The 57671-nt window shown below is 59.2% G+C and carries 51 protein-coding genes, 1 other RNA gene and 1 riboswitch (2 of these 53 only partly in view); of the genes, 21 read left to right on the forward strand and 31 right to left on the reverse strand.

Annotated elements, in window-relative coordinates:
• The 3 genes from ACEVJK_RS02240 to ACEVJK_RS02250 form a co-directional block, all read right to left on the reverse strand.
• On the reverse strand, positions 1–92 hold the 5' portion of the coding sequence (locus ACEVJK_RS02240; protein ID WP_147570798.1) for a VOC family protein. 280 nt of this gene lie to the left of the window's left edge; 92 of the gene's 372 nt are visible here — the first part of the coding sequence; its start codon is at positions 90–92; the stop codon falls past the left edge of the window.
• A gap of 41 nt (positions 93–133) precedes the next feature.
• Complete coding sequence (locus tag ACEVJK_RS02245; protein WP_374739878.1) at positions 134–1390, reverse strand: chloride channel protein; 1257 nt, start codon at positions 1388–1390, stop codon at positions 134–136.
• 236 nt (positions 1391–1626) lie between these two features.
• On the reverse strand, positions 1627–1977 hold the full coding sequence (locus tag ACEVJK_RS02250) for a hypothetical protein (protein WP_186852773.1): 351 nt from the start codon (positions 1975–1977) through the stop codon (positions 1627–1629).
• A 201-nt stretch (positions 1978–2178) separates the two neighbouring features.
• Between ACEVJK_RS02250 and ACEVJK_RS02255 the strand changes: the two genes are divergently transcribed.
• Both ACEVJK_RS02255 and dpaL read left to right on the forward strand, forming a co-directional pair.
• Positions 2179–3090: a hemolysin family protein gene (locus ACEVJK_RS02255; RefSeq protein ID WP_374739879.1), complete on the forward strand. Its 912-nt coding sequence runs from the start codon at positions 2179–2181 to the stop codon at positions 3088–3090.
• A gap of 78 nt (positions 3091–3168) precedes the next feature.
• A complete protein-coding gene (dpaL, locus tag ACEVJK_RS02260) occupies positions 3169–4380 on the forward strand; it encodes a diaminopropionate ammonia-lyase (protein WP_186852774.1) in 1212 nt (403 codons plus the stop codon).
• A gap of 167 nt (positions 4381–4547) precedes the next feature.
• Here dpaL and ACEVJK_RS02265 read toward each other — a convergent pair whose 3' ends face one another.
• The 4 genes from ACEVJK_RS02265 to ACEVJK_RS02280 form a co-directional block, all read right to left on the reverse strand.
• A complete protein-coding gene (locus tag ACEVJK_RS02265; protein ID WP_374739880.1) occupies positions 4548–6020 on the reverse strand; it encodes an ATP-binding protein in 1473 nt (490 codons plus the stop codon).
• 106 nt (positions 6021–6126) lie between these two features.
• Positions 6127–6630: a hypothetical protein gene (locus tag ACEVJK_RS02270; protein WP_147570802.1), complete on the reverse strand. Its 504-nt coding sequence runs from the start codon at positions 6628–6630 to the stop codon at positions 6127–6129.
• Positions 6631–6675: 45 nt separating this feature from the next.
• Positions 6676–7350 carry a response regulator transcription factor gene (locus tag ACEVJK_RS02275; RefSeq protein ID WP_147570803.1) on the reverse strand — a complete coding sequence of 225 codons (675 nt, stop codon included), beginning with the start codon at positions 7348–7350 and terminating at the stop codon, positions 6676–6678.
• A 20-nt stretch (positions 7351–7370) separates the two neighbouring features.
• A complete protein-coding gene (locus tag ACEVJK_RS02280) occupies positions 7371–8015 on the reverse strand; it encodes a ubiquitin (RefSeq protein ID WP_147570804.1) in 645 nt (214 codons plus the stop codon).
• 186 nt (positions 8016–8201) lie between these two features.
• Here ACEVJK_RS02280 and ACEVJK_RS02285 point away from each other — a divergent pair, with 186 nt between their 5' ends.
• The gene (locus tag ACEVJK_RS02285; protein ID WP_374739881.1) at positions 8202–9359 is read left to right on the forward strand and encodes a hypothetical protein; all 1158 of its coding nucleotides are present in this window, start codon (positions 8202–8204) and stop codon (positions 9357–9359) included.
• Positions 9356–9676 (forward strand): hypothetical protein, encoded by a 321-nt coding sequence (locus tag ACEVJK_RS02290; RefSeq protein ID WP_147570806.1) that lies wholly within the window; start codon positions 9356–9358, stop codon positions 9674–9676. The genes ACEVJK_RS02285 and ACEVJK_RS02290 overlap by 4 nt, the downstream gene beginning before the upstream one ends.
• Positions 9677–9733: 57 nt before the next feature.
• Here the strand turns inward: ACEVJK_RS02290 and ACEVJK_RS02295 are convergent, their stop codons facing one another.
• The 3 genes from ACEVJK_RS02295 to ACEVJK_RS02305 are packed head-to-tail and all read right to left on the reverse strand — an operon-like array spanning position 9734 to position 12329.
• Positions 9734–11647 carry a heavy metal translocating P-type ATPase gene (locus ACEVJK_RS02295; protein ID WP_147570807.1) on the reverse strand — a complete coding sequence of 638 codons (1914 nt, stop codon included), beginning with the start codon at positions 11645–11647 and terminating at the stop codon, positions 9734–9736.
• A 56-nt stretch (positions 11648–11703) separates the two neighbouring features.
• Complete coding sequence (locus ACEVJK_RS02300) at positions 11704–11925, reverse strand: cation transporter (protein WP_147570808.1); 222 nt, start codon at positions 11923–11925, stop codon at positions 11704–11706.
• A 44-nt stretch (positions 11926–11969) separates the two neighbouring features.
• Positions 11970–12329, reverse strand: a complete 360-nt coding sequence (locus ACEVJK_RS02305) for a metalloregulator ArsR/SmtB family transcription factor (RefSeq protein ID WP_186852778.1) — start codon at positions 12327–12329, stop codon at positions 11970–11972.
• Between the two features lie 266 nt (positions 12330–12595).
• Here ACEVJK_RS02305 and ACEVJK_RS02310 point away from each other — a divergent pair, with 266 nt between their 5' ends.
• The 4 genes from ACEVJK_RS02310 (at position 12596) to ACEVJK_RS02325 (ending at position 17657) form a co-directional block, all read left to right on the forward strand.
• A complete protein-coding gene (locus ACEVJK_RS02310; RefSeq protein WP_186852779.1) occupies positions 12596–13579 on the forward strand; it encodes an Ig-like domain-containing protein in 984 nt (327 codons plus the stop codon).
• A gap of 93 nt (positions 13580–13672) precedes the next feature.
• Positions 13673–15076 carry an MBOAT family protein gene (locus tag ACEVJK_RS02315; RefSeq protein WP_240286997.1) on the forward strand — a complete coding sequence of 468 codons (1404 nt, stop codon included), beginning with the start codon at positions 13673–13675 and terminating at the stop codon, positions 15074–15076.
• A 13-nt stretch (positions 15077–15089) separates the two neighbouring features.
• Positions 15090–16244, forward strand: a complete 1155-nt coding sequence (locus tag ACEVJK_RS02320) for a DHHW family protein (RefSeq protein ID WP_240286995.1) — start codon at positions 15090–15092, stop codon at positions 16242–16244.
• A gap of 84 nt (positions 16245–16328) precedes the next feature.
• Complete coding sequence (locus tag ACEVJK_RS02325) at positions 16329–17657, forward strand: CCA tRNA nucleotidyltransferase (protein WP_374739882.1); 1329 nt, start codon at positions 16329–16331, stop codon at positions 17655–17657.
• Between the two features lie 48 nt (positions 17658–17705).
• Here ACEVJK_RS02325 and ACEVJK_RS02330 read toward each other — a convergent pair whose 3' ends face one another.
• The 7 genes from ACEVJK_RS02330 to ACEVJK_RS02360 all read right to left on the reverse strand — a co-directional run bounded on the left by ACEVJK_RS02330 (position 17706) and on the right by ACEVJK_RS02360 (position 30307).
• Entirely contained in the window at positions 17706–19085 is a 1380-nt protein-coding gene (locus tag ACEVJK_RS02330; protein ID WP_374739883.1) for an alanine/glycine:cation symporter family protein, read from the reverse strand.
• Positions 19086–19328: 243 nt separating this feature from the next.
• The gene (gene rpoC, locus ACEVJK_RS02335) at positions 19329–23006 is read right to left on the reverse strand and encodes a DNA-directed RNA polymerase subunit beta' (RefSeq protein ID WP_374739884.1); all 3678 of its coding nucleotides are present in this window, start codon (positions 23004–23006) and stop codon (positions 19329–19331) included.
• A 21-nt stretch (positions 23007–23027) separates the two neighbouring features.
• Positions 23028–26888, reverse strand: a complete 3861-nt coding sequence (rpoB, locus tag ACEVJK_RS02340) for a DNA-directed RNA polymerase subunit beta (protein WP_186852785.1) — start codon at positions 26886–26888, stop codon at positions 23028–23030.
• Between the two features lie 440 nt (positions 26889–27328).
• Positions 27329–27478: a FeoB-associated Cys-rich membrane protein gene (locus tag ACEVJK_RS02345; RefSeq protein ID WP_240286987.1), complete on the reverse strand. Its 150-nt coding sequence runs from the start codon at positions 27476–27478 to the stop codon at positions 27329–27331.
• 47 nt (positions 27479–27525) lie between these two features.
• The gene (feoB, locus tag ACEVJK_RS02350) at positions 27526–29760 is read right to left on the reverse strand and encodes a ferrous iron transport protein B (RefSeq protein WP_186852786.1); all 2235 of its coding nucleotides are present in this window, start codon (positions 29758–29760) and stop codon (positions 27526–27528) included.
• A gap of 100 nt (positions 29761–29860) precedes the next feature.
• Positions 29861–30082: a FeoA family protein gene (locus tag ACEVJK_RS02355; protein ID WP_186852787.1), complete on the reverse strand. Its 222-nt coding sequence runs from the start codon at positions 30080–30082 to the stop codon at positions 29861–29863.
• A gap of 12 nt (positions 30083–30094) precedes the next feature.
• Positions 30095–30307, reverse strand: coding sequence for a FeoA family protein (locus ACEVJK_RS02360; RefSeq protein ID WP_340405256.1), 213 nt, complete (start codon positions 30305–30307; stop codon positions 30095–30097).
• 196 nt (positions 30308–30503) lie between these two features.
• On the opposite strand from ACEVJK_RS02360, the gene ACEVJK_RS02365 reads away from it, so the two are divergent.
• The 3 genes from ACEVJK_RS02365 (at position 30504) to ACEVJK_RS02375 (ending at position 32291) form a co-directional block, all read left to right on the forward strand.
• On the forward strand, positions 30504–30875 hold the full coding sequence (locus ACEVJK_RS02365; RefSeq protein WP_186852788.1) for a metal-dependent transcriptional regulator: 372 nt from the start codon (positions 30504–30506) through the stop codon (positions 30873–30875).
• Positions 30876–31054: 179 nt separating this feature from the next.
• Complete coding sequence (locus tag ACEVJK_RS02370) at positions 31055–31345, forward strand: hypothetical protein (protein WP_147570821.1); 291 nt, start codon at positions 31055–31057, stop codon at positions 31343–31345.
• Positions 31346–31397: 52 nt separating this feature from the next.
• Positions 31398–32291: an SH3 domain-containing C40 family peptidase gene (locus ACEVJK_RS02375; protein WP_147570822.1), complete on the forward strand. Its 894-nt coding sequence runs from the start codon at positions 31398–31400 to the stop codon at positions 32289–32291.
• Between the two features lie 60 nt (positions 32292–32351).
• Here the strand turns inward: ACEVJK_RS02375 and ACEVJK_RS02380 are convergent, their stop codons facing one another.
• From ACEVJK_RS02380 to ACEVJK_RS02400, 5 genes are all read right to left on the reverse strand, one after another.
• Positions 32352–33791, reverse strand: a complete 1440-nt coding sequence (locus tag ACEVJK_RS02380) for an MATE family efflux transporter (RefSeq protein ID WP_374739886.1) — start codon at positions 33789–33791, stop codon at positions 32352–32354.
• Positions 33792–33826: 35 nt separating this feature from the next.
• Complete coding sequence (locus ACEVJK_RS02385) at positions 33827–35161, reverse strand: sodium-dependent transporter (protein ID WP_147570823.1); 1335 nt, start codon at positions 35159–35161, stop codon at positions 33827–33829.
• A gap of 162 nt (positions 35162–35323) precedes the next feature.
• Positions 35324–35926 (reverse strand): HNH endonuclease, encoded by a 603-nt coding sequence (locus ACEVJK_RS02390; protein WP_374739887.1) that lies wholly within the window; start codon positions 35924–35926, stop codon positions 35324–35326.
• Between the two features lie 10 nt (positions 35927–35936).
• Positions 35937–37304: a 23S rRNA (uracil(1939)-C(5))-methyltransferase RlmD gene (rlmD, locus tag ACEVJK_RS02395; protein ID WP_374739888.1), complete on the reverse strand. Its 1368-nt coding sequence runs from the start codon at positions 37302–37304 to the stop codon at positions 35937–35939.
• A gap of 116 nt (positions 37305–37420) precedes the next feature.
• Entirely contained in the window at positions 37421–38836 is a 1416-nt protein-coding gene (locus tag ACEVJK_RS02400; RefSeq protein ID WP_186852790.1) for a sodium:alanine symporter family protein, read from the reverse strand.
• 116 nt (positions 38837–38952) lie between these two features.
• Positions 38953–39050: riboswitch (glycine riboswitch) on the reverse strand.
• 331 nt (positions 39051–39381) lie between these two features.
• Here ACEVJK_RS02400 and ffs point away from each other — a divergent pair.
• From ffs to ACEVJK_RS02425, 5 genes are all read left to right on the forward strand, one after another.
• Positions 39382–39646, forward strand: an RNA gene (gene ffs, locus ACEVJK_RS02405) — signal recognition particle sRNA large type.
• A gap of 262 nt (positions 39647–39908) precedes the next feature.
• Entirely contained in the window at positions 39909–41633 is a 1725-nt protein-coding gene (dnaX, locus tag ACEVJK_RS02410; protein WP_374739889.1) for a DNA polymerase III subunit gamma/tau, read from the forward strand.
• 27 nt (positions 41634–41660) lie between these two features.
• A complete protein-coding gene (locus tag ACEVJK_RS02415; RefSeq protein ID WP_147570827.1) occupies positions 41661–42008 on the forward strand; it encodes a YbaB/EbfC family nucleoid-associated protein in 348 nt (115 codons plus the stop codon).
• A 222-nt stretch (positions 42009–42230) separates the two neighbouring features.
• Entirely contained in the window at positions 42231–42542 is a 312-nt protein-coding gene (locus ACEVJK_RS02420) for a hypothetical protein (RefSeq protein ID WP_374739890.1), read from the forward strand.
• Positions 42543–42705: 163 nt separating this feature from the next.
• Entirely contained in the window at positions 42706–44079 is a 1374-nt protein-coding gene (locus ACEVJK_RS02425; RefSeq protein WP_374739891.1) for an MATE family efflux transporter, read from the forward strand.
• 38 nt (positions 44080–44117) lie between these two features.
• Here ACEVJK_RS02425 and gluQRS read toward each other — a convergent pair whose 3' ends face one another.
• The 5 genes from gluQRS to mltG are packed head-to-tail and all read right to left on the reverse strand — an operon-like array spanning position 44118 to position 48276.
• Complete coding sequence (gluQRS, locus tag ACEVJK_RS02430; RefSeq protein ID WP_374739892.1) at positions 44118–45050, reverse strand: tRNA glutamyl-Q(34) synthetase GluQRS; 933 nt, start codon at positions 45048–45050, stop codon at positions 44118–44120.
• A 34-nt stretch (positions 45051–45084) separates the two neighbouring features.
• Positions 45085–45465: a DUF2019 domain-containing protein gene (locus tag ACEVJK_RS02435; RefSeq protein ID WP_374739893.1), complete on the reverse strand. Its 381-nt coding sequence runs from the start codon at positions 45463–45465 to the stop codon at positions 45085–45087.
• Positions 45466–45492: 27 nt separating this feature from the next.
• Positions 45493–45870 carry a metallopeptidase family protein gene (locus ACEVJK_RS02440; RefSeq protein ID WP_374739894.1) on the reverse strand — a complete coding sequence of 126 codons (378 nt, stop codon included), beginning with the start codon at positions 45868–45870 and terminating at the stop codon, positions 45493–45495.
• A gap of 13 nt (positions 45871–45883) precedes the next feature.
• Positions 45884–47104 (reverse strand): U32 family peptidase, encoded by a 1221-nt coding sequence (locus tag ACEVJK_RS02445; protein WP_147570832.1) that lies wholly within the window; start codon positions 47102–47104, stop codon positions 45884–45886.
• 56 nt (positions 47105–47160) lie between these two features.
• A complete protein-coding gene (mltG, locus tag ACEVJK_RS02450) occupies positions 47161–48276 on the reverse strand; it encodes an endolytic transglycosylase MltG (protein WP_186852795.1) in 1116 nt (371 codons plus the stop codon).
• A 124-nt stretch (positions 48277–48400) separates the two neighbouring features.
• Between mltG and ACEVJK_RS02455 the strand changes: the two genes are divergently transcribed.
• Positions 48401–48571 carry a hypothetical protein gene (locus tag ACEVJK_RS02455; RefSeq protein WP_186852796.1) on the forward strand — a complete coding sequence of 57 codons (171 nt, stop codon included), beginning with the start codon at positions 48401–48403 and terminating at the stop codon, positions 48569–48571.
• 24 nt (positions 48572–48595) lie between these two features.
• On the opposite strand, the gene ACEVJK_RS02460 is transcribed toward ACEVJK_RS02455, so the two are convergent.
• The 4 genes from ACEVJK_RS02460 to ACEVJK_RS02475 are packed head-to-tail and all read right to left on the reverse strand — an operon-like array spanning position 48596 to position 51146.
• Entirely contained in the window at positions 48596–49195 is a 600-nt protein-coding gene (locus ACEVJK_RS02460; protein ID WP_374739895.1) for a 5-formyltetrahydrofolate cyclo-ligase, read from the reverse strand.
• Positions 49176–49724: a DJ-1 family glyoxalase III gene (locus tag ACEVJK_RS02465; RefSeq protein ID WP_374739896.1), complete on the reverse strand. Its 549-nt coding sequence runs from the start codon at positions 49722–49724 to the stop codon at positions 49176–49178. Before ACEVJK_RS02465 ends, ACEVJK_RS02460 begins: the two co-directional genes overlap by 20 nt.
• A gap of 16 nt (positions 49725–49740) precedes the next feature.
• Positions 49741–50409, reverse strand: coding sequence for a thymidylate kinase (locus ACEVJK_RS02470; RefSeq protein WP_186852798.1), 669 nt, complete (start codon positions 50407–50409; stop codon positions 49741–49743).
• On the reverse strand, positions 50406–51146 hold the full coding sequence (locus tag ACEVJK_RS02475) for a WecB/TagA/CpsF family glycosyltransferase (RefSeq protein ID WP_340405266.1): 741 nt from the start codon (positions 51144–51146) through the stop codon (positions 50406–50408). Before ACEVJK_RS02475 ends, ACEVJK_RS02470 begins: the two co-directional genes overlap by 4 nt.
• A 212-nt stretch (positions 51147–51358) precedes the next feature.
• Here ACEVJK_RS02475 and ACEVJK_RS02480 point away from each other — a divergent pair, with 212 nt between their 5' ends.
• From ACEVJK_RS02480 to polA, 4 genes are all read left to right on the forward strand, one after another.
• A complete protein-coding gene (locus ACEVJK_RS02480) occupies positions 51359–52342 on the forward strand; it encodes a pyruvate kinase (RefSeq protein ID WP_147570838.1) in 984 nt (327 codons plus the stop codon).
• Positions 52343–52344: 2 nt separating this feature from the next.
• Entirely contained in the window at positions 52345–52959 is a 615-nt protein-coding gene (locus tag ACEVJK_RS02485; protein WP_340405268.1) for an NAD(P)H-dependent oxidoreductase, read from the forward strand.
• A gap of 189 nt (positions 52960–53148) precedes the next feature.
• Positions 53149–56259, forward strand: coding sequence for an S-layer homology domain-containing protein (locus ACEVJK_RS02490; protein WP_374739897.1), 3111 nt, complete (start codon positions 53149–53151; stop codon positions 56257–56259).
• 152 nt (positions 56260–56411) lie between these two features.
• On the forward strand, positions 56412–57671 hold the start of the coding sequence (gene polA / locus ACEVJK_RS02495) for a DNA polymerase I (protein WP_374739898.1). The gene runs 1431 nt beyond the window's last position; 1260 of the gene's 2691 nt are visible here — the first part of the coding sequence; its start codon is at positions 56412–56414; its stop codon lies off the right edge, out of view.

A 57671-nucleotide genomic window follows, 5' to 3' on the forward strand; every position in this document is an offset into this window, starting at 1 on the left:
CGCACCGGGGTCAGATTCAGCGCCTGTTTGTAAAAGGCCAGGCTCCTGTCCAAGTCCAGAACATTGAAATTGAAATGATAAAATTTTGTCACGCAAATTCCTCCTTGATAGGGGCCAGCAGGCCCGGATACACTCACTTTGCCTTCTTATCGATCCATTCGGTTCTGAATTTCGAATAGACGATTTTCTGCTCGCTGTACAGTCCATAGTAGCCGGACAGCATATAGGCCACTCCGATACACAGGGCGTGGAGGGAAAGGCCCTCGCCCCCGAAAAGCTCAAAGGCCAGCATCAGGGCGCTCATGGGGCAGTTGGTAGCTCCACAGAAAACGGCCGCCATCCCCAAGGCCCCGGAAAAACCGTGGGGCAGTCCCAGCAGCGGTCCGGCCCAGGTACCAAAGGCGCAGCCGGTAAACAGGACAGGTACGATCTCTCCGCCTCGAAATCCGGCCCCCAGGGTAAGAGCGGTAAACAATATTTTAAGTAAAAAAGCCTCCGGAATGGTTTCTCCAGACAGCATCCGCCGGATGACCGGGTCCCCCGCTCCGTTGTAGTCCTGATTGCCCACCAGCAGTGTCAGGGCCAGCACCAGCAGGGCCCCCACGGTCACTCGAAGCATGGTGCTGGGAAAATACTTCTGATACAGGCGGGGGGAGGCGTGCATCACTTTGCAGAACAGGATGGAAACCAGAGCGCACAGCACCCCCAGAACGGCTGTCTGGACCATAGTGGCGGGCCCCAACAGCGCCGCCGGACCGATCTCATACCCATGGCTGTGGATGCCGCAGAGCTGGGCTACCTGGAGGGACACCAGGGCGGCAGACACACAGGGGACAATGGCGGCGTAGTACATCACACCCACACTGACCACCTCCATGGCGAAGATGGCTGCCGTCAGCGGCGTGCCAAACAGGGCGGAGAAGGCGGCGGCCATGCCGCACATGACCATCACCCGGCCGTCCTTCTGGTCCAGCCTTATCTGCCGGCCCACAAAAGCGGCCAGGGAGCCGCCCAGTTGGAGAGCTGCCCCCTCTCTGCCGGCGGATCCCCCCACAAGGTGCGTGATGATGGTGGATAGGAAGATCAGGGGGGCGGTGCGCAACTTCATAGGCTCCGCCTCCCGCACGGCCACCAGCACCAGGTTTGTCCCCCGGTCCCGCTCCATGTGACAGATGCGGTAGATCAGTACGATGGACACACCACCTGCGGGCAGCAGCCATACCACCCGCGGCACCTCTCCCCGCAGCTGGGTGGCCCAGTCTATCCCATAGTAAAAGGCCACGCCCACCACGCCCACCAGCACCCCGATGGAGCAGGCGTACAGGAGCCACTTCAGGAAGGAGATCCCCTCCTCTATGTGCCCCCTGACCCGGTCTGACGGCTGATACACTTCTTTCTCCCCCCTGGAGCGGCCTACATACCACCTGCCGCTTCCCGCTCGATACTCCAAATTATATCATAGAACATCGGCTTTTGCATCGGTTTTTTCCAGTCTCCTGGCAAAAGCAGGGCCCCACACACCTCCCAATTACCCTTTGGACAAATTTTAGACATTTAGATATAAATAACCTCCCCCAGTCAAAATGACGAGGAGAGGTATCTGCGCCGATAACAACTGATAGAGAATTATTCAGCATCTTGATTCGCTGGAGTTTTTAATGTAATGCCGTATACCGTATTTATTTGTAGCGGGTCGCTTTCCGCTATCTCACCATTATAGTACACAACAATTTCATCGCCAACAGATATATCGGTATAGCTGTCTTTGTTTTCCACATCTAAAGAAACTTTACAACTTGCCCCGTTAGGATATCCCTGTGTATTGATATAGATGATAATTGCGTTATCTCTTACTTCTTCCACAGTTCCGGTAATACTTGGCTCATTTTCTATGATATAATTCATGGTTCGATTGTCGCAGCCCGCTAATCCTAATATGCAGACCAAAGTCAAAAAAAGTGCTGTCCATCTTTTCATATTCATACCCCATAAAATCCAGTTTATCTTTATATTTACTGTATCCTATTTTTCTGATTTATTCAATACTCAGTGAAAAGGACGGAGTAAAAACCCATCAGTCCAAATGTAAACAGGGAGCCCACACAGACGCCCCTTGCATAACGCTGATAGATGTGCTATCATTTATTTTATATTCTTATCTATTAAGGGGGAATTTCCGTGGTTGGGGACCATATATGGCCCATCCTATTTGCTGTTAGTCTGCTGGTCAACGTACTCCTGCTGGCCCGCAAGCCGCTCCTGAGGCTGCTTCGCCGGGAGGACGAGGTATCCGAGGACGAGATCATGGCTATGGTGGAGGAGGGCGAGGAGTCCGGCGCCATCCAGTCCAACGAAAAAGAGCTCATTGAGAATATCTTTGAATTCAACAACATCACCGCGGAGGATGTCATGATCCACCGCACCGACATGGTGACCCTGGCATTGGATGAGGAGGAGGACGTCATTCTGGACACCATCCGCCAGTCCGGACTGTCCCGATTCCCGGTTTATCAAAACGACGTAGACGATATTGTGGGTATTCTATCCACCCGGGAATATCTGCTCAACTTCCACCTGCCCGATCCCAAACCCATTCGTGAGCTGCTCCGCACCGCCTATTTTGTCCCCGAAAGTGTGCCCGCCGATGTGCTGTTCCGGGATATGCAGGGGAAAAAGACCCACATGGCCCTGGTGGTGGACGAGTACGGCGGAACCAGCGGCTTGGTCACTCTGGAGGACCTGCTGGAGGAGCTGGTGGGCAACATCTACGACGAATTTGACCCCCAGGAGGAGCAGGATATCATCCGTCTGGAGGACAACAAGTGGCGTGTGTCCGGCTCCGCCGACCTGGAAGAGCTGGCCGAGGCCCTTAACTTGGACCTGTCCGACGAGGACCTGGATTATGATACGCTGGGCGGCCTGGTGTTTTCCCAGCTCTCCGTCATCCCAGACGACGGCAGCCGGCCCATAGTGGAGGCCCTGGGACTGCGTATCCAGGTGGAGGAACTGTGTGACCGCCGGGTGGAGTGGGCGCTGGTTGAAAAACTGGAGCAGCAAGTCCCCACCGGAGAGCCAGCCCCCAACAAATGACCTTTCTTTCAGGCGGAATAGTCTTGCTCCAGGGCTGTTCCGCCTGATTCTTTTCCATCAACAGAAGGAGGAATTTCTATGGACGCCCCCATCCAGGCCGTCTCCCTGACCAGAAAGCCAGGCGGTCCACTGGCCCCCACCGCTCCCTTTGGGCTGGAGCGGGCCCGCACGGCCCAGCGATTTCACGCCAGCTTCCCCCAGTATGCCCCCACCCCCCTAGCCAGCCTGAACCGTCTGGCCGCCCATCTCGGAGTGGCGGCCATCCATGTGAAGGATGAAAGCCGGCGGTTCTCTCTCAACGCCTTTAAGGTGTTGGGCGGGAGCTACGCCATAGGGCGCTATATTGCTCGGGAGCTGGGGCTGGCGCCGGAGGATCTGACCTTCTCTCTGCTCACCTCCCCCCATGTCCGGGATCGGCTGGGCCAGCTCACCTTTGCCACCGCCACCGACGGGAACCACGGTCGAGGGGTGGCCTGGACCGCCGCCCAGCTGGGCCATCGGTCCGTGGTCCGGATGCCCAAGGGCAGCTCCCCAGAGCGGCTGGCCAATATCCGGGCTCTGGGGGCAGACGCCTCTGTCACGGACCTGAACTATGACGACACCGTCCGCCTGGTCCAGCAGCAGGCTCAGGAACAGGGCTGGGTAGTGATTCAGGACACAGCCTGGGAGGGTTATTGGGATATCCCCGCCTGGATTATGGAGGGCTACACCACCATGGCCCTTGAGGCGGTCCGCCAGTTGGAGGACCGCCCTCCCACCCACCTTTTCCTTCAGGCTGGAGTAGGCGCGATGGCCGGGAGCCTGGCCGCCTTTTTCGCTGACTTCTACGGCCAGGACCGTCCCAAAGTCGTCATCGTGGAGCCCCACCGGGCCAACTGTCTGTTCCATACGGCCCAGGCCAATGACGGCCAGCTCCATCGCGTGGATGGGGCGCTGGACACGATCATGGCCGGTCTGGCCTGTGGAGAGCCCTGCTCTATCTCCTGGGATATCCTGCGGGACCACGCGGACCATTTTCTCTCTGTTCCAGACTATGTGGCCGCTCAGGGAATGCGGGTGCTGGGCGCTCCCCTGCCCGGCGATCCCCAGGTCATCTCCGGTGAAAGCGGTGCCGCCACCCTCGGTCTTGTGACCGAAGTTCTGCGCCGAAAGGACCTGGCTCCGCTCAAGGAAGCCCTGGGCCTGGGCAAAGCTTCCCGAATCCTCTGCTTTTCCACAGAGGGGGATACGGACCGGGAAAACTACCGCAACATCCTATGGGACGGTCTGTGGCCCCACCCATCAAAATAAGGAAAAGGAATGGACGGCCCAAAGCCGTCCATTCCTTTTCCTTTCCTATCCTGCTATCCGCCGTGTTGATCACCCTCTCGACACGGTTCTGACGGAGGAACCCGTCAGCGTCACCTTGCTGCAGATACCCTCCTGACGAAAGCAATCGGCAACGGCAGGTTGGGCTTCTATCCTTCTGTTGACGCACTCCCCGGCTTGTCCTCCTTCAGTGGAATCAGGAAGGTAATGCGAGTCCCCACATCCACCCTGGACACTACCTCAAACCAACCGCCGTGGCGGTCCACGATCCACTTGGCGATGGACAGTCCCAGACCCGTCCCTCCGGTCTTTCTGTCGCGGGACTGGTCGGTGCGGTAGAATCGTTCGAAGATGTGGGGGATGCCATCGGGAGGGATCCCCATGCCCTCGTCCTGGACGGTCACTCTTGCATACCCCTGATTGTGGGACACCCGCAGATATACCCTGCCTTCGGGTGGGCTGTACTTGAGGCTGTTGTCCATCAGGATGCGCAGCAGCTGCTTCATCAGCCCCGGATCGGCGTATACTCTTACCGGCTCTCCCTCCCAACAGGGAATGAGAAGCCGGTCAGGATGAATCATCTCCTCCTCCCGCAGCACCTCACCGGCCAGGGCTATCAGGTCCACCCGCTCCCTCTTCACCGGCTGTGAATCGTTATCCCCCCGCGCTAAGAAAAGGAGCTGCTCCACCAGCCGCTCCATGGCCTGGGCCTCGGAGCGGATGGCGTCGATGGACTCTTGAAGGGCCTCCGGGTCCGACTTGCCCCACCGGTCCAGCAGGGCGGCATAGCCCTGGATTACCGCGATGGGGGTACGCAGCTCATGGCTGGCGTCGGACACAAACCGCATCTGGGCGCTGTACGCCTGGTTCACCCGGTCCATCATCTCGTTGATGGCCTGGGCCAGAGAGCGCAGCTCCTTCTGGGTCGCGGGCAGGTCGATACGGCTGTCCAGATGGGTGGCATCGATCTTATCCAGCTTGTCAGCCAGGCTCTCCAGCTCCCGTTTAGACATGTGCGTCATGGAGTTGAGGCGGGCCGCGGTGGCGGCTAGGTCCTGGATAGGCCGGAGCACCTTTCTGATCGACCGCTTATTGCGGAACAGCCCGGTGACCAGGGACAAAAATTGGCATATCAGCAGAACAACTCCCGCCCAATAGCCTGTCCCAGCGATGCCAGATAGATCCACTGTGATGGCGTAGGGCTGGTCCCCATAGTACAGCTCAATGGTGTAGTAGCTGGTCAGATCCCACATACGGTAGCCATCGGCGGTCTCCTGGGCCACCGCCCCCGGCAGCCATGAGAAGCTGGAGGACGGCTGGCCCTCTGGCGGACGGTTCAGGGGGGTGATGGTATAGTCCCCCTTCTCCATCCAGGGGATGGCCTCCACCGTCGGGACACCCCGTTCCTCCACCAGAGCCGCCACGTCGGCGCACCGGTTCTCCGCGTAATAGAATACGCCCGCGGTGGCCATGGCCGCCAGCAGCAGATCCATCACCAGAAAAATCGTAAGCTGGCGCAGGAAAAAGCCGAAATTTAGCCGAAATACCAGAGAGGAATCCCGAGCGGCGGCAATGGGGTCTGCCGGCGGGGGGGATTGAAAACGGTGCTTTTTCCGGGCCATAGGCACGCCTCCTCTCTGTGCGGTCTGTTCTTTTCAGGGCCTGTACGCACCCATTTTCTCTGTAAAACGGGATGGGCCGTGATTCAGACCCGTGGCGCACGGCCCCTCAGCAGTCCTTCATCCAATCCCGAATAGCCTCAAGACGCTCAAAGGCGACGCGGCTCCCGCCCTTTACCAGCAGATCCAGCTGGGCCTGCTCCTCAGGGGTACGGCGGCTGCCCTTGTCTTGCAGGGATTCCCGCAGAGATTTTGTGGCCATACCCACCATCCTACGCTTCAGCCAGCTCACTTTCTTAGGGGCCCAGCCCCCCTGCAAATAAAAAATAGGGGCGTTTGGCACATAGTTGGCTCTGGAGATGGTTTCCAGCACCTGCCGGCCAGAGGGGGAGAGCCCCACGCCGCACACGCCCCTGACCTGATATCGCTTCACCGCCTGGTCCACGCCCTCGATGTGGCCTGCCATCAGGGGACCCATATAGAATATCTCAGTACCTGACTCCAGACTGCGCTCCGCCTCAGTGACGCTGTACACCTTTATTTTTTCCGCTCTGCCCAGCATTTCGGCATATTCCCTGGTAAAGCCGGTGTTGGAACGGTAGACGATGACCATGGCTCTCTCTCCTTTTTCTCCTGACGGTATGGCGGGTCGCGCCCCTTACTCCTCTTTGATCACATAGCCCACGCCCCGGACCGTGTGAATCAGCTTGATGCCGAAGGCCTCATCAATCTTGCTCCGGAGAAAGCGGATATACACGTCCACCGAGTTTGTCTCTCCCACAAAGTCAAAGCCCCAGACACTGTCCAGCAGGGCCTCACGGGTCAGGACCCGGCCCTTATTTTCCAGCAGGTGGCGGAGCAGGTCAAACTCCTTTTTGGTCAGCTCCACCTCCTGGCCCCTCACTGTCACCCGGCGGCTCTCCACCTCCATTGCAAGGGGACCGACGGCCAGCATCTGGCTGTCCCGGCCACTCTTGGTCCGCAGGGCCGCCCGGATGCGGGCCAGCAGCTCCTCGATGGCGAAGGGCTTTGTAATATAGTCGTCCGCGCCAGAGTCCAGGCCGGACACCTTATCCACTACGCTGTCCCGGGCGGTAAGCATGATGACGGGGACCTGACTCTCCCGCCGCAGGCGGCGCAGCACCTCCATGCCAGACAGCTGGGGCAGCATGATGTCCAGCAGCACCAGGTCAAACGCCCCGCTCAGGGCCAGCTCCAGCCCCTTTCGGCCATCAAAGGCTTTCTCCACAGAGTACCCCTCATATTTCAGCTCCAGCTCCACCATGCGGGCCAGCTTCTCCTCGTCCTCCACCAGGAGGATGTGCTCCGCCATCTCCATCACCTCAGACCTTTTTATTCTTCCCGCTCTTTGTTCCGGTCCTGTCTGCCCGGCTCATCCGAGTGCCAGTCATGCTTCAATTCCTCCATGACCTTGTGCCCAATGTCGGCGGCGGTATCGGCCACCGTGCCCATCATGTCATTCAGCTCGTCCCGCTCCAAGTCCGGGCCGGAGAAGCGGTACCGAAAGCCCAGGAACAATCCCAGCACCAGAGCGGGCAGCACCACCCAGGGGGCGCAGATGACCAGCAGGACCAGGATCAACACCGGCAGGGCCGTGACCGGCTTATCTTTTCGCCAGATCTCCAACTCATTTTCGATCAGCCAGCGGCGCAAGGTGTGGAGCAGGCCCCTGACTGCCCCTCTCTCTGGCTTTACCACGACGACTTCCATACTGCCGCCCTTTTTCTTTTTCTCTTTCTTTTCCTTCCGCTCCCCACCCTGGGAGGCGCTGTCCGCAGCGGAGGCGGGCTGGGGGGAAGTTCCCCCCCTGGTGGAGTAGTAAGCCCCCTCGGGCCGTGGGATCATTCCCCTCTCCTCCAAATAGATCAGGGCGTCCAGCAGGTTGCCTCCGCTGTACTCCAAGGCCTCCTTGGCCTGGGCGTAGCTCACGTCCGCCTTTTCCCGCAGGCGCTCCACCTGCTCCAACGTGATATCCATGATGGGAACTCCTTTCCTCCGGAGTGGTCGATTTTTCTCTATGGTCAGGATACCACACCAGTGTTGAAAGGGAATTTACCGATCCTTAAAGTTTCATTAAAGAACGCACCCTTTGGCTGTCTTGCCCATTGGATTATACTATGATATAATGATATCCGCAACCAGAAGTCGAAAGGAGGAGCGCCCATGGACCTGAAAAAAAGAATGATCTCGCTGCTGCTGTCCCTGGTCCTGTGCGGGGCAGTCTTTGTCCCCCCCGCCTCCTCCGCCTCCTCCACGGTATACTTCACTTCCATCAACGACAATTTACGCCCTTTGACCGCGGACACCATGCCTACCTGGTCCGGCGGCGTCCTCTATGTGCCCTATACGGTCTTTCTGGCCCAGTACAACGGCGGCTTCAAGCTGGTGGATGTGGATTACAGCTATATTCATACCAGCACCACCCACAAGCTCACCCTGTACACGTTACAACAGATGCTCACCTTTGATCTGAAAAACGGCACCTGCCGGGAGGAGATCTCCGGTGAGAGCTATCCCGCTCAGGCCATCATGCGAAATGGCATACCCTACCTGCCTGTGGTCATGGTATGCAACTTCTTCGGTCTGGATTTCTCTTATACCGCCTTCAGCCAGGGCTACCTGGTCCGCATCAACAACGACTCGGTGGTCCTGTCCGACGCCAAGCTGATCGACGCGGCCAGCAACCTGATAAACCGCTACCTCCGTGAATATAACCAATCCATCAATCCCGCTCCCGATACCACTACTCCCACATCCCCTCCCTCCGAGCCGGATGAGTCCAATACCACGAACGTATCCACCTATCTGGCCTTTCTCTGTAAGGATGGCCAGGGACTCGATCAGATTCTGTCTGCCCTGGACAGCGCAGGCAATCAGGCACTATTCTTCTTTACCCCAGAGGCCCTGGAGCAGGAGGATGACCTGGTACGGCGGATTCTGGGTACTGGACACAGCGTCGGTATCCTGGCGGAGGGAGGAACCCTGGACCAGACCCGCGCGCTGCTGGAGGAGGGCAACCGGGCTTTGGAGCATCTGGCCTACACCCGGACCACGGTGGCGTATGTCCCTGACGGCCAGCGGGAGCTGCTGGAGCAGGAGGGGTGGGTGTGCTGGGACCAGACCATGGCCCTCTCCCCATCTGGTACCGTGGGCCCCAACACCTTCGCGGTCAACACCCTCAACCGCCTGGAGGGCCGTACCAGGACTACTTATCTGACTTTAGAGGGAGGGGAAAATACCGCCCGAATCCTGTCCGCGCTGCTGCGTCAGCTTCGATACGAGCATTTCGTGGTATATACCCCGATGGAGACCAGACTATGAGAGAGATCGACCTTCGTCATACATATTCCGCCGCCGGGAAGGAGGCCCTTCGGGCCAGGCAGGTCCGACACCTGGAGGCCCGGCTGCGGGACTTTGGACCTGACGGCCCGGAGGTGTTGGAGGCGGACCAGGCATCTGGAACCATATTCGCCCGTTTTCCCGGCCGCTCCACGGAAAGCGTGGTTGCGCGGTTGGAGCGGGACCACGGCATTTTGGTGGACCTGGAGGGGGATCGGGCGGTCTTTCACCTCTCTCCCCAGGTAAGCTTTGAAGCTCTGGACTATGTCTGGGGCTGCCTGTTCCAGATATTGGAGTGATATCCCATCCGTCCTATCTATGGAAAAAGCCGCGGCTCTTAGGCCGCGGCTTTTGGGTTATCTGGCTTTCAGCATCCGGCTCGCATTTAAGATGGCGATGACAGATACGCCCACATCGGCAAAGACAGCCATCCACATATTGGCCCGGCCAACGGCGGACAGCCCCAGCACTAGGAATTTCACCCCCAGAGCGAACACCACATTTTGCCGCACAATGGTCAGCGTTTTCCGGGCGATGCGCACCGCCACGGGCAACTTGCGCAGGTCGTCGTCCATCAGGACCACATCGGCCGCCTCGATGGCCGCGTCAGAGCCCAGGGCCCCCATGGCCACCCCGATGTCCGCACGGGACAAGACGGGGGCGTCGTTGATACCGTCCCCCACAAAGACCAGGTTCTCCTTTGGGCCTTTGGAGCGGAGCAGATCCTCCACCCGCTCCACCTTGTCCCCAGGCAGAAGCTGGGCAAAGAACTGATCCAGCCCCAACTGATCCGCCACCGCCTGAGCGGCCCCCTGGCTGTCGCCGGTGAGCATGACAGTCCTTCGGACCCCGACCTGCTTGAGCTCCCGCAGAGCCTGGGCGGACCCCTCCTTCACCTGGTCGGAGATAACAAGGTGTCCAGCGTATTCCCCTTCCACCGCCACATGGATGACGGTCCCAGGGTGTTGATGGTCCGTGGTCACCGGAATATTCTCCAAGTCCATCAACTTCTGGTTCCCCGCCAGCACCTCCCGGCCGTCCACCTTGGCCCGGACCCCGTGGCCGGCGATCTCCTCCACGTCGCAGACCCTATTCTGCTCTGGAACACCGCCCCAGGCCTTGACGATGGACCTGGAGATGGGGTGGGTAGAGAACTGCTCTGCCAGGGCGGCGGTTTCCAACAGCTCCTCTGGAGCGCAGTCTTTGGGGTGGACTCCGGTGACAGCAAAGGTGCCCTTAGTCAGAGTGCCTGTCTTGTCCAGCACCACGATTCCGGTATTGGCCAGGGCCTCCAGATAGTTGCTCCCCTTCACCAGGATACCCTGCTTGGACGCTCCGCCCAGCCCGCCAAAAAAGGACAGGGGAATGGAGATGACCAGGGCGCATGGGCAGGATACGACCAGGAAGTTCAGGGCACGGGGGACCCACACCCCCCACCGGCCAGTCAGCAGGGAGGGAAGCAGCCCCAGGGCCAGGGCAGCAAAAACCACAGCAGGGGTATAGTACCGGGCAAATTTGGTAATAAAATGCTCCGCCTGGGCCTTTTTCTCGCTGGAGTTCTCCACCAGGTCCAAGATACGGGCCACGGTGGACTGTCCGTAGGGCTTACTCACTTTCACATGGAGCAGGCCGGACAAGTTGACACAGCCCGATATCACCTCATCCCCCGGCTCCACGTCCCGTGGCAGGGACTCGCCAGTGAGAGCGGCGGTGTCCAGAGCGGAGCTCCCTTGGGTGACAGTCCCGTCCAATGGCACCCGCTCCCCCGCCTTGATAACGATGATATCATCCACCTGGACCTCCTCCGGATCCACCTGGACCAGTTGTCCCTCCCGCTCCACATTGGCGTAGTCCGGGCGGATATCCATAAGCTCGGAGATAGACTGGCGGCTGCGGCTGACGGCCACGTTCTGGAACAGCTCGCCCACCTGGTAAAACAGCATCACTGCCACGCCCTCGGCGTATTCGCCCACTGCCATAGCACCCACGGTGGCGACAGACATAAGGAAGTTTTCATCAAAGACCTGGCCGTTTTTAATATTGCGCACAGCTCTCCACAGTACATCCCAGCCAATGACCAGATAGGGGATCAGAAACAGGTACAGCCTGGGGAATGCGTAATAGGGTTCGCCAGCCTCATTCACCAGGGGCTGACCGAAATAAGGCCACATATTAAATGGTACCTCGATCTCCGGCAGCAGGGCGGCGGCGGCCAGCAGGACAAAGCTGAAGATAATACGCCAGAGCGTCTTTTTCTGCTTTCTTGTCATGGCGAAAGCTCCTCTCACAGGGATATGGACATGGGTGGCCTTAGGCCGCCTCACGTTTATTTCAGTACAATCTCGCAGTCGGGTTCTACTTTTCTGCACACCTTGACCGCCTCCTTGACGATTTGATCAAAACGGGCATCGTCCCCCTCTATGGTCATTTTCTGGGTCATAAAGCTGACAGAGGCGGAGGTAACGCCGTCAATCTTCTTGATGGCCTCCTCCATCTTAGCGGCACAGTTGGCACAGTCCAGGTCAATCATCTTATACGTCTTTTTCATTGTATACTCTCCTTTTCTCGATCCATTGGATCGCGGCATACAGGTTACTCCTCGATATGCTCCATTCCCTGGCTTAAGATGCGGACTACATGTTCGTCCGCCAGGGAATAATAAACTGTCTTGCCCTCCCGGCGGAATTTGACCAGCTTGCTGCTCTTCAGCACCCGGAGCTGGTGGGACACGGCGCTCTGGGTGACCTCCATGAGCTTGGCGATATCACAGACGCACAGCTCTCCCTCCAGCAAGGCGTACAGGATCTTGATTCGGGTGCTGTCCCCAAATATTTTGAACAGCTCCGCCAAGTCATACAGCTCCTCATCCGGGGGGAGCAGGGCGCGCACCTGGTCCACCGCGTCCACATGGACCCGGTCCTCCTGGCAGCAGGGGATAACTTCACGCTCCATTCTCTCATCTCCTTTCAATATATGAACATCTATTCATATGTTGATATTATAATAGCGTACCGCTCCTCTTTTGTCAAGAGGCCGGGGGAAATTTCATTTCCTGTCTTTCCAACAAAAATCTTGCTGTTCAGACAAAAACAAAATATAATGGATCTGTTAAATATTTTTTCTCTACCAGGGAACTTTTTTCTTCCGCCCTCGTCAAACTAGTCGTAATCCCCATCAGGGGAACCCCATACCATCCCCAAGAAAAGGAGATCAATACCATGAAACGACGTGTATTCGCTCTGACTTTGGCGCTGTCCATGGTCCTGCTGGCCGCCTGTGGTCCCAAGGGGGAGGATAACTCCTCCGGCAATCAGTCCTCTTCTACTGGCAGCAATTCTGACATGAGCACTATGGCCCCGGACGGCTCCACCTCCATCCCCGACAGCTCCGCTCCGGATGCCTCTCAGCCGGACGGCAGCCAGCCGGACGGTTCTGGGAGCACCTCCTCTGATAGCTCCCAGCCCCCTGTGGACGAGCCCCAGGCACAGGCCTCCCTGTCCCTAAACCGCAGCGACTTTACCCTGTTCAAGGCGGGAGCCACCTTCCAAATGAAGGCCAAGGCTGATCCCGCCGGCGGTGTTCTGGCCTGGAAATCCAGCGATGAGTCTGTGGCCACTGTGTCTGACAAGGGCCTGGTCACCGCTGTGGCCGTTGGAAACGCCACTATCACTGTTACCGACAGCGAAACGGGCCTGACCGCCTCCTGCATCGTCCGGTGCAACTGGGAGGAACAGAAGCCCGAGGAGGGTGGCCCCGCAGATGGCAGCGATTCCTCCAGCGGCAGCTCCTCCGGCGATACTTCCACCCCTGCCGGCAACGTGGACCTATCCGCCTTTGCTAGCGATATCATGGGCCAGTATGAGTTTGGTATGCTCCAACTCTTAGACGCCGATCTGATGGAACAGCTCTATCCTGGCATGGGCGCGGTAAGCGCGGAACAAAAATTGATCTATGGCACACTGATGACCATGAACAACGGCGAGTTCGGCCTGGTCCAGGTGAAGGACAGTAAGGACGTGGATACTGTGAAGTCCATCTTCCAGACCCGGATCGATGGTATGATCAACGGAGGAGCCTGGTATCCCGAACCCACCCGGATCTGGACCGAAAACTCCCGTGTTGTCAGCAACGGCAACTATGTCATGATGGTTGTCCATGAGAACTGCGACGCCATCGTAGACGCCTTCAACGCCCTGTTCTGATTCGAAGCAAAAGTCCCTATCCCCAGCGTTATAATCCATATGATCCCACGGCGGACGACAAGTCGTCCGCCGTTCCTTTAAGGAGTGTTGCTCATGGTCTTTTCCACCCCTACCTTTTTATTTTATTTTCTGGCGCTCACTCTGCTGATCTACTACTTGGTGCCCCGAAAGTTCCGGAACGTAGTAATCCTGTGCGCCTCTCTGTTTTTCTACTACTGGGGGGAGCGGGTCTATGTCGTCATCATGTTCCTGTCCACCGCCATCGACTATACCCACGGCCTGCTGGTAGAACGCTGCAAGCGGAGGGACAACGATAGGGGTGCCCGGATGGCGGTGGCCTCCTCCATCGTGTTCAACCTGGCCCTGCTGTTCTTCTTCAAGTACTGGGACTTTATCGCCGCCTCTCTCCAGTCGGTCGGGCTGAACTTCATGCCGGTGCTGGGTATCCACCTGCCTATCGGTATCTCCTTCTATACCTTCCAAACCATGAGCTACACCATCGATGTGTACCGGGGAGATGCCCGAGCGCAGCGATCCATCCTTAACTTTGGCACCTTCGTCACCCTGTTTCCCCAGCTCATCGCCGGTCCCATCATCAAGTATAAGGACCTGGGAGACCAAATCGATCAGCGGGACTGCACTGTGGACAAGTTTGCCTCTGGCGTCCAGATGTTTATGATCGGCCTTGGCAAAAAGCTGCTCATCGCCAACAACGTGGGGATGCTGTGGGACAGCTATAAGACCATGGCGCTGGCGGACCTGACCGTGGCGGGGGCTTGGCTGGGTGTGCTGGCCTTCACCTTCCAGATCTACTTTGACTTCTCTGGCTACTCCGACATGGCGGTAGGCCTGGGCCGGATGCTGGGCTTTGAGTTCCTGCCCAACTTCAACTACCCCTATATTTCCAAGAGTATCACCGAGTTCTGGCGGCGGTGGCACATCTCCCTGTCCACCTGGTTCCGGGAATACCTGTATATTCCCCTGGGGGGCAACCGCTGCTCCAAGGGCCGCTGGATGTTCAACCTGTTCGTCGTGTGGGCGGCCACCGGCATCTGGCACGGGGCCAGTTGGAACTATCTCATCTGGGGACTGTATTTCTTTGCCCTTCTGATGGTAGAAAAGTTTTTCCTGCTGGATGCGTTGAAAAAGGCCCCAGCCCTGGTGGGCCATGTCTATACCATGTTTTTTGTCCTTGTCAGCTGGGCTATCTTTGGCATCGAGGACGCCTCTCGGCTGGGCGGCTATCTGAAGGTGATGTTCGGTCTGGGGGGCGCTCCTCTGGCGGACGGCACTTTGGGCTACTATTTCATCAGCTATCTGCCCATCCTGGCGCTGGCGGCCCTCTCCTCCACCCCTCTGGGCGCAAAACTGTACCACAGGCTCCCTCAGCGGGCAGCGCAGGTAACAGGTGCCGCCGCCATCATAGCCGGCCTGTTGGTGTGCACCGCCTATCTGGTGGACGGCACCTACAATCCCTTCCTCTATTTCCGTTTCTAAGGAGGCGCAGACTATGTCAAACAAGTACAACAAGTTTATCACTGCCCTGTTCTGCACCTTCCTTGGCGGGATGCTGGTGGTCAGCACTCTCCTGCCGGACAAGGAGATGTCCGAGCTGGAGAACCGCTATCTCCAGAAGCCGCCCAAATTCAGCGTGGAAACAGTCACAGACGGCACCTTTATGGAACAGGCCGAGGACTATGTGGCCGACCATATCGCCGGCCGGGACTTCTGGGTGGCCGCCAAAGCCTGGTGTGAGCGTCTGTCCGGCAAGCGGGAGAACAACGGGGTCTATTTCGGTAAGCAGGACACCCTCCTGAACCGGGTGGATACCCCCGCCTGGGAGGATACCCCCGCTCAGGCGGGCGTTTCTGCCAAGCAGGGGCTTCTGACCCGCCTCGGCTTTGTGGACACGCTGGCAGGCAATGTGTCTGTCCCGGTGTACCTGGGCATCATCCCCTCCTCCTCTGCCATCTGGGCAGACCGCCTGCCCGCTGGTGCGCCCACAGCGGACGAGTTTTCCCTCATTGACCAGATGTATTTTCAGAGCGGGGCCTCTACCATCGACATGGCAGGCGCTCTGGCCGCCCACAGCGGCGAGGACATCTACTACCGCACCGACCACCACTGGACCAGCCTGGGGGCCTTCTACGGGGCCAACGCCATCTTTGAGGCTATGAGTCTGGATCCGCTGGATCTGGATGATTACCAGAAGACTACGGTCACTGACCAGTTCTTCGGCACTACCTTCTCCACCTCCGGAGTTCGCTGGGTGGCCCCTGACTCCATCGATACCTATGTGTCTGGCGAGGGGCTGAAGGTGACCTCCTGGTTCGGCTCTGAGCCCAGTGAAGGCAGTCTATATGTGGACAGCTTTTTAGAAGTGAAGGATAAATACTCCTACTTCCTGGGGGGGCGCCAGCCCCTGTGCGTCATCGAGAACCCACAGGTAGATGGCCCCAAGGTGCTGGTCATCCGGGATTCCTACTCCGACTCCCTGGCTCCCTTCCTGACGGAGCGATTTTCTGAGGTTCACCTCTTTGATCCCCGGAACAATCTGAGCAGCGTGAAGGACTATGTAGCAGACAACGGCATTGACTCGGTGCTTGTGCTCTACTCTTTCTCCAATTTTGCCACCGACCAGAATCTTTTTGTTCTGGGGCGGTGATTTCCGGGCCGGGACATTGGGACGTCCCGGCCTTGTTTTTTTCCACCCGCTCTGATAAGATAATCCCAACAGGAGGTGAGTGGCATGACAAACTGGGACAGCAGGGCGCTGGCGGTCGTCCAGCAGTTGAGGCGGTCCGGCCATCAGGCGGTGCTGGTGGGGGGCTGCGTCCGGGACAGCCTTCTGTCCATCCCGCCCCATGACTACGATGTGACCACCTCCGCCCTGCCTTGGGAGATACTGTCCTGCTGCGCCGGCTTTCCATGTCTGAATACCGGTCTGAAGCACGGCACGGTCACTGTCCTGTCCGGCGGCCTCCCTGTGGAGGTAACCACCTTCCGCCGGGAGGGGAGCTACTCCGACCACCGGCATCCGGACCAGGTGGAATTTACCAGCGACCTCACTGATGACCTGGCCCGCCGGGACTTCACGATCAACGCCATGGCCTGGGGTCCGGAGGGACTGATCGACCGGTTTGGCGGTCAAGAGGATTTGAACGCTCGGCTGATCCGCTGCGTAGGGGATCCGGACCGGCGAATGGAGGAGGACGCCCTGCGGCTCCTCCGGGGACTCCGGCTGGCCGGTCAGCTTCGTTTTACCATCCACCCGGACACCGCCGACGCCATCCACGGACACGCTCCCCAGCTGTCCATGGTGGCTTGGGAACGTATTTCCGCTGAATTTCTCCGGCTACTCTGCTCCCCCGGAGCGGAGCAGGTGTTGTTGGATTTCCACGACGTAGTGACCCAAATTCTTCCGGAGCTGGGCCCTGCGGTGGGCTTTGACCAGCGTAATCCCCACCACCGCTGGGACGTGTATACCCACAGCGTCAAGACGGCTGCCCTGGTCCCCCCCTCCCCCGCTCTCCGACTTGCCGCCCTTCTTCATGACGTGGGGAAGCCCGCCTCCTTTTTCCTGGATGAGCGGGGCATCGGGCATTTCTATGGCCACGACCGCCTGGGCGTACCGCTGGCCGAGCGGGCTATGGCCCGCCTTCGCCTGGACAACGCCACCCGGGAGCGGGCGGCCATCCTGATCTCCCGCCATCACCTGCCGGTGGAGCCTACCCGGCGGTGGGCCGGCCGGTGGCTGTCCAGGCTGGGAGAGGAGTGCTTCTTCCAATTGCTGGCTCTCAAAAGGGCGGACGCATCCGCCTGTGCCCCGCCGCTCAAGGCGGAGGAGTCCGCTCCGCTGGAGCGGGCGGAGGCGCTGGGGCGGCAGTTGTTGGAGGAAAATGCCTGTCTTTCCCTCCGGACTCTGGCGGTCAACGGGCACGACGCCCTGAAGGTCGGTCTGGCCGGTCCCCAAATCGGACAGGCTCTGCACGAGCTCCTGGACCATGTGGCCCAGGGAGAGCTGCCCAACGAGCGTTCCGCCCTTCTCTCCGCCCTGGAGAGGTATCTTTCCTCATAAAAAATCCGCCCACGCATCGGTATGGGCGGATTTTTATACACAATCAGCTTACCTCTCCTTGAAATAGTCCCTAGTGATCCGGGCCACCACTCCCGACAGGGCTAGAAGGCCCACCAGGTTTGGAATCGCCATCATGCCGTTCAGGGTATCGGCGATATCCCACATCAGTTTGCCGGAGCCGGTGGCTCCCACGATGCAGACTAAGGCGAATACAGCTTTGAAAAGAGCCTTGACCATCTTGCTGTCATGGGTCAGATAGCCCCAGCACTGCTCGCCGTAGTAACTCCAGCCCAAAATGGTGGACAGGGCAAAAAAGAGCAGGCTGATTTGGATGACCACGCCCCCTATGGTACCAGGCAGGATCGTGTTGAAGGCGGCCACAGCGGCGGTGCCATTGGAGGTATAGCTGTCCAGGGCGGCCTCCCCCAGAGGCAAACCGGACAGCAGCACGGTGAGGGAGGTAATGGTGCAGATCACGATGGTATCCACAAACACCTCGAACACGCCCCACATGGCCTGCTCGGCAGGCTCGTCGGTGGAGGAGGCCGCATGGGCCATCGGGGCGGAGCCGAGGCCGGCCTCGTTGGAGAACACCCCACGGGCGAATCCCTGCTTCATGGCCGCCATGATGGCGTAGCCAAAGACGCCCCCTCCCACTGCCTCAAAGCTGAAGGCGCTGGTGACAATGGATGCCAAAGCGGCGGGAACCTGGGTAATACGCAGCAGAATAACAGCGATGCCGGCCAGGATATAGAAGCTGGCCATAAAGGGGACCAGATAGGAGGCCACCTGCCCGATGCGCTTGACGCCGCCGATGATCACCACTCCCACAATAACTGCCAAAAGAATACCGGTAACCAGAGGATCAATTCCGAACAGTCCGTTCATGGCGCCGGCAATTTCACTGGACTGGGAGATATTTCCAATCCCAAAAGAGGCGAAGCCCCCAAACAGGGCAAACAAAACAGCCAGGGGCTTCCACCCCCTGCCCAGCCCCTTTTCGATGTAATACATGGGGCCGCCCCGGTGGGCGCCGCCCTCATCTGTCTCCCGGTACTGGATGGATAGGGCGATCTCGGCATACTTGGTACACATTCCAAAAAAGGCGGACACCCACATCCAGAACACAGCGCCGGGCCCGCCCACAAAGATGGCACCAGTGACACCGGCGATGTTGCCCGTGCCCACTGTCCCGGCCAGGGCTGTGGTCACCGCCTGAAAGGGGGACAGGTTGCTGCCATGGTCTTTTTCCGACTTGCGGAACAGAGAGCCCACCGTGCTTTTCATGATATAGCCGAAGCGCCGCACCTGAATCCAGCCGGTGCGGCAGGTAAGGTAGATGCCGGTTCCCACCAGCAGAGCCAGCATGACGGGGCCCCATACAAAGCCATTCAAGGCGCTGTTGACTGATGTAAGCATCTCCAGCATTGTCGATCATCCCTCTCCCTCTTTTAGAAACATTATAAAGACAGTCCCGCAAAATTGCAAGAGAAGATATTTGAGCCATCATTTTTTCTTTCTTTTAGGCCCGATAGCAACTGTTTTTCGCTTTAAAAAGGTGAGGCTTTTGAAAAAACGAATTTTTCTCTTTTAAAAGTTGAAAAAAGAGCGGACCGAGGGAGCGTTATACACTCCCTCGGTCCGCTTTACTGTGCAGGTTTCCTGGTCATTTTAGACCAGCGCGTCCTCGCTCTGGCTTCCAGCGGCTGTTTCCAGCTCGATAGAGCCAACCTCGAAGGACAGGTCCTCCTCGTTTTCCATCTGGGTGGGTTCCTCCAGGGCATCGGCTACGATGGCCCCGCTCTGGTCAGAGACTAGGTTGCCCTCGTCGTCGATAACATCCTCCTTACGGTACTGGGCCAGACCAGAGCCGGCGGGGATAAGCTTGCCGATGATGACATTCTCCTTCAGACCCTGCAGGTGGTCCACCTTGCCCTTGATCGCCGCTTCAGTGAGCACCTTGGTGGTCTCTTGGAAGGAGGCGGCGGACAGGAAGGACTCAGTAGCCAGAGATGCCTTGGTAATTCCCATGAGCAGGCGGGTGCAGGTGGGCAGGCGCAGATCCTCGCCCATCTCGTTCTTCTCCCCGGCGTCAATGCGGGCCTGGACCGCCTCCTCGGCGTCCCGGAACTCGGTGATGTCCACGGTAGCGCCGGACAACAAATCGGAGTCCCCGGCGTCCTCCACCCGGACCTTCCGCATCATCTGGCGGACAATAACCTCGATATGCTTATCATTGGTGTCCACGCCCTGCTGACGGTACACCTTCTGCACCTCGCGGATCAGGTAGTTGTGGCAGTCGGACAGGCCGCGGATACGCAGCACCTCATGGGGGGACAGGGCGCCCTCGGTAAGCTGGTAGCCCTTTTCCACCGTGTCGCCCTCCTTCACCTTAATGCCGGCGGAGTAAGGCAGGGCGTAGGTCACCACCTCGCCGTCATCGGCGGTGATGGTCACGTTGCACATCACGTTGCGCTTGGTCTCCTCCATGGACACCACACCGCTGATTTCAGCCAGCTGGGCCATCTTCTTGGGCTTGCGGGCCTCGAACAGCTCCTCCACGCGGGGCAGACCCTGGGTGATATCACCGCCGGCCACACCGCCGGTGTGGAAGGTACGCATGGTCAGCTGGGTGCCGGGCTCACCGATGGACTGGGCGGCGATGATACCCACCGCCTCGCCAGCGCCCACAGGCTCACCAATGGCCAGGTTGATGCCGTAGCACTTGGCGCACACGCCGCTGCGGGCCCGGCAGGTAAGGACAGAGCGGATCTTCACTTCATGGATACCGTGTTTTTCCAGAGTCTTGGCGTCCTCGTTGAGAAGCATGGTATCCCGAGTGAAGAGCACCTCGCCAGTGGCGGGGTCCACGATGTCCTCTGCGGGATAGCGGCCGTGGACGCGCTCGGCAAAGGTCTCGATGACCTGGCCGTGCTCCTCGATCTCGCTGACCAAGATTCCGTCGGAGGTGCCGCAGTCCTCCTCCCGGATAATGACCTCCTGGGACACGTCCACCAGGCGGCGGGTCAGGTAGCCCGAGTCGGCGGTACGCAGAGCGGTATCGGCCATGCCCTTCCGGGCGCCCCTGGAGGAGATGAAGTATTCCAATACAGACAGGCCCTCACGGAAGTTGGCCTTGATGGGGATCTCGATGGTACGGCCGGCGGTATCGGCCATCAGGCCGCGCATACCAGCCAGCTGACGGATCTGGGCCATAGAACCACGGGCGCCGGAGTCGGCCATCATCCAGATGGGGTTGTACCGGTCCATGGACTCCTGCAGGGCGGCGGTCACGTCGGCGGTGGTCTGTTCCCAGGCTTCCACAGACTTGCGGTACCGCTCCTCGTTTGTCAGCATACCCCGGCGGTACAGGCGGTCTATCTTGATGATCTCCTTCTCGGTCTCGGCGATCAGCTCGTACTTCTTGGCCGGGACCGTCATGTCGGCGATGGCCACGGTCAGGGAGCCCCGGGTGGAGTAATGGTAGCCCAAGTCTTTGATGGCGTCCAGCACTCCGGCGGACACGGTAAAGCCATGCTTGGAGATGCACTTGTCGATGATTTTGCCCAGTTGCTTTTTGCCCACCACGAAGTTGATTTCTGGGTCGAACATGGTCTCAGGGTCGTCGCGGTCCACAAAGCCCAAGTCCTGGGGGATGGCCTCATTATAGATCAGGCGGCCCACCGTGGTCTCCACCAGCTTGTGGCGCATCTCACCATCTACTTCCCGGTACATACGGACCTTGATGGGAGAGTGAAGGGTGACTACCCCGGCGTCATAGGCCAGCATAGCCTCGTCCTTGTCGGCAAAACAGTGGCCAGTGCCAGCCTCGTCCCGGGTGAAGGTCAGGTAGTAGGCACCCAGGATCATATCCTGGGAGGGGATGGTAACCGGGCCGCCGTCCTGGGGACGGAGCAGGTTATTGGCAGACAGCATCAGCACCCGCGCCTCGGTCTGGGCCTCGGCAGACAGGGGGACGTGGACAGCCATCTGGTCGCCGTCGAAGTCGGCGTTGAAGGCGGTACACACCAGGGGGTGCAGCTTGATGGCCCGGCCTTCCACCAGAACAGGCTCAAATGCCTGGATGCCCAGGCGGTGCAGGGTGGGGGCGCGGTTGAGCATGACGGGGTGGTCTTTGATGACAAATTCCAGGGCGTCCCACACGGCAGCCTCGCCCTTCTCCACCATCTTCTTGGCCTGCTTGATGTTGTGGGCGGCGCCGTCGTCCACCAGCTTCTTCATAACGAAGGGGCGGAACAACTCAATGGCCATCTCTTTGGGCAGGCCGCACTGATATATCTTCAGGCTGGGGCCCACCACGATGACGGAACGGCCGGAGTAGTCCACACGCTTGCCCAGCAGGTTCTGACGGAAGCGTCCCTGCTTGCCCTTGAGCATGTCGGACAGGGATTTGAGGGCCCGGTTGTTGGCGCCGGTGACGGCCCGGCCCCGGCGGCCGTTGTCGATGAGGGCGTCCACAGCCTCCTGGAGCATCCGCTTCTCGTTGCGCACGATGATGTCCGGTGCGTTGAGCTGGATGAGCCGCTTCAGGCGGTTATTGCGGTTGATGACCCGGCGGTACAGATCATTCAGGTCAGAGGAGGCGTACCGCCCGCCGTCCAGGGGAACCATGGGACGGATCTCCGGGGGAATCACAGGCAGTACATCGATAATCATCCACTCGGGCTTGTTGCCAGAGACGCGGAAGGCGTCTACCACCTCCAGACGCTTAACAATGCGGGCCTTCTTCTGACCGGAGGCATCTTTCAGTTCAGCACGCAGCTGGGCAGACAGCTCCTCCAAATCAATCTGCTGGAGCAGCTTCTTGACAGCCTCGGCGCCCATACCGGCGTCAAAGTCGTCCTCGTACTTCTCCCGCATATCCCGATATTCCTTCTCGGACAGGATCTGGTTCTTGGACAGAGGGGAGAAGCCGGGGTCAATGACAATATAGGCGGCAAAGTACAGCACCTTCTCCAGGATCCGGGGGCTGATATCCAGCAGCAATCCCATCCGGGAGGGGATTCCCTTAAAGTACCAGATATGGGACACGGGGGCGGCCAGCTCGATGTGGCCCATGCGCTCCCGGCGGACTTTGGCCTTGGTGATTTCCACGCCGCAGCGGTCGCACACCTTGCCCTTGTAGCGGATCTTCTTATACTTGCCGCAGTTGCACTCCCAGTCCTTGGTGGGGCCAAAGATCTTTTCACAGAACAGGCCGTCCTTCTCCGGCTTCAGAGTGCGGTAGTTGATGGTCTCAGGGCGCTTGACCTCGCCGTAGGACCACTCACGGATCTGTTCGGGGGAGGCGATCCCGATCTGGATGGCGTCAAATTCAGCGTAACTCATGTTTCAAATCTCCTCCCGTACTCAAAAGTCCTCGTCAGAGAACAGCCCGTCCTCCGAGCTCTCCTCATCGGTCACATCCAAGGTGAGGTCGTCGTCATCGCTCTCTCCCTTGAAGGTGAAGCCTCCAGCGGAGGCGAAGTCGGCGTCCTTCTCATAGCCGAAGTCATCGTCCCGGTCATAGAAATCGTCCCGGACGGGCTGGTAGTTGTCCTCGTCGTCATCCTTCAGCTCGATCTCCTGCCCTTGGTCGTCCAGTACCTTGATGTCCAGACACAGGGACTGGAGCTCTTTAATCAGTACCTTGAAGGACTCGGGCACGCCGGGCTTGGGCACATTCAGACCCTTGACGATGGCCTCGTAGGTCTTGACGCGGCCGGTCACGTCGTCCGACTTGACCGTCAGGATCTCCTGCAGGGTGTAGGCGGCGCCGTAGGCCTCCAGAGCCCACACCTCCATCTCGCCAAACCGCTGGCCGCCGAACTGGGCCTTGCCGCCCAGAGGCTGCTGGGTGACCAGGGAGTAGGGGCCGGTGGCACGGGCGTGGATCTTGTCGTCCACCAGGTGGTGCAGCTTCAGGAAGTAGACATAGCCCACGGTAACCGGGTTGTCAAATCGCTGGCCGGTACGGCCGTCATACAGCCAGTTCTTGCCGTCCACCAGGCGAAGTTTGCCCGCCTTCTGCCACTCCCGGACCTGGGCGCTGTCGGCCATCTCCTCGGAGGACAGGGCACGCATCTCCTCCTCGCCCTCGCCGGCCAGATAGAGCTGCTTGCCGATAAGGGGCTCGTCATAGCCCACCTCACGGGCCAGGCCGGCCATTTTCAGGCACTCCTGAATATCGCTCTCGGTGGCGCCGTTGAAGATGGGGGTGGCCACCTTCCAGCCCAGGGTCTTGGCGGCGTATCCCAGATGGACCTCCAGCACCTGGCCGATGTTCATACGGGAGGGCACGCCCAAGGGATTCAGCACAATGTCCAGGGGGGTGCCGTCGGGCAGGAAGGGCATATCCTCCTGGGGCAGGATGCGGGACACCACGCCCTTGTTGCCGTGGCGGCCGGCCATCTTGTCACCCACGGAGATCTTCCGCTTCTGAGCAATATACACCCGGACGGTCTGGTTAACGCCAGGGGACATCTCGTCGCCGTTCTCACGGGTAAAGATCTTTACATCCACCACGATGCCGCTCTCGCCGTGGGGCACCTTCAGAGAGGTGTCGCGGACCTCACGGGCCTTCTCTCCAAAGATGGCCCGGAGCAGCTTCTCCTCAGCAGTGGCCTCCGCCTCGCCCTTGGGGGTGACCTTACCCACCAGGTAGTCGCCGGCATGGACTTCGGCGCCCACCCGGATGATGCCGTGCTCGTCCAGGTCCCGCAGAGCGTCCTCGCCCACGTTGGGGATATCACGGGTGATGGTCTCGGGACCCAGCTTGGTGTCCCGTGCCTCGGTCTCATACTCCTCGATGTGGATGGAGGTAAATACGTCGTCCTTCACCATCCGCTCGTTGAGCAGGATGGCATCCTCGTAGTTGTAGCCCTCCCAGGTCATGAAGCCCATGAGGATATTCCGGCCCAGGGCGATTTCGCCGTGGTCGGTAGAGGGACCGTCTGCCAGCACGTCCTGGAAGTCTACCCGCTGTCCGGCGTCCACGATGGGCCGCTGGTTGATACAGGTGGTGTGGTTGGAGCGCAGGTACTTAGTTAGGCGGTACTCCTTGGTCTGGCCGTTATCATAAGCCACGGTGATATACCGGGCGGACACCTTGGTGACCGTGCCGGGGCCTTCCGCCAGGATGGCCACTTCGGAGTCGATGCAGTTCTTGTGCTCCTGGCCAGTGGCCACAATGGGAGCCTCGGGCCGGAGCAGGGGGACGGCCTGGCGCTGCATGTTGGCGCCCATCAGCGCACGGTTGGCGTCGTCGTTCTGGAGGAAGGGAATCATGGCGGTAGCCACGGACACCATCATCTTGGGGGACACGTCCACATAGTCCACCTGGTGTTTATCCACAGAAATGGTCTCATTCCGGTGACGGCAGGTGATACGCTCGTTGACGAAGCAGCCGTTCTCGTCCACAGGCTCAGTGGCCTGGCCGATGGTGTACTCGTCCTCTACATCGGCGGTCATATAGGTGATTTCGTCGGTAACCCGGCCAGTCTCCTTATCCACCTTACGGTAGGGGGTCTCAATAAAGCCGAAACGGTTGATACGGGCGTAGGAGGCCAGATAGGAAATCAGGCCGATATTGGGACCTTCGGGGGTCTCGATGGGGCAAAGGCGTCCGTAGTGGCTGTAATGGACGTCACGGACATCGAAGGAGGCCCGGTCACGGGACAGGCCGCCGGGGCCCAGAGCGGACAGACGGCGCTTGTGGGTCAGCTCGGCCAGGGGGTTGGTCTGGTCCATGAACTGGGACAGGGGGCTGGAGCCGAAGAACTCCTTGATGGCAGCGGTGACAGGGCGGATGTTAATCAGGCTCTGGGGGGTGACCACATCCAGGTCCTGAGTGGTCATCCGCTCCCGGATAACACGCTCCATACGGGAGAAGCCGATGCGGAACTGATTCTGAATCAGCTCGCCCACACAGCGCAGCCGGCGGTTACCCAGGTGGTCGATGTCATCCGGGGTGCCGGAGTTGTGGGCCAGACAGTTGAGGTAATTGATAGAGGCCATGATGTCAGGCACAGTGATGTGCTTGGGGATCAGGTCGTCCAGATGGCCGCGGATGGCGTCCTTCAGTTCCTCCCCCTGGAACTGGTCCAGCAGCTCGCACAGGGCGGGGAAATAGACCATCTCGCTGACGCCGACCTCTTGAGGGTCAAAGTCCACAAAGTCCTTCAGGTGGACCATGTTGTTAGAAAACACCTTGACCTGCTTACCGTCCACGTCGATGACAGCCTCGTTGACGCCCCGGTCGTCCAGGAAGTGGGCCCTCTCCCGTGTCAGGACCTCTCCCTCCTCGGCGATGATCTCGCCGGTGCGGGGATCGGCTACGGGCAGGGCCAGCTTCTGGCCGGACAGCCGGGACCACAGAGCCATCTTCTTGTTGAACTTATAGCGGCCCACAGCGGACAGATCATAGCGCCGGGGATCAAAGAAGGTGGCGTCCAGCAGGGTCCGGGCGGAGTCCACCGTGGGGGGCTCGCCGGGACGGAGCTTGCGGTAGATCTCCAGCAGGGCGTCCTCATAGGTCTTACAGGCATCCTTCTCCATCGTGGCCAGGATACGCTCGTCCTCGCCGAACATCTCGATGATTTCAGCGTCGGTCCGGGGCCCCAGGGCACGGATAAGGCAGGTGATGGGCAGCTTGCGGTTCTTATCGATGCGGACATAGAACAGGTCGGACAAATCGGTTTCATACTCCAGCCAGGCACCCCGGTAGGGGATTACGGTAGTGGTGTAGGTCAGGTTGTCCGCCTTGTCCGCGGTCCGGGTGTAATACATACCGGGAGAGCGGACGATCTGGGAGACGATGACCCGCTCGGCGCCATTGATGACGAAGGTGCCGGCCTGGGTCATGATGGGAAAGTCTCCCATAAAGATCTCCTGCTCGGCGATCTGCTCCGACACCCGGTCGTTCTTCTTCTGGGTGTTGCGCAGCTGGACCTTCACCTTGATGGGGGCGGCGTAGGTGGCGTCCCTGGCCTTGCACTCCTCCACGTCGTACTTGGGCTTCTCATCCATGGAGTAGTCCACAAAGGTCAGCTCCAGATTGCCGGCATAGTCGGTGATGGGGCCGACGTCCTTGAACACCTCCCGCAGGCCGGTGTCCAGGAACCACTGGTAGGAGGTCTTCTGCACCTCCAGCAGGTTAGGCATCTCCAGGATCTCCTGGTAGCGGGCAAAGCTCTTTCTCGGGGTCTTGCCGTACATTACGTCCTTGACCATGCTAAAAAATCAACTCGCTTTCTTCTGATTCCACGGTTGGTCCTTCCGTTTTTTCCTCTGGATGCAGGGAAAAACAGCCGTTTTCGCCGTCGATTTATACAAATCCGGCACTCCGCCGCTTTTCCGCACACCCGGGCGCGTTGCTATTTTGCTTGAAGTCACTCTTGTCTTTCTGTCCGCCCTGTGATAAACTAAAGACAGAGTATGGGAGATCATGCTCTTTCTTTGAGGGGACATAAAAGCATTTTATTGTACCATGGGGAAGGCGCTGTGTCAAGCGCCTTCCTTTTATTTTCCCAAAATTTCCTTGGTATAAAACCTTATCTGGAGACCTATCCGGACTTTGGACACAGCAGTTTTCAATCTACCACCCCCATGTGGAAGGAAGAAAGCCGGACGGGTGTTATCCCGTCCGGCCTTTCATAAAGGGGGGAGAAAATCTATTTATGATGGCAGCCGCCGCATTGGCCGCAGTCGCCGCCGCAGTGTCCGCCCTTCTTATGGCCCTTCCAGATAGAGCGGACTGCCAGGGCTGCCACGGCCACAAGGGCCGCGATCACGATGAGGTTTCCTATCATGGGCGGTATCATCGTCACGCCCTCCTTTCATAGCTTAGGATAAGAAAATGAATGCTCTCTTACTTCTTCGCAGTTTTCTTCGCCTCAGCGGCGGCCACGGAAGTCAGGTGGTGGATCTCGCCCTCAGGCTGATAACCCTTGCGAAACAGCAGGAAGAGGAGGAGAACCAGAGCAGCCGCCGCTACTACGGTCCACACGCTGAAGGAGGCCACACCGGCGATGAGCCCGCCGATCTGATAGACGATCATGGAGATGACGTAGGCAAAGCCGCACATATACCCGATGGCGCCCAGGGTCCACTTGGGGTTGTTCATCTCCCGCTTGATGGCGCCCATAGCGGCAAAGCAGGGAGCGCACAGCAGGTTGAAAATCATAAAGGAGTAGGCGGTGATGCCATTGAAGTCGCCAGCCACCATGGTCCAGATGGGGGAGGAGTCCTCCATCAGGTCGATCTCGCCGGCATAGTGGTACAGCACGCCGAAGGTGTTGACTACCTCCTCCTTGGCGATGAGTCCGGTAACTGTGGCAACCGTAGCCTTCCAGGCCCAGTCGCCGGCCCAGCCCAGGGGGTAGAAGATCCAGGCGACCGCATTGCCGATGACGGCCAGCAGGGAGTCGTTGTTGTCCTCCACAGCCTGGAACACGCCCTCCACAAAGCCGTAACCCTGGAGGAACCAGAGAACGATGGAGGAAAGCAGGATAACGGTGCCAGCCCGCTTGATGAAGGACCATCCCCGCTCCCAGGTGGCCCGCAGTACATTGCCGGCAGAGGGGGCATGGTAGGTGGGCAGCTCCATGACAAAGGGGGCGGGCTCACCAGCAAATGCTTTGAATTTCTTGAGCATGACGCCAGAGATGATGACAGCGGCGATACCAATAAAGTAGGCAGAGGTGGCTACCCAGGAGGAGTTTCCGAAGATAGCGCCGGCGAACAGGCCGATGATGGGCATCTTCGCGCCGCAGGGGATGAAGCCGGTGGTCATAACGGTCATCTTCCGGTCCCGGTCCTGCTCGATGGTTCGGGAAGCCATGATACCGGGGACGCCGCAGCCGGTAGCCACCAGCATGGGGATGAAGCTCTTGCCGGACAGACCAAAGCGGCGGAAAATCCGGTCCATGATGAAGGCGATACGAGCCATATAGCCCACATCCTCCAGAATGGCCAGCAGGAGGAACAGCACCAGCATCTGGGGCACAAAGCCGAGCACAGCACCCACACCGGCCACAATACCATCCTGGATCAGACCGTAGACCCAGGTGCCTTCCACTACGCCCAGGGCGCCCAGGATCGCGTCGAACCAGCCGGGCACGATCTCACCGAAAAGGGTGTCGTTGGCCCAGTCTGTACCGAAGGTGCCGATCCCGATGCCGCCGTCCACAATAGAGGTCCCCATGGCGATGGTGTAAATCAGATACATGATCACCGCGAATATGGGCAGGGCCAGGATTCGGTTGGTCACGATCTGATCGATTCTGTCGGAAATGGAGAGGCTGCCCTTGGCCGCCTTTTTCTTTACCGCCCTGGACACGACGCCGTTTATGTAGGCATATCGCTGATTGGTAATGATGGACTCAGCGTCGTCATCCAGTTCCTTCTCACAGTCAGCGATATGCGACTCCAGATGGGCCGCCAGCTCGCTGTCCAGTGCCAACTCCTCCAACACCTTCTCGTCCCGCTCAAAGACCTTGATGGCATACCAGCGCAAATACTGGTCGGCCACCCTCCCCTCAATGGACTCCTCAATGTGGGCGATGGCGTGCTCCACGCTGCCGGTAAACACATGGGGCAGCTCTCCTACCCGGTGGGCTTTAGCCATCGAGACGGCCTGTTCGGCCGCCGCCATGCCGCCCTCCCCTTTCAGGGCAGACATCTCCACCACTAGGCAGCCCAGAGAGTCACCCAGCTTTTTCAGGTCGATCTGGTCCCCATTCTTACGGACCAGGTCGATCATGTTGACCGCCACCACTACGGGCAGGCCCAGTTCGATGAGCTGAGTCGTCAGGTACAGGTTGCGCTCGATATTCGTGCCGTCCACGATGTTCAGAATGGCGTCGGGCTGCTCCTTAACCAGATAATTTCTGGCCACTACCTCCTCCAGTGTATAGGGGGACAGGGAATAGATACCGGGCAGGTCCTGGATGATCACGTCCTTATAGCCCTTCAGCTTGCCTTCCTTCTTTTCTACCGTTACGCCGGGCCAGTTGCCCACATACTGGTTTGCGCCGGTCAAACTGTTGAACAAGGTGGTCTTGCCACAGTTGGGATTGCCGGCCAATGCGATCTTGATGTTCATTTCTCGCCTCTGCTCCTCTCGATTGTTAGTTATAGCTAACTTTTTGGCTGAAAAAAGCGGCTCTCCCAGACGGCATTTTACCGTCTGGCGCCGAGCCTTTTCAGACGACCTCGATCATCTCCGCGTCACTTTTCCGGACCGACAGCTCGTAACCCCGGACATTTAATTCCATGGGGTCTCCAAGTGGAGCCACTTTGCGGACGAATATCTCGACGCCCTTGGTGATTCCCATGTCCATGATCCGGCGCTTTACCGGCCCTTCTCCATGGAGCTTGGCCACAACCGCGGTTTGGCCCACGGCCACATCCTTCAATGTCTTCATGCTTATTCCCCCTCAAATCATAATGCGGTTCGCCATACTTTTGTCTAGGGCGATCCGGCTGTCTTTGACCTGTACGATCAGGTTTCCCGCAATCTCACTTACCACAGTGATATCACTGTCCACCACAAAGCCCAATTCAGCCAGGTGCTGACGGATCTCGTCCTTGCCTGTGATCTTTCTGACCGTGACCCGTTCCCCAGACTTCGCCATCGTCAGCGGCATCATAGCTCTCCTCCTTCAGATGATTAGTGAAAGCTAACTCGCACTCAGAAAAACTAGGTTAGCATTTACTAACCCCTTTTCGTCTGTGGAGTTTATCACAACTAACTTTCCTTGTCAACCCCTATTTGAAAGTCCTTGCCTTTTTCTGGCGTTTATGTTACCCTTGGTACAAAGAGTTGCCAGGAAGGAAGGACTTTAGATGAATATCCACGAATCGGCTGAGGATTATCTGGAGGCCATTTTGATCCTGCGGGAACAGCTGGGGATGGTCCGCTCCATAGACATTGTCCACCACCTGGATTACACAAAGCCCAGTGTCAGCGTGGCTATGAAACGGCTGCGGGAAAATGGATACATTGAAATGGATGGGGAAGGGCATATCACTCTGCTTCCCCCGGGAGAGGCGATTGCCCAGCGGATTTATGACCGCCATAAGCTGTTGACTCAGCTTCTGGTTCGGCTGGGGGTTGACCCAAAGACCGCGGCGGCGGACGCTTGTAAGATCGAACATGACCTCAGCGATGAATCCTTTGAAAAGATTAAAGCCCATGTCCGGCAACATACAAAATAGGCCTTGGAAACGGCCTTCTTTCCCATATCAGGTCCGCTCTCAGCGTAAAAGCCGCCCATAGAGCGGCTTTTTTCTTTTCTCTCCGTATTTTTCCATCCAATTCTTTGGGAAAGGATTTGACAGACGGCGGCAAATATGTTACAATTCGGTTACAAGTTTTGAGCAAGGAGGGATTCATAGTGGCTTCTGAGAATATTCCTCTTTCCTATAAAGGGCATCCCCTGCGTCGGAAAGACAACCTGATTTACTACGGCACTATGGCCGAGAAATATATTATCATGCTCCAGATCCTGTCTACCAAGACCGTCAACGGCCTGGAGATGGCAGATAAGGTGGCCGTCCAGCTCCAGCTGACTGACCCCGATCTGCGGGGACGGGACCGTGTGGTCAAGAAAAGTGAAAAAGACAGCCTCTATGCGGCCATGGATATCGCCGCCGTGTGGCTGGACCGCTCTTTGAACGGCAAGTGACCCCTGTTGGCTGACCATCAGAAATAGAAAAGGATTTGGGAGGATCTCAGCTATGCACCTGAAGATGACCATCACCCGGCTCACCGCCGCCCTTCTGGTTTCCAGCACCCTCGCGGCCCCTGTCCTGGCCGCCTCGGGTACTGTCAATTCCGGGGGCGACCCCCTTCGGGTCCGGGCCGATCCCAACACCAGCAGTCAAATTCTAACCAAGCTGTCCGACGGCACCCAGGTAGAGGTGCTGGAACAGGCCGAAAACGGCTGGTACAAGATTGCCCATGAGGGGATCTCCGGCTTCGTTTCGGGGGAGTATCTGGTGGTCCATGAGGAGGGCCAGGAGCAGGCCGTCGCATTGGCCGCGGAGGCTGACGCGGAAGCTGCCAGTACCTTTGGCCGGATTACCGCCTCCTCCCTGAACGTTCGCTCTGGCCCCAGCACTGACCACGAAAAGGTAGGGAGCCTAGCCGCGGGCAGGGTCGTCGAACTGCTGGAGGAGAGCGACGGCTGGTACCGTATTGAAAACGGCTATATCAGCACCGAGTATGTGACCATCGTAGACCCCTCCCAAATCAGCAAGGGACAGGAAATCGCCGATTATGCCCTCCAGTTCGTGGGGTATCCCTATGTGTATGGCGGCAGCAGCCCCAAGGGCTTTGACTGCTCTGGCTTTACCAGCTATGTCTATAAGCAGTTTGGCATCACCATCAATCGCACCGCCTCCACCCAGTTGGATAACGGTACTCCTGTTTCCATGAGCGAGCTCCAGCCCGGCGACCTGGTCATGTTCAAAAAATCCGGTACCGGCAGCAAGCGGGCATCCCATGTGGGAATTTACATCGGCAACAACCAGTTTGTCCATGCCTCCACTTCCACGGTGGGCGTCATTGTCAGCGATATGGATTACGCCTATTACACCACCGGCTTTGTGGGCGGACGCCGCCTGGTCTGATTTTCTCTCAAAATTACTAAAAAAACAGAGCGGGTCCCATAGGGGACCCGCTCTGTTTTTTTACTGCCGCTCTGCCTCCTGGGAGAGCGGGGGATGCCGACCCTCCAACGCTGTTAAGTCGCTGCCCTCCACCTTGGCATATGCCCGCTTCCGTACACACAGGAAGAAGATCAGATGGACCGCACCAGTGACCAGCCAACTGATGGGATAGGAGATGTACAGGCAGGAGGCTGTGTGATAGACCGGGAATATCACCGCCACCCACACCAGACGCAGGCCGCAGGCCCCCACTAGGGAGACCACCATGGGAACCACCGAATAGCCGATCCCCCGAAGGACGCCTACCAGCGTATCCATGATGCCGCAGATAAAATAGGGGCAGGCGATAAAAGACAACCGGATAAGTGCCTGGGCAATGACCTCATGCTCCCCGGCAGGGACATAGAAGCCAGCCAGAGTCTCGCCAAAGAAATAGGCAAGATTACCAAATACCAGGCCGCTTATGACCGAAAAAGAGACGCACTGGACCGCGATGCGGTCCACTCGCTTGCACTTTCCGGCTCCGTAGTTCTGCCCCACAAAGGTGATGGCCGTCTGATAAAAGGCGTTCATGGCGGCGTAGACAAAGCCCTCAATGCTGGCGGAGGCAGAGGAGCCGGCGGCCAGCACTGGGTCATCAAAGGAGTTGATGGCCGACTGGATGACCACGTTAGACAGGGAGAACACCACTCCCTGGCAGCCCGCCGGCAGACCCACCTGGAGGATACGGCGGATGACCGACCACTGAAGGCCCAGCTTATTCAATTCCAACCGGAGAGCCCCCTCCTCCCGCACCAGGCACCAAACCACTAGAGCGGCGGAGATATACTGGGAGATGATAGTGGCCAGCGCCACACCGGCCACATCCATATGCAGGACGATGACGAAAAACAGGTTTAGTACCACGTTGACTACGCCGGATAAAAAGAGAAAGTACAGGGGACGGCGGGTGTCCCCCTGAGCCCGCAGGATGGCCGCCCCAAAGTTGTAAGTAAGCAGGGCGGGCATCCCAAAGAAGTAGATGCGCAGGTAGACGGTGGCCAAGTCGATGACGTCGGTGGGGGAGGACATCCACTCTAGCAGCTGGCGGACCATGACTGTGCCGAACACCGTCATGACCACACCACTGATGAGCGCCAGGGTCATGGAGGTGTGGACGCTGCGGCTCACATTGTCGTGGCGCCCGGCCCCCAAATCTCTGGCTACCACCACATTGGTGCCCACGGAGAGGCCCACAAACAGATTGATCAGCAGGTTAATCAGGGCCGTATTGGACCCTACTGCCGCCAGGGCTTCCTTGCCGGCGAATTTACCCACCACCACTACGTCGGCGGCGTTGAACAGCAGCTGCAACAGACTGGAGGCCATCAGCGGCAAAGCAAAGAGAAGGATCTTATCCGCTATGGACCCGTTGCACATATCGATCTCATATCGCCTCTTGACGCTCCTCTGTTTCAACACAGACCTCTCCCTTCCAAATTTCTCAAATTCCTCACTCAGCCAATCCCGTGGAACACAAATCCCAGAATGACCACCAAGATCGTCAAAGGCACATAGACATACTTTCCCACAGGACCAAACGCCCTGCTCAGTGGCTTTTGCCTGCCAGTCTCCAGTTCTTTCCGAAGCTTGCTCCACCCCAGCACATAGTAGATGGAGATGGCACCCAGCACAGCTCCGATGGGGACCACTTGGATGGTGATAAAGTCCATCCAAGCTCCTACCCGCTCCTCTGACTCCATGAAGATCCCTACTCCAATTGTCAGTGCAGAGCAGATGACTACCGCCGTCTTTCTCCCCAGCTTGAAGTGTGTCTGCCAGCTCTCGGACACGGCTTCAAACATATTGATCAGAGAGGTAAGACCGGCAAACAGGACTGACAGGAAGAAAAACGCGGCAAACAGCCGGCCCATAGGCATCTGCTGGAACACGGTGGGCAGAGTGATGAACATGAGAGGCGGGCCGGATTTCACATCTAGGCCATAGGCAAAGACAGCCGGCATGATGGCCAAGGCGGACAGCAGGGCGGCCATGGTATCAAAGATCGCCGTCCGCAGGGACGCCTTGGGGATATCCTCCTTCTTGTCCAAATAAGCTCCGTACACGATCATTCCAGAGCCAGTGATAGACAGCGAGAAAAAAGCCTGCCCCATGGCCATGACCCAGGTGTATGGCTCCAGCAGCTTGGACCAGTCTGGGACCAGCAGGAAGCGGTAGCCCTCTCCCGCCCCAGGTAAAGTAGCCACCCAGATGGCCAGAATGATGAACAGGACATAGAACAAGGGCATTAGGATACGGCTCACCTTTTCGATACCAGAGGTGACGCCGAACATCAGCACCAGGCAGACCATAGCTATCACTACGGTATGCCACAGGGGATTACCAAAGTGAGAGGCGGCTGCCGTGAAGAAGGCGGTGGGCTCCGCCGTCATCAAAGTTCCGGACAGGGCGCCGGCCAGGCTGTTGAGCACCCAGCCCAGAATGACAGCATAGCCGATGGCGATACCCAGGGATCCCATCAGAGGCAGCCAGCTGACCACGCTGCCCACCCGCTTCAGTCTAGGGTCCCGCTCCTGAAAGCACCGCTCATAGGCGCCGATGGTCCCAGTACCCGCCAGACGGCCGATGCCGAACTCAGCGGACAGGCCCACCCAGCCAAACAGGAAAACGAACAGCAGATAGGGGATCAGGAAGGCCGCCCCTCCATACTGGCCCAGCCGATAGGGAAACAGCCAGATGTTACCCAGCCCCACAGCCGAACCAACACAGGCGATGACAAAGCCTATGGAGGAACTAAATCCCCCGTTCTGGTGTTTTTTCTGATTTGCCATACTCTGATTCTCCTAATTTCTAGTTTCACTTTTTAAAAGATCTGCTCCAGCGAATCAGTTTTTTATACTATCACAAAAGGAATGGACTGTCTAGTACAAATGTCCGTCCCTAAGGTCTCTGTCTGCCGCAACAGACTGAGAGGCCTATTTTGATCTTCAAGCCTATTTCTTGTTTGAGAGTTCCTCTTGCAATATATCCAACATATTCATGGTCTTTGTCGACCAGGAGATCGTAGTTCCGTGTAGGCCGCTCCTCTCCTGAATTTTTTGTCTCAATTCAAATATCTTTTCCATATCGATATCCAGCTCAGTTGATCGCTTCACCAGGTCGTTATAATCAACCCCTTTTATATTAGCGGCTTTTTTCATTTCCCGCTCTATGATCTTAGCCCAGTTTTCATTTCTGATCCTATATCGGACCCAGGCAAAAAAGATTTTCGGGTTCGTCGTATCTGGAGAATCAGCGTGGCAGTTTGGACACAGAAGGAACAGATTCCCCGGGCTATCGTCACCTCCTTTTGACTTTGGGACAATGTGAGCTTTGTCCAACAGGCGGTCTCCATTCCACAACGCCCTCAGTGTCTTTGCATCCGCTGTCTGAAAGGGCGGCATATGACAGGCCCAGCAGAATATCTCATCCGGCAGTTCTGTAATCTTTACCGCGTCATCCTCCGGTGTGCAATCGTTGATCCTCTTGATCTCAAAATCTTTAGTAATCGCTTTGTCGGACCAATACATATAGATCTCATACTTTTTTGTCTTCATATGCTCCTCCTTAACCAACATCGATCTCCGACTCCCGCGACAGAAGCACCACCGTTTCCACATGGGCGGTCCGTGGAAACAGATCCACCCCCTGTGCCTTCACCGCCCGATAGCCCAGCTCCCCAAACCGCCTCACATCCCTGGCCAGGGTGGCCGGATCACAGGACACATAGACGATCCGTTCCGGAGCCATGCCGGCCAGGATGGCAGGCACCTCCGGTTGGAGCCCCTTCCGGGGCGGGTCCACACAGATGACCTGGGGGCGAACTCCCTCCCCACTTAGCCTGGCGGCTACCGTCCCGGCGTCACCGCAGAAAAACTCTGTGTTTTCCACGCCGTTTCTCCTGGCGTTCTCTCTGGCGTCCTGGATGGCCTGGGGAACAATCTCCGCGCCGATCACTTTTGCGGCCCTCCGGGAGAGGGCCAGGGAGATGGTGCCGATGCCGCAGTACAGATCCAGCACGGTCTCCCTTCCGGTCAGGGCGGCAAAGTCCAGAGCCACAGCGTATAGCCGCTCTGTCTGTGCCTGGTTGATCTGGAAAAAGGATGGCACAGACAGGCGGAAGGTATAGGCGCACAGCTCCTCCTCCAGATAGTCCCTCCCCCAGAGGGTGTGGTACTCCGGACCCAGGATGACGTTGGTGTCCGCCGGGTTGACATTGAGCACCACACCCACTACACCTGGCTCGCACTCCCGCAGGGCTGACACCAGTCGGTCCGCACCGGGCAGCACAGGCTTCCAGGCCACGACACAGACCAGTGCCTCACCCCTACTGTTGGTCCGGACATAGAGGTGGCGCACGACGAACCGGCCCTCCATATGATACTCGGAAGGGAGATGAGCCGCCCATTCTTCAAAGGCGCGTTGGAGGCGCGAGACCCGCTCCGGCTGAAGCAGGCAGTCCTCCACCTCCAACACTTGGTGGCTCCTGGCCCGGTAATAACCCGCCCGGACCCTGTCTTCCGCTCGATCCACTGGGAATTGGACCTTGTTTCGATAGCGGTCGGGCTTCTCTGCCCCCAGCACCGGGGGCAGCTCCAGTCTTACGCCGCCTACCCGCTCCAGGGCGTCGGCGATGTGCTGCCCCTTGGCCCGAAGCTCCTCGTCGTAAGTCATGTGTCGGAACTGGCAGCCACCGCATCTGCCGAAAACAGGGCAACCGGGTCCCAGCCGCTCCGGCGACGGCCGCAACAGCTCCACTCCCCGTCCCCAGGCCACCGTCTTATTCACCTTCTCTAGCCGGACGTTCCATCGCTCGCCCGCGATGGTAAAGGGCACAAAGACCACCCGGCCCTCCAGCCGGGCCACCCCCATCCCCTCTGCGGTGTATCCGGTGATATCCAAGGCGTGGATACTATTCTTCTTCCAATCCGCCATGAGGCCACCCCACTTTCTTTTCAGCAATACTATATCATGTCCCGCCTCTGTGGTAAAGGACAAAAAGGGGCGCCCGGACCAGTCCGGACGCCCCCCTGGAGAGGGACAGACTCGCGTTACTTTTTCACACCCACACCGTGAGTGGTCCTGACCACCAAACCGGTCAGGGCGAAGAGGGCAATGGCGTTGGGGATAACCATCAGGTTGTTGAACATATCGGTCAGCTCCCACACAAAGTCGCTTCCGGTCACAGTACCCAGGAAAATAAACCCAAGCGCCAGGATCGAGTAGACTACGGCGCCCTTCTTGCCGAACAGATAGACTACGTTGATCTTGCCAAACAGATTCCAGCTCAGGATAGTAGAGAAGGCGAAGAAGAACAGACAGATGGCCACGAACATAGCCCCCGCCTCGGCGCCAAAGACGGAGCCGAAGGCGGTCTGGGCCAGGTTGGTCTTATTCAGTACCTGGCTGGCGGCGGCCGCGCCGCACTCGGCCAGCGGCCCGCCGGGGGTATACAGGGTGGAGATGACCACAAGAGCATTCAGAGTCAGCACCACAAAGGTATCCATGAATACACCGATCATAGCCACCACTCCCTGATCGTGGGGGTCGGTAACATTGGCCTGGGCGTGGGCATGGGGGGTGGAGCCCATGCCGGCCTCGTTGGAGAACAGGCCCCGCTTCGCGCCCTGACTGATGGCCTCCTTCAAGGCGTAGCCGAAAGCGCCGCCGATGATGGCCTGGGGCTGGAAGGCGTACTGAAAGATCATGGCGAAGGTGGCGGGGATATACTGGATGCGGGCGGCAAGGACACCCAGTCCGCCTACCAGAAAAATCACAGCCATGATGGGGACCAGCTTTTCAGTGACAGAGGCCAGCCGCTGTACACCACCCACGAAGATGAAGCCACAGATGACTACCAGCACGATGCCCACGATCCAGGAGGGCACACCGAAGGCTGTTTCAAAGGTGGAGCCGATAGAGTTGGACTGAACCATGCAGCCCATGAAGCCCAGGGCCAGGATGATGGCCACAGCAAAGAATCCGGCAAGGAACTTGCCGAAGCCGCCCTTAAAGGCAGTCGTGATGTAGTAAACGGGCCCGCCCTTGTAGGAGCCATCGTCGCTCTTCTGCCTGGTCTGGATAGCCAGGGTGGCTTCCGCGTAGATGGTAGCCATACCAAAGAAGGCGATGACCCACATCCAGAAGATGGCGCCGGGGCCACCGGCCAGGATGGCCCCCGATCCGCCCACGATGTTGCCGGTGCCCACCTGGGCCGCGATGGCCGTAGCTAAGGCCTGGAAGGAACTCATGCCGTGCTCCTGTTTTCCGCCGTGGAGGGACAGGTTCCCAAAAACCTTTCTCATCCCCTCCCCAAAGCAGCGCACCTGGACAAAGCGGGTCTTGATGGAGTACCAGAGACCGACTCCGATGAGCAGGAATACCAGGATATAGTTAGACAAATAGGTATTAATGCTTACTACGACAGGATATAGTGCCGATTCCATGGACGCAACCAATTCTTGCATTTGATACTCTTTCCTCTCCTATAAAAATAAAAACGGAACGACCGAATAAACCGACCGCTCCGGAGAATACACGCCCAGCGCACCTGCGCACGTGTAAAACAGATGCCCACAGGGCATCTGTTTCCTCTGTCCTTTTGCCTGAGAGATTAACGGGGCACGCCGCCCCGCCTTGCACCTTCGGCACTCGTTTTCGAGTTTCTCCAGAGTTACATCCGCATCCAGTCCTCATCCCCTCTGGGGACACCTGAGAGTGTTACTCCTTCGGCATGCCGTCTGGCCATTTTCCTGGATACTTCGTCTGTCCTATTCAGTTGCTCCGTTACCATACCACACCCGGCGGATTTTGTCAACCTCTGGTGGACATTTATTCTCTCACAGTGGAATTTCTGTGCGCCGGGCCTTGTTTTTTGTGCAGTCCGCCTTGAAAAGAGGCATTCTTCCAGGCTCTCGCCTCTGTTTTCCCCCTTTTAAATTTTTCATTGATAAATTCCCTCGGATATAGTAAAATACATGATAGCGTTGTTCCGCTTCGGCGCGGAGCAAGGCCGCACTAGTCGGGGAGATAGCGGTGCCCTATACCCGCAATCCGCTACAGCGGGGATGAATCCCGGCCCCCGGACGTGTAATGTGTCGTCTGCCCTGGATAAGCAGTGATGATAGACCGGTCCCGCGCAACGGGGTCCCGTGAACCGTGTCAGGCGGGGAACCGAGCAGCACTAAGCGGTCCGCTCCGTGTGCCGTGGGGTCACTGTTCTTGAGCCGGCTGTCCAGGTAACGGGCATATTTCACGCTTCAAAGGCCGGTGTGCGGTCTTACTCCGCGTCGAAGCAAACTCCATATCATTCGTACTGCCGCAAGCGGCAGTCCTCACTCATTTCGTTGCTTCTCCTTTTCCAAAGGACACCCGCTCCGCTGGGCTGTCCTTTGGGGGCCGATTACGGCCCTCTTTTTCCTGCAAACTCCATATTATTCCTACTGCCGCAAGCGGCAGTCCTCATCCATTCTGTGGTTTTTGTTTTTAAATTGGCTCCGCCCCAAACGGCGGGGCTGTTTTTCTCCGTGAGGTGATTTGATGTACCAGGCCCTATACCGAAAGTGGCGGCCCCGCACCTTTGAGGATGTGGTAGGCCAATCCCACATCACCGAGACTCTGCGCCAACAGGTGGCAGGTGGCAGGCTGTCCCACGCCTATCTGTTCACTGGCACCCGAGGCACCGGCAAGACAACCTGTGCCAAGATTCTGGCTCGGGCGGTCAACTGTGAAAACCCTCAGAACGGTGACCCCTGCAACCAGTGCCCCGCCTGCCTGGGCATTGAGAATGGCTCTATTTTGGATGTACTGGAGCTGGACGCCGCCTCCAACAACGGCGTAGACCAAGTCCGAGCCCTGCGGGATGAGGCGGTCTACACCCCTGCCGCCGTCAAAAAACGGGTCTACATCGTGGACGAGGTCCATATGCTGTCCACCCCCGCTTTTAACGCCCTGCTGAAAATACTGGAGGAGCCGCCTCCCCACCTTCTGTTCATCCTAGCTACCACCGAGCTGCATAAGGTGCCCGCTACCATCAAAAGCCGGTGTCAGCAGTTCTCCTTCAAGCGGATCCTCCCCGGTCAAATTGCACAGCGTTTGGAATATGTGGCTGGGCAGGAGGGCATCGACCTGACCGCCGAGGGCGCCGCTCTGCTGGCCCGTCTGGCGGATGGTGGACTGCGGGATGCCCTATCCCTGCTGGACCAGTGCTCCGGCGGGGGGCAGAGGATAGACGAGCAGACCATTCTGGACACGCTGGGTCTGGCGGGCAACCTGGAAACCGCTAAACTCATGGGCCATATTGCCGGGCGGGATGCCGCCGCCGCCCTGGACACCCTAGGCCGTCTGTACGGCAACGGTAAAGATGTGGGCTCCGTGCTCGGTGAGTTGTCCTCCCTGGCCCGAGACCTGCTACTGCGGAAGACGGCGCCCCAGGGAGGGACTTCCCTGCTGGCCGGAGGGTACGACGAGGCCACTATGCGCCAGCTAGGCGGGCAATTCTCCGCCGCCCGTTTGCTCCAGGCGCTGACTTTACTCCAATCCACCGCCGCGGAGCTGCCGCGGAGCAGCAACCGCCGGACCGACGCGGAGCTGTGCCTGATCCGCTTATGCGATGAGAGTCTAGATGGCTCCGCCGCCGGACTGTCTGCCCGGGTGGCACGGCTGGAGGAGCTGCTGGCTGGCGGGGTGCCTGTTCCGGCCGCTTCCCCTCCATCTACCCCTACCGTCCCCAGCGTTCCCGCCGGACCGGCGCCCTCTCCCGCGGAGGATCCGCCCCCCTGGGATGACCGCCCCCCGCTGCCAGAGGAGCCTCCGGAAGAACCGGAGCGCGTATTTGATGTTCCCGTGGAGGCTCCCGCCCCCACGCCGGTGCCCGCCGCGCCCGACTCTGGCGGAGGGAATCGGTCTTTTTGGCCCGCCTTTGCGGCTGGGTTGAAGGGAAAGGTGTCACCCTCCGTCCTGCCCTATCTCCACAATCCGTCCAAGGTGACCGGCGTGTGGAAAAATGGGCAGTTGACCCTGTGGACAGACAGTGAGTTCACCCGCTCCATGCTCAACAAGCCCGCCATTCTGGAGGGGCTGGCCCGCGCTGCGGGCGACGCTTTCGGCGGACAGCCCAGAGTGAGCATCGTCGCCGGCAGGCCCCCCGAGGAGGACCTGTCTCCCGCTCCCAGCCAGCCCTCCCCCCAGTCGAAGGGCTCCGGTGATGCTCTGGACCAGCTGCTGGCCTTTGGGGAAAAGTTTGACAACATCATCATACAATAAGATTCAGGACAAAAAGGAGTGTTTGATATGGCAAAAGGTTTTGGCGGCCGCGGTATGCCCGGCATGGGCGGCGGCATGAACATGAATATGCTCAAGCAGGCCCAGAAGATGCAGCAGGACATGATGCGTTTGCAGCAGGAGCTGCAGGAGAAGGAGTACCAGGCCGCGGCCGGCGGCGGGGTGGTGTCCGCCACCGTCAATGGCAAGCATGAGCTGAAGGCTCTGGTCATCGACCCGGAGGCCGTGGACCCCGACGACGTGGAGATGCTCCAGGACATGATCGTGGCCGCCGTCAATGAGGCCATGCGGGCCGCTGACAGCGACGCCGCCTCCACTATGCAGTCCATCACCGGTGGACTGGGTCTTCCTTTCTGATTTTTAACCCTTCAAGCCGCCCAAACCGGGCGGCTTTTTATTTATTTTTACAGTTTTATTTGACAATTATTTGATTTTATAGTATGTTTTTACCATGCTATAAATATCAATCTCATACAAGTCCATGTTTTATCGAAGGGGGGGCTCATTATAAAACGCAGGCATAAGCAGGAAGTCCCAGCTACTCTGATTCTGATTACTTGGGGGATTGAGTCTGCTCTTTTGATCCTCACCTCTTCTTTCCAGCAAGATATTTCGAGACTGTTCTTCCTCATCTGGTTCCCCACTTATTCTTTTATCCGCCTGGCTTTTCATGACCAGATCCGCTATGAAGAGGAGGGGGAGGCGCGGTTTTGCGTTCAGGCCGCCATGTGGTTCGGCGTATTCGCCTGCCTGACCGTTCTGTCCTCTCTCATCACTGGTGGGCTGTATCTCTGGAAGGGCTGGTATCCCTGGCTCCTCCTTCCCCTTGCCCGGCTCCCCCTGGTGTATCTGACTTACCGCATCTGGATTCGGCCAAAGGAACAGAGTTGACTATTACAAATGCAGGACCGGGCTTTCGGTCCTGCTTTTTTTCTTGCCATAGAGCTGAAATCAGTATAAAATGAAAGAAAAAGAGAACAGTGACCCCTCCCCTCTCTGTCCGGCGTGGCGGCGCCGGGGCGGGAGCTTTCACTGTCTGGAAAGAAGTGAGGAAATGCCCCTGTTTCATCAGCACCAGCTCCATGAACCGCCTGACCAGCGGACCAAGATGCTGGAAACCCCCGTCCCTTCTCTGATTGTCACACTGGCCATCCCCACCATCATCAGCATGATGGTCACCTCCATCTACAACATGGCCGATACCTATTTCGTGTCCCAGTTGAGCACCAGCGCCTCCGGCGCGGTAGGTATCGTCTTTTCCATCATGTCCATCATCCAGGCCGTTGGCTTCACGGTGGGCATGGGCTCCGGCTCCATTGCCGCCCGTCTGATGGGCCAGGGGAATCACCGTGACGCGGATGCCTACGCCTCCAGCGCCGTCCTCATGGCCCTGGTCCTCGGGCTGCTGCTGGCCGCCCTCGGCCTGGGTAACCTGGGCAGCCTGATTTGGGCCCTGGGCAGTACGGAGACCATCTACCCCTACGCCATGGACTACGCCCGCTATATTCTGATGGGCTGCCCAGTGATGGTCCTGTCCTTTACCCTGAACAACCTGCTCCGCTGGCAGGGGAAGGCCAGCCTGGCCGTCTTTGGCCTGGGCACTGGTGGTGTGCTCAACATGGTCCTGGACCCCGTCTTCATCTTTATCTTTGACCTGGGCATCGCCGGGGCGGCCATCGCTACCCTGCTGAGTCAGTGTGTCAGTCTGTGCATTCTCGCCTCCTTCTTCCTGTTGAAGAAAAGTGATTTAAGAGTCAGCCCCTCTTGTATCTCCCGCTCCCCCAAGCTCTATCTGTCCATTCTGAAGCAGGGAATGCCCTCCTTCTTCCGCCAGGGCATCCTGTCCCTGTCCACTATGGCACTGAACTTCAACGCCAAGATATACGGCGACGCGGCGGTGGCCGCTCTGGCCATCGTTACCAAGGTGTTCACCTTCATCCAGTCCATCGTCATCGGCTTCGGCCAGGGCTTCCAGCCAGTGTTAGGCTATAATTACGGGGCCGGACGGCTGGACCGGGTCAAGGAGGCGGTGAAGTTCTCCGTCAAGACCTGCACCATCATCTTGACAGTATGCGCAGTGGTAGGCTTTGCCTTCGCCCCCCAAATCGTCACCCTGTTCCGGGACGACCTTATGGTCATCGACATCGGCACCCGGGCCTTCCGCTACCAGTGCTTTACCCTCCCACTGGGGGCGGTGCTCACCTTCGCCAATATGTTCTTCCAGTCCCTGGGCAAGTCTGTCCGGGCCACCATCCTGGCCGTCTGCCGCCAGGGCGTGTTCATCCCTCTGGTCTACCTCCTGTCCTGGCAGTTGGGTCTCACCGGTCTGGAGCTCACCCAGGCCGTCTCCGACCTGGCAGCCTTCCTCATTTCCGGCACCATCATGGTACACTATTTTCTGAGAGAATTTGGGAAGGAACGGGTATGACATACAAATATAACGGCCTGACGAATACCGTCAGGCCGTTATATTTTCTCTCCTATGGACAGCGTGAGGTCCTTTCGGGGGAGTTTGTCCCAGCGGAATAGAGGGAGCAGTTCCTCCGGCGCAACCTCCTCCTCCCGGTCCAGCAGCCCGGCGGCATGGGCCAGCGTTCCCACGATCTGTGGGGCAGTAAACCGACTCTGGAGCTGCCCCAGCTCCTGGTCCCGGTCCCTCTTTGCCAGCCGCCTGCCATCCGGGGCCAGCAACAGGGGGACATGGCCGTACTGGGGATGGGGCAGGTTCAGCCGCTCCTGGAGCCAGATCTGCCGGGGGGTGGAGGAGAGCAGGTCGCTCCCCCGCACCACCTGGGTCACCCCCATCTCGGCGTCATCCACCACCACCGCCAACTGATAGGCGTACACCCCGTCGGACCGGCGGAGAATAAAGTCTCCGCAGTCCATTTTTAAATCCTCTTCGTATTTTCCGCATAACATATCACAAAAAGAAATGGATTTTTCCCCCACTGCCGCCCGCCAGGCAGGGCGGCGTGTCTTTTCCAGCTTCTCCCGCTCCGGAGCCGTCAAGCTCCTGCACCGTCCGTCATACACAGTTATTCCGTCCGAGCGGTGGGGGGCAGAGGAAGCCAGACGCTCTGCACGTGTACAGTAGCAGGGATAGACCAGCCCCTGCCTCTCCAGCTCCCGGAAGGCGGCGGCGTAGGCCTCTGTCCGCCGGGACTGATAGACCGGCTCCCCATCCCAGTCCAGCCCCAGCCACTCCAGATCCCGCATCACCTGGTCGCAATACTCCTGCCGGCACCGGTCCGGATCCAGATCCTCCAGCCGCAGGACGATGGAACCTCCCGCGCTCCGGGCGGCCAGCCAGGCCAGCAGGCAGGACCACAGGTTGCCCAGGTGCATCCGTGCGCTGGGGCTGGGGGCAAAGCGGCCTCTGACCTCATATGGCTCTAACATGGAATCCCCCCCTTTTATGCGCCAAAGCAGTTCCTTACAGCAGACTTTGATCTTCCGGATGGGCTGTCAGCCACTGCTCCAGCCACATTCTGTTGCCCAGTCCATTGATACTCTCGTCACAGGAGGCAACAAGTGAAATTTCTTTCAGAGCATATTTTCTTGTCTCTCCGTGATAATCCATCACTTCCAGGATATGATGTGCCGCCCAAATTCGGATATCAGCTCTCTCATGAAACAGCAGGTGAGAAAAGGCGGGCTTTTCCTCGGATCTGTCATGGTTGATCTCCGAAGCGATCTCTCTCAGGCGGTCAGCAGATCGATTGTATTGCTTTGCTTTTTTCTTGCTGTCCAGCCCATCGTTTTCCATGTCACCCATTTTCTGAACCGTTCTGACATACTCTGAAATCAGGTCCATCTCTTCATCTCCTCCCGGACACGCCCGCTATCCTTCTCCATACTCCTCCAGCGCCTGCCTTAAAAACTCCGCGTCCTTGTCGTCCAGGGCGTGGAGGCCGGCAGTTTCCTCCAGATGGTGGGTGAACTCGTGGGCCACGGTGGCAAAGATCTCGTCCTTCCAGCCCTCCTCGTCCTCCTCCGGCAGCAGGGCGGCAAAGGAGCCGTAATACAGGACGATATACCGCCCCAGCATATCGTGGACATACTCTCCCATAATGTACATCTCGCCGGGGGGAAAGTCCGGATCAGGCAGGGCTCTCTCCTCCATCTGGATGCCCCCGTCCAGGTCCAGAAAGAAGGCGTCGGGGAACCCGCCGGCGATCTCCTCCAGCCAGTCGCCCATCTGTTCATAGGTGGGTACCATGATCCTCTCCTCCTTACTGGGGACTCAGGTCCGCTTTTCGGCGGAGCAGGGAGAGGGGCGGCACCTGACAGGGCAGCTTCATGCGGAAGGTCATCTGCGGGTGGCGGACCTCCTCCAGTGGAAGGCCATCCCCATCCCAGAGGCCCTCCACCCACAAAGCCTGGGGCCGGACATTAGGCCCCACCAGCTCCAGACTGTCGCCCACTCGGAATTTATTGTTCAGGGTCAAAAGGGCATTTCCCTCCCCGTCACAGGACTGCACCTTGGCCACGATCTGCCAGTCCCGGACATATCGGGAATTCTCGGTATACTGCCCCGGCTGTCCATAGAAAAAGCCGGTGGAGTAGTGGCGGTGGCTGATGTGCTCCACCTCGTCCCGCCACACCGGGTCCAGTGGCTCTCCCGCCGCCGCCGCGTCGATGGCGTGGCGGTAGGCTCCGGTGACGATGGCCGCGTAGTAGGCGGACTTTGCCCTCCCCTCCAGCTTTAGAGAGTCCACCCCCGCCTCCATCAAGTCGGCCACATGGTCGATCATGCACATATCCTTGGAGTTCATGATATAGGTCTGTCCATTCTCCTCATAGACAGGGAAGTACTCTCCCGGCCGCTTCTCCTCCATCAGAGCGTACTGATACCGGCAGGGCTGGGCGCACTCCCCCCGATTGGAGTCCCGCCCGGTCATGTAGTTAGACAGCAGGCACCGGCCGGAATAGCTGACGCACATGGCCCCGTGGGCAAAGACTTCGATCTCCAGCTCCTTTGGAGTCTTGGCCCTGATCTCCTGAATCTCCTCCAGGGACAGCTCCCTGGCTAGAATCACCCGACTAGCCCCCAGGTCGTGCCAGGCCTGGGCGGACTGGTAATTGACGATGCTGGCCTGAGTGGAGATATGACACTGGACCTTGGGGGCGTGTCTCCTGGCCAGGGCCAGGGTGCCCACATCTGCCAGAATGATGGCGTCCACGCCCACCTCATTGAGATATTCCAGCCACTCCGGCAGCCGGGCTACTTCTTGGTTGCGCGGCATGGTGTTGCAGGTCACATGGACTCTGACCCTATGGGAGCGGCATAGGTCCACGGCCTGTTTCAGCTCTGTCCGGGAGAAATTTCCGGCAAAAGACCGCATTCCGAAGTCGGTTCCGGCCAGATAGACAGCGTCCGCCCCATAGGCCACCGCCATCTCCAGTCTCTCCATGTCCCCCGCCGGGGCCAGCAGCTCGATCTTGTTTCTCATGTTTATCTATCTCCTTCAGAAAGGGGCAAGGGCGCCGGCCCTTGCCCCTTTGGGAATCACTTGTATCGCTCCTGGGAATTGAGGAAGCTCTGGAGCTGGTCATAGGTATTGAAGAAATGGTGGAGATTGTCGTCGCCCAGAGCGTAATAGAAGTAGCTGGTATCCGTCGGCTCCAGGGCAGCCATGATGGCCTCCATGCCAGGATTGGCGATGGGCGCCGGGGGCAGGCCCTTATACATATAAGTGTTATAGGGGGAATCGATGGCCTTGTCCGCCTCCGTCGGCACCTTTCCGCCGTTGATATAGGCCAGGGTAGCGTCGATCTGGAGCAGGCCCACAGTTTCACCCTCAGGATGCTCCAGGCGGTTATAAATGACGGAGGCAATCTCCTCCCGGTCAGATCCATCCGTTTCCCGCTCGATCATGGAGGCGATAGTCAGGATTTCCCGCAGGGAATAGCCTGTTTCCTCCACTTGGGCCCGTATATCATCGGTGACCATGGAGTCAAAGTAGACCAACAGCTTATTGATGGCATACACCGGATCGTGGGGGGTATAGAACTCATAGGTGGACGGCATGAGGTAGCCTTCCAGCCGGTGGTAATCCCCCAGCGGGATATCCTGGAGGAAGGAGAAGGCGTAGTCGTGGTTGGCGGCGGCTTCCTGAAGCTCCTCCACCGTGGCCACCCCCTTCTCTTCCAGCAGGGCGAAGATCTGGTCCAGGGTATAGCCCTCTGGGATGACCACATCCACCACCGACCGGGTGGCGGAGTTGGCACTCATGCCAGCCAGCAGAGCCCGGTAATCCATATCCGTGTTCAGGGTATAGGTACCCATCGTCACATCGTCCTTGCCCCCTGTGAAGGCGGCAAAGAGCTTGAAGAGCCACTTATACTCGATCAGCCCCTCATCCTCCAGCCGGTTCACGATGCTGTTGAAGCTGTCCTCCGAGGAGATGGTAATGGTCACTTCCTTCTCATCCTTATTCAGGGCCAGCACATCGTTTGCGGCGATCCAAAGCAGGCAGGCCAGCAGGATGGACACTCCGATGACTCCTACCACATAGAGCACGGCGAAGCCGGCGGTCCGGCCGGTCGAGCCGCGGCGGGGACGGCGGGCGGCGGTGCGCTCCTCCCGCCCGCTTCTTCGTTCACTTCTTCGTTCCTGGGGCATTCAGGTCAGCTCCTAATAAAATTTTTCCGGGTCCTTGTCACCAGGAACAAGGGACCTCCATAGAATAGTACAGAACGCACGGGACACACCGTCCCGGCGGGATTTTAGAGAGGTGTGAAAACATATGTGTTGTGGAAACAACGGCTGGGGCGGCAACGGCTGCCTGTGGATCATCCTGCTAATCATCATCCTGTTCGCCTGCGGCGGCTGGGGCGGCAACGGCTGCGGCTGCAACAACAGTTGCGGCTGTGGCTGCGACAACGGCTGCGGCAACGACAACTGCGGCTGCTGCTGAGTGGACCGGCAAAAGGGCGGGGGATCAACCCCCGCTTTTTGCCGAAGAAAGGTGGGACAGGCACTCCTCCTCGGTGACCACCAGGTCCACCGGGATATCATAAGGTCCCCTAGGCAAACGGTCCTGCAGGAGAGCGGCCCGGCACAGCCCCACCTTCCACCCGGAGCAGCCGGCCAGCCACCGGTCATAGTAGCCGCCGCCGAAGCCCAGGCGGTAGCCCTCCCGGTCATAGCACAGGCCGGGGACCAGGATCAGGTCGATGGCCGCCCGCTCCAGCAGAGGGGCCTGTTCGTCCGGCTCCAGAAGGCCAAAGGCCGCCGGCACCAGCGGGCGGTCCGAGGCATACCCACGGACCTCCATCCCCCTGCCGGGGAGCATCCGGGGCAGGCCCACCACCTTCCCCCGCTCCGCCAGCTGGCGGACCAGCTCTACAGTGTCCGGTTCCCGCTCTGGGATGCCCCAAAAGGCGAAGATCGTCTTTGCGCCCTCCACTTGGGGCAGAGATAGGAAGTGGGCAAAGAGGGCCCGGTCGCTCTCCCGCCGCTCTGACGAGGGCAAAGCCGCCAGCCAGCGGCGGACTGTTCGGCGCAGCGCCGCCTTCTCTTCAGTAACAGATGGAAGCACGGACTTCCTCCGCTCTCTCCCGGCCGGCCAGGTATTCCACCAGCGCCAGTCCGAAATCAAAGGCGGAGCCGGCCGCCTGCCCGGTAATCAGCTTGGCTGGGCCGTCCACCACCACGTGGGACGGGCTGTCAGCTGCCACAGCTCCGTTCATCTGTCCCTCCATGCCGGGATAGCAGACGGCCCGTCTGCCCTCCAGCAGCCCCCACCTGCCCAACAGCGTAGGGGCCGCACAGATGGCGGCCAGAGGGATCCCCCGCTTCGCCGCCTCCCGGACCAGCTTCTCCACAGTAGGTTCCTGGCCCAGCTTCTGTACTCCCACACCGCCGCCGGGCAAAACCAGCATGTCGGCCCGGTCCAGCTCCACCTGGTCCAAAGTCAGATCCGCTTTTATTGTGATCTGCCGGCCTCCGGCCACCATCGCTCCGTCTGTGGACACCAGGGCCGTTTCCACGCCTCCTCGGCGGAGCAGGTCGGCGGGGACCAGGGCCTCCGCCTCTTCAAAGCCGGGAGCGAGCAGGATATAGACCATATTAGAATACCTCCTTTTACAGTAAGGGGGTCACCAGGGACCAGATCTCCTGGTGTATCTCCTGGATGGAGCGGAGCTGCCCCTCCCTGTCTAAACAGGAGATCCGCTTCCAGCCCAGCTCCCCAATGGCCTGGTGGGCGCAGGCGCGGCAGGTGGCTAGATACTCCGTGTCCAGCTCATGGATGTCCGCCTTGGTATGGGTGGCCGACTCCCGGCCGCGCAGCAGCTCCACCGACTTTTCGGTAGGCATATCCAAATAGAGCACCAGGTCAGGCCGGGGCAGTCCCAGCTTGTCGTGTTCAAAATCGTCCAGCCAGCGGAGGAAGGCGGTCCGCTCCCCCTCTGGGCACTTGGCCCCCTGGTGGACCGCGTTGGAGGTGGTATACCGGTCGGTAAGGACCAGGCCCCCCCCGTCGTAGTATTCCCCCCACACCTTTTTTAAGGAGGCGTATCGGTCCACCGCGTAAAACGCGGAGGCGGCGTAGGGATTTACGTCCCCTGGATGGCTGCCGAACTCACCCCCTAGGTACATCCGGATCAGAGCGGAGGACGGCTCCTGGTACTGGGGAAATACCAGCTTTTTGTACTCTTGGCCCATGGCGTCCAGCCGCTGGCACAGCTGGCCGAACTGAGTGGACTTGCCAGAGCCGTCGGTCCCTTCAATGACGATCAGCCGGCCCCTCATGACTGGTCCCTCCTGCCCCTCAGGCGGGCGCCGGCGGACTTGACCAGCACAAGAGGCAGCTTGGCCATCCGCCCCGCCCGCTGGGGCTCCTTCTTCAGGCGGTAGGCCCACTCCAAACCCAGCTTCCGCCAGGATTCGGGCGCCCGCTCCACGTTGCCGGCAAAGACATCCAGGGCGCCCCCCAGGCCAATGGCCAGACGAGCACCTGTGTGCCTGCCCCACCGGGCCATCCACTTCTCCTGCTTGGGCGCGCCCAGGCAGACAAACAGCAAATCGGGCCGAGCGGCGGCCACCTCCAGCAGCACGGCCTCCTCGTCCTTAAAATAGCCGTCATGAGTGCCGCACAGGACGATATTAGGGTGTTGCTCCAGGATGCGGCGGCCGGCCTCTTGGGCCACGCCGGGCTTCGCCCCCAGCAGGTAGAGCCGACCCCCCATCTGGTCCAGCTTGGCCAGCATATCAGCGGCAAATTCGATACCGGGAACCCGCTCCTTCAGGGGTGTGCCCAGTATCTTGGCCGAATAGACCACACCAATGCCGTCTGGGATGACCAGGTCGGCACTGTTGAGCACCTGACGGAAGTCGGCGTCTTTTTCCGCCGCCAGGATAAATTCCGGATTGGGTGTCACCACATAGTGGAACTGGTCCTGCTCCAGCATGGCGGCGCCCAGCTGGGCAGCCTCCTGCCGGGACACGTCGTCAAACCGGACACCCAGAATATCTTTCTTCAAAGCCATCCCTCCCAGGGAACAGTAAAGCATTGCCCAATGGGCATATGCCAGGATTATAGTATTTTACCACGCTCTGGCAAAAAAGTCTATGAATTTTCCATGAAGGTTTGTCCAAGGCGGACATTGGAACACCTGCGCTTTCTTACCGTTGACTTTCCCCCGCTCTTTCCTCATAATAATAGATACCGTAAGGCATCACATACACGGGAGGTACCCTCATGGAATTTTATGGGACCTTAGGCGGGCTCTGCCGTGACCGGGCTCTGTTGGTCCGCCTGTTCCGAGCCGGGATGACTGGGGCCAGGCTCAACCTGTCCCACACCAGCCTGTCCCAATGCTCCGCTCTGCTAGAGGAGCATTTCTTTCCCGCGGCACGACAGGCCGGGGTGGACCGCCCCCATCTCATCATCGACCTGCAGGGGCCGGAGCTGCGGCTAGGCACACTCCCCATCCCCATCCCCATCAAGACCGGAGACGATATCCTGCTTGGCCAGGACGGCCTCCCTGTCCCCCAGGTAGTGGTGTCCAGCGCCAAGCCGGGGGACCAGATCTCCATTGACGACAGCGCCATTCTCCTAGAGGTGAAAAAGGCCAGCTCCTCTGTGCTGCTGTGCCGGGTGCTGCGGGGCGGCACTCTACACAGCAGGAAAAGCCTGGCTATTCTAGGAGTATACCCGGATACACCGGTCCTCACCCAGGAGGATCTGATGAATCTGGACCTGGCTGGACAGTTTGGAGTGACCCACATTCTTCAGCCCTTTGTCCGGGGACAGGAGGATATCCGGGCACTGCGCCAGGCCTTGGACCAGCGTGGGCTGGGCCGCATCCAAATCATGGCCAAAATAGAGAACCGCCAGGGTCTGGACCATCTGGAGGAGATCATCTCCGCCGCCGACCAGCTCTGCATCGCACGGGGCGACCTTGGAAACTCCATGCCCCTCTGGGAGCTGCCTGGGGTTCAGAAGGATATCGCCCGGCGGTGCGTGGCCGCGGGTCGTGACTTCTGCCTGGTCACCCAGCTATTGTGGTCCATGGAGCATCGTCCGGTGCCCACCCGGGCCGAGGTATGCGATATTTACAACGGCGTGCTGGACGGGGCCTCCTCTCTGATGCTCACCGGGGAAACCGCCGCGGGCCAGTACCCTGTCCGGGCGATGGAATATCTTGTCAAAACCGCCCATGAGGCGGAGAAAGGACTCTAAGCATGGAACGTCTGCTTTTTTTGGATGCCTGTGTACGGGGGCCTGAGCTGTCCCGCACCTGGCGGTTGTGCCAGCGTTTTTTGGAGGAATATACTACGCTACATCCCCAGGTGCAGGTCTGCCACAGAGATTTGAGAGAGTCTCTGCCCATCCTGACAGGGGAGCTGGCCCGCCAGCGTGACGGCTGGATCGCCCGCGGGGAAGATGATCCCCGACTGACCCCCGCCCGCGAGATCGCCTCGGCCGATTTGGTGGTCGTGGGCGCCCCTTACTGGGACCTCTCCTTTCCCGCCGTTTTGAAGGTCTATTTGGAGTGGTCCAGTGCGCTGGGCATCACTTTCCGCTATGACGAGGACGGGCAGCAGGTCGGACTGAGCCAGGCCCGCGCCCTGGTCTATCTCACCTCCGCCGGCGGCCCCGTAGAGGGGCAGAATTACGGCTTTGACTACCTAAAAGCCCTGGGCGCTATGTTTGGGATTCCCCACGCCTACTGTGTGGCCGCGGAGGGCCTGGATATCCAGGGAACCGACGTCCAGGCTGTCCTTCGCCGTGCCGGAGATAGGGCCGCTTCCCTGGCCCGCCAGCTGGCCCAGGAGCCGATGTGCCTTCATGGATAGTCCCCACCCCTCCTTTAGATTTGGAGCGCCATATGGCGCTCCAAAATTTTTTCTCATTTTCCCTTCTCTCTTCCTTTCTCCGCCGGATAGGGTACTGTAACCACGGGGCCCACCCACGAAGGCCGGTCCCTATCCCCCACCTTACCCGGCGGTTCAGCCGCCTGACTGTTCAGAAAGGATGACACGTATATGAAGCACAAGAGGTTTTTTCCCCGCCTGACCAGCCTGCTCTGCACTCTGGCCATGTCCCTGTCCCTTGTCCCTGCCGTCTCGGCCGCCAGCCAGCCGGAGCCCCTGATCTCCACCAACCGATATGGCTACTACAACGGTAACTGGGCCGTCCCCCGCTCCTCCTATCTATACCAGGATGGCCAGGACCTGGTTCGGGTGGAGTACCGGAAAGGCAGCCAGCTGGTGAATGGCCAGACTGGCCAGTTCCTGGAGTGGCTCACACCCACCACCCTAGTGGTAGAGACCTATGACAGCCACTTCCAGTTGAAGGAGACTAGAGAACTGGAAGTAGAGCTCCCAATCTGGGGCGGCTTCTTTGCCGGGGAGGACTACAACTTCGTGGTTTTCGGCCAGGAGAATCCCTCAGAGAGCGACAGCGCCGAGGTAGTCCGGGTGGTCAAATACTCCAAGAGCTGGGAGCGGCTGGACCAGGCCAGCCTAAGAGGGGCCAACACCACCATCCCCTTTGACGCCGGCGGCTTTACCTGCGCCGAGGACGGCGGCCTGCTGTACATCCGCACCAGCCACGAGATGTACACCAGCTCCGACGGTCTGAACCACCAGGCCAGCCTGTCCTTCACAGTCCGCCAGGAGGACATGACCATCTCCGACGTGGCCTCCGCTGTGTCCAATCCCGCCACGGGCTATGTATCCCACTCCTTCAACCAGCTGATGCTGGTGGACCAGGAGGGCAGGCTGGTCGCGCTGGACCACGGCGACGCCTATCCCCGTGGGGCGTCCCTGTACCGCTGTGACGGCCAAAGCGGGCGGCGGGGGACCCAGCTCCTAGTAGCCAGCTGGCCTGGTTCCATCGGCGCCAACGTGACCGGCGCCCAGGTCACCGGTCTGGCCGAGACCTCCACCGGCTACCTCACCGCGTACAGCTACACTGGGAAGGGCGCTTCCTCCAACCTGACCGCCGACGTGAAAAACATCTATCTGGCTTACACCAGCAAAGATGATTTCTCTCAAAGCGGCACCAGGACCCGCCAGATCACCTCTTACGCCAACGGCGGGAACATCTATGGTTCCCAGCCCGTCCTTGTCCCCACCAGCCTGGAGGATGGCTATATCATCTGGTCTATGGCGGAGAAGGCGGACAACGGCTACTACTACAACACCGATTCCATCGGCTATGCCCGCTACTCCGCCGAGGGCTCGGTGTCTGACCTCAGGACCGCCGAGGGCGTCATGGCCTCCGACTGCACCCCCATCGTCTACAACGGACAAGTGGTGTGGTACGCCACCGATGACTCCGTCCCCGTGTTCTATGTTCTAGACGAGGACGGTGTCACCGCTTACCCCACAGCGGGAGAGGAGTCTGAGCCGCCCGCGGAGCCTGAACAGCCGGAGCGGCCCAGCCGGCCCTCCGCCCTGTCCGATCCCCGCCAGGCAGCCACCATTCGGCAGGCTGTGGAGCAGGCCGATCTTCTCTCCCGCCGGATCGTACTGAGCAACCCCAGCCGTCTGGCTATCCGGGAGGACGGCTCCCTGTGGGGCGCAGGCCCCGGCTATCTCACCGAAGAGGAGAAGGCCCAGTACCCTGTCAAGCTCATGGATGGCGTGCGCCAGATCTGTTGCTCAGACAACGACCTGCTCCTGGCCGTAAAGGAGGACGACACTCTCTGGGCCTGGGGCTACTATGTGGGCTCCCTAGGGCTGCTGGACAGCTTTGACGCCTGGTCTGAAACTCCCATCAAGGTGGCGGACAATGTCCGATCTGTGGCCACCGGCAAATTCGGCGCCATGGTGGTGCGTACCGACGGCTCTCTGTGGTACTACGGCCTGGTGAGCGCGGGAGAGGACGGTTCGGGCACCGACTATGGCGCCGCCGACCCCGATTCCTACGGCCCCCACCATGTGATGGACAATGTGGTCATGGTGGATGCCGGCCTGTCCCGCTACGTGGCCCTGAAAGAGGATGGCTCCGTCTGGGTCTGGGGCGCCGACGGCTATGGCGGCGACGGCAAGATGATTCTCTACAACGGCGACGCTCCTCTGCCCCTGACCAAACTGCTGGACGGCATGATCTCCGTCGGTATGGAGGGGGAGAGCGGCTGGGCCATCGATCAGGAGGGCGGCCTGTGGACCTGGGGTGTCAATGACAACGGCGAGGTGGGCAACGGCATGGCCTATGACACCGTCACCCCTTGGAGCGAGGGAGTCGGGCAGTCCACGCCCGTCAAGATCATTGACCGGGATGTAATCTCCGCCGAGCGGGGCGCCGCCGTATTAAAAAGCGGTGATCTATACACCTGGGGCATTACCGAAGAGGGGGGCGACACGGTTTCCAGCTACGGCTTCCACGTCCAGAGCTTCCCCATCAAAACCGGGGAGGACACTGTTATCGCCAATACCGCTCTCTGCTCTGATGGCTCCCTCCACGCCCCAGATGGCGAGGTTCTCATTGACGGTATCTTTACCCCCAGCGGCCAGTCTGTCCAAGGGACGGTGGACCAGGAGAGGAAGCCCAGCGGCACCTCAACGCCCGGTCAAACAGAGCGGCCCGACCAAGGCGCCGCCCCCCACTTCTCCGACATCAAGGCGGGCCAGTGGTTCCAGCCCTACGTGGAGAAGGTAGTCCAAAACGGACTGATGACCGGCATGGGAGACGGGAGGTTCGAGCCCGGCGGCGACCTATCTATCGCCCAGACTCTGGTGCTGGCCTATCAGATCCACAGCCGTGAGAGCGGCGGCCCGCTTCCCCAGACCTCCGGCGGCTGGTATATGCCCTATTACCAGTACTGTCTGGACAACGGCATCCTCACCGCCCGTGACTTTCCTCAGTCCTGTCTGAACGACAAGGCCACACGGTATGATATGGTCGCCATTCTGGATCAGGCCATCCCCGATGACCAGATGGAGGCAATCAACACCGTCCGGGACGGCGATGTCCCCGACTTGGGGGAGGGGGATGAGCTGGGCGATGTGGTCTATCGGTGGTACCGGGCCGGTGTGCTCACTGGGGACGAGGAGGGCCGCTTCCACGGCGGCAGCGACATCACCCGGGCCGAGGTGTCGGTCATTCTCTGCCAGCTCGCCGGGCTGGTGGACCGGGCCAGGCTGTGAGCTCCTATCCCCACCGGCCCCCAGAGTCCGAAAAAACCTGGGTCCCATTTCGGGACCCAGGTTTTTTCCTTGCCCTTCTTGGGAAAGACTGTTATACTGTAAAATGTAATTTTATGTCCGGCCTTCTGCCGGAGTGAGAGGGAGCTCCCGCTATGAAAAAACTGATGGTCATTGACGGCAATTCCATCGTCAACCGGGCCTTCTACGGAGTCAGCCAGAACCTGACCACACGGGAAGGTCAGCCTACCAACGCCATCTTTGGCTTTTTGAACATTCTGAACAAGCTGCTGGACGACAGCCAGCCCGACGCTCTCTGCGTCACCTTTGACCGGGCCGCCCCCACCTTCCGCCACCTGGCCTACGAGGGATACAAAGCCACCCGCAAGGGGATGCCCGACGAGCTGGCCAGCCAGCTTCCCCTGCTCAAGCAGGTGCTGGGGGCCATGAACATCCCCATGTACGAGCTGGATGGCTGGGAGGCTGACGACCTGATCGGCACCATCTCCGTGAAGGACCGGGCGGCGGGCTGGGAGACCATCATCGTCACAGGAGACAAGGACTCCCTCCAACTAGTGACAGACACCACCACAGTGAAGCTGGTGTCCACCCGCATGGGCCGCACCGACACCCGTGACATGACCCCGGCCTCCTTTCGGGAGGAGTATGGCTTTGACCCCATCCACATTATCGACTTGAAAGCCCTGATGGGGGATGCCAGCGACAACATCCCCGGTGTCAAGGGGGTGGGTGAAAAGACCGCCATGGCCCTGGTGCAGCTGTACGGCTCTATTGACTGCCTGTATGACCATATGCCCGATATCTGTATGGCTCCGTCCACCCCCGCCAAGCCCGGCGTGGTAAAAAAGCTGGCCGAGGGCAAAGAGATGGCCCGCATGTCCTATGACCTGGCCACCATCCACACCGACGCCCCCATCGATTTCGACCCGGAGCGCAACCTGCGCCAGCCGCCGGACAACAACGCTCTGTACCAGCTGTTCCTGGATCTGGAATTCGCCAAGCTCATCGACAAGTACCACCTCGCCGCTCCCCAGGGGGAGGGAGAGGCCCAGAGCCAGCCGGGCGCGGAAGACTCCTGTACCACCGAGGTCGTCACCACACAGGTCCGGCTGAAGGAGCTGCTGGCCCTCTGGTCTACCAAGGACAGCGTGGATGTCCTGGCCCTGCCGGGGTTGGACGTAATATGTGTGGAGTGCCGGCTCAACGAGAAGGAGAACCACGCCGCCCTGTTCCTCGCAGACAAATTCCAGGGACACAACGAGTTTCTGCGGACTTTTTTCGCAGACCCGGACATTAAAAAGGTTACGCACGGGCTGAAGGGCCTGTGGCGCTCCCTGCTGGCTGAAGGGATCTCCCCCGCCGGCTTTGTCTTTGATACCGAGGTGGCCGCCTAT

Origin of the sequence: Flintibacter sp. P01028, assembly GCF_041925235.1 — a bacterium.
GTDB lineage: Bacteria > Bacillota > Clostridia > Oscillospirales > Oscillospiraceae > Lawsonibacter > Lawsonibacter aceti.

What these genes read in the sequence shown, in the direction of transcription:
- rpoC (WP_374739884.1), bottom strand. Translation starts at nt 23,006, where the DNA reads ATGAGTTACGCTGAATTTGACGCCATCCAGATCGGGATCGCCTCCCCC.
- ACEVJK_RS02285 (WP_374739881.1), top strand. Translation starts at nt 8,202, where the DNA reads ATGGACCTGAAAAAAAGAATGATCTCGCTGCTGCTGTCCCTGGTCCTG.
- mltG (WP_186852795.1), bottom strand. Translation starts at nt 48,276, where the DNA reads ATGCCCCAGGAACGAAGAAGTGAACGAAGAAGCGGGCGGGAGGAGCGC.
- ACEVJK_RS02320 (WP_240286995.1), top strand. Translation starts at nt 15,090, where the DNA reads ATGTCAAACAAGTACAACAAGTTTATCACTGCCCTGTTCTGCACCTTC.
- ACEVJK_RS02325 (WP_374739882.1), top strand. Translation starts at nt 16,329, where the DNA reads ATGACAAACTGGGACAGCAGGGCGCTGGCGGTCGTCCAGCAGTTGAGG.
- ACEVJK_RS02480 (WP_147570838.1), top strand. Translation starts at nt 51,359, where the DNA reads ATGGAATTTTATGGGACCTTAGGCGGGCTCTGCCGTGACCGGGCTCTG.
- ACEVJK_RS02360 (WP_340405256.1), bottom strand. Translation starts at nt 30,307, where the DNA reads ATGATGCCGCTGACGATGGCGAAGTCTGGGGAACGGGTCACGGTCAGA.
- ACEVJK_RS02265 (WP_374739880.1), bottom strand. Translation starts at nt 6,020, where the DNA reads ATGGCCCGGAAAAAGCACCGTTTTCAATCCCCCCCGCCGGCAGACCCC.
- ACEVJK_RS02270 (WP_147570802.1), bottom strand. Translation starts at nt 6,630, where the DNA reads ATGGTCATCGTCTACCGTTCCAACACCGGCTTTACCAGGGAATATGCC.
- ACEVJK_RS02305 (WP_186852778.1), bottom strand. Translation starts at nt 12,329, where the DNA reads ATGGAGCGTGAAGTTATCCCCTGCTGCCAGGAGGACCGGGTCCATGTG.
- ACEVJK_RS02490 (WP_374739897.1), top strand. Translation starts at nt 53,149, where the DNA reads ATGAAGCACAAGAGGTTTTTTCCCCGCCTGACCAGCCTGCTCTGCACT.
- ACEVJK_RS02330 (WP_374739883.1), bottom strand. Translation starts at nt 19,085, where the DNA reads ATGCTGGAGATGCTTACATCAGTCAACAGCGCCTTGAATGGCTTTGTA.
- ACEVJK_RS02485 (WP_340405268.1), top strand. Translation starts at nt 52,345, where the DNA reads ATGGAACGTCTGCTTTTTTTGGATGCCTGTGTACGGGGGCCTGAGCTG.
- ACEVJK_RS02345 (WP_240286987.1), bottom strand. Translation starts at nt 27,478, where the DNA reads ATGATACCGCCCATGATAGGAAACCTCATCGTGATCGCGGCCCTTGTG.
- ACEVJK_RS02455 (WP_186852796.1), top strand. Translation starts at nt 48,401, where the DNA reads ATGTGTTGTGGAAACAACGGCTGGGGCGGCAACGGCTGCCTGTGGATC.
- ACEVJK_RS02310 (WP_186852779.1), top strand. Translation starts at nt 12,596, where the DNA reads ATGAAACGACGTGTATTCGCTCTGACTTTGGCGCTGTCCATGGTCCTG.
- rlmD (WP_374739888.1), bottom strand. Translation starts at nt 37,304, where the DNA reads ATGGCGGATTGGAAGAAGAATAGTATCCACGCCTTGGATATCACCGGA.
- ACEVJK_RS02440 (WP_374739894.1), bottom strand. Translation starts at nt 45,870, where the DNA reads ATGGTACCCACCTATGAACAGATGGGCGACTGGCTGGAGGAGATCGCC.
- ACEVJK_RS02250 (WP_186852773.1), bottom strand. Translation starts at nt 1,977, where the DNA reads ATGAAAAGATGGACAGCACTTTTTTTGACTTTGGTCTGCATATTAGGA.
- ACEVJK_RS02295 (WP_147570807.1), bottom strand. Translation starts at nt 11,647, where the DNA reads ATGACAAGAAAGCAGAAAAAGACGCTCTGGCGTATTATCTTCAGCTTT.
- ACEVJK_RS02355 (WP_186852787.1), bottom strand. Translation starts at nt 30,082, where the DNA reads ATGAAGACATTGAAGGATGTGGCCGTGGGCCAAACCGCGGTTGTGGCC.
- rpoB (WP_186852785.1), bottom strand. Translation starts at nt 26,888, where the DNA reads ATGGTCAAGGACGTAATGTACGGCAAGACCCCGAGAAAGAGCTTTGCC.
- ACEVJK_RS02425 (WP_374739891.1), top strand. Translation starts at nt 42,706, where the DNA reads ATGCCCCTGTTTCATCAGCACCAGCTCCATGAACCGCCTGACCAGCGG.
- ACEVJK_RS02365 (WP_186852788.1), top strand. Translation starts at nt 30,504, where the DNA reads ATGAATATCCACGAATCGGCTGAGGATTATCTGGAGGCCATTTTGATC.
- ACEVJK_RS02390 (WP_374739887.1), bottom strand. Translation starts at nt 35,926, where the DNA reads ATGAAGACAAAAAAGTATGAGATCTATATGTATTGGTCCGACAAAGCG.
- ACEVJK_RS02280 (WP_147570804.1), bottom strand. Translation starts at nt 8,015, where the DNA reads ATGGATATCACGTTGGAGCAGGTGGAGCGCCTGCGGGAAAAGGCGGAC.
- dnaX (WP_374739889.1), top strand. Translation starts at nt 39,909, where the DNA reads ATGTACCAGGCCCTATACCGAAAGTGGCGGCCCCGCACCTTTGAGGAT.
- ACEVJK_RS02415 (WP_147570827.1), top strand. Translation starts at nt 41,661, where the DNA reads ATGGCAAAAGGTTTTGGCGGCCGCGGTATGCCCGGCATGGGCGGCGGC.
- ACEVJK_RS02470 (WP_186852798.1), bottom strand. Translation starts at nt 50,409, where the DNA reads ATGAGGGGCCGGCTGATCGTCATTGAAGGGACCGACGGCTCTGGCAAG.
- ACEVJK_RS02435 (WP_374739893.1), bottom strand. Translation starts at nt 45,465, where the DNA reads ATGGACCTGATTTCAGAGTATGTCAGAACGGTTCAGAAAATGGGTGAC.
- ACEVJK_RS02315 (WP_240286997.1), top strand. Translation starts at nt 13,673, where the DNA reads ATGGTCTTTTCCACCCCTACCTTTTTATTTTATTTTCTGGCGCTCACT.
- ACEVJK_RS02465 (WP_374739896.1), bottom strand. Translation starts at nt 49,724, where the DNA reads ATGGTCTATATCCTGCTCGCTCCCGGCTTTGAAGAGGCGGAGGCCCTG.
- gluQRS (WP_374739892.1), bottom strand. Translation starts at nt 45,050, where the DNA reads ATGTTAGAGCCATATGAGGTCAGAGGCCGCTTTGCCCCCAGCCCCAGC.
- ACEVJK_RS02290 (WP_147570806.1), top strand. Translation starts at nt 9,356, where the DNA reads ATGAGAGAGATCGACCTTCGTCATACATATTCCGCCGCCGGGAAGGAG.
- ACEVJK_RS02275 (WP_147570803.1), bottom strand. Translation starts at nt 7,350, where the DNA reads ATGGCGGAGCACATCCTCCTGGTGGAGGACGAGGAGAAGCTGGCCCGC.
- ACEVJK_RS02475 (WP_340405266.1), bottom strand. Translation starts at nt 51,146, where the DNA reads ATGGCTTTGAAGAAAGATATTCTGGGTGTCCGGTTTGACGACGTGTCC.
- dpaL (WP_186852774.1), top strand. Translation starts at nt 3,169, where the DNA reads ATGGACGCCCCCATCCAGGCCGTCTCCCTGACCAGAAAGCCAGGCGGT.
- ACEVJK_RS02445 (WP_147570832.1), bottom strand. Translation starts at nt 47,104, where the DNA reads ATGAGAAACAAGATCGAGCTGCTGGCCCCGGCGGGGGACATGGAGAGA.
- ACEVJK_RS02300 (WP_147570808.1), bottom strand. Translation starts at nt 11,925, where the DNA reads ATGAAAAAGACGTATAAGATGATTGACCTGGACTGTGCCAACTGTGCC.
- feoB (WP_186852786.1), bottom strand. Translation starts at nt 29,760, where the DNA reads ATGAACATCAAGATCGCATTGGCCGGCAATCCCAACTGTGGCAAGACC.
- ACEVJK_RS02400 (WP_186852790.1), bottom strand. Translation starts at nt 38,836, where the DNA reads ATGCAAGAATTGGTTGCGTCCATGGAATCGGCACTATATCCTGTCGTA.
- ACEVJK_RS02385 (WP_147570823.1), bottom strand. Translation starts at nt 35,161, where the DNA reads ATGGCAAATCAGAAAAAACACCAGAACGGGGGATTTAGTTCCTCCATA.
- ACEVJK_RS02375 (WP_147570822.1), top strand. Translation starts at nt 31,398, where the DNA reads ATGCACCTGAAGATGACCATCACCCGGCTCACCGCCGCCCTTCTGGTT.